The 55,490-nt window shown below is 59.3% G+C and carries 57 protein-coding genes and 4 tRNA genes (2 of these 61 only partly in view); 19 read left to right on the forward strand and 42 right to left on the reverse strand.

What is annotated here, in order from left to right; all coding sequences use genetic code 11:
• Positions 1 to 84 carry the 5' end (the start) of a LysR family transcriptional regulator gene (locus tag AABM55_RS20400; protein WP_347927573.1) on the reverse strand. The gene continues 915 nt to the left of window position 1, outside the view, so only the first 84 of its 999 coding nucleotides appear in the window; its start codon is at positions 82 to 84; its stop codon lies beyond the left edge, outside the window.
• Positions 85 to 174: 90 nt separating this feature from the next.
• On the opposite strand from AABM55_RS20400, the gene AABM55_RS20405 reads away from it, so the two are divergent.
• Entirely contained in the window at positions 175 to 801 is a 627-nt protein-coding gene (locus AABM55_RS20405) for an alanyl-tRNA editing protein (RefSeq protein WP_347927575.1), read from the forward strand.
• Between the two features lie 95 nt (positions 802 to 896).
• A complete protein-coding gene (locus AABM55_RS20410; protein WP_347927577.1) occupies positions 897 to 1,274 on the forward strand; it encodes a DUF6124 family protein in 378 nt (125 codons plus the stop codon).
• Between the two features lie 188 nt (positions 1,275 to 1,462).
• Here the strand turns inward: AABM55_RS20410 and AABM55_RS20415 are convergent, their stop codons facing one another.
• From AABM55_RS20415 to AABM55_RS20430, 4 genes are all read right to left on the reverse strand, one after another.
• On the reverse strand, positions 1,463 to 2,227 hold the full coding sequence (locus AABM55_RS20415) for an ABC transporter ATP-binding protein (protein ID WP_019689330.1): 765 nt from the start codon (positions 2,225 to 2,227) through the stop codon (positions 1,463 to 1,465).
• 103 nt (positions 2,228 to 2,330) lie between these two features.
• Positions 2,331 to 3,041 carry an ABC transporter permease gene (locus tag AABM55_RS20420; protein WP_054593373.1) on the reverse strand — a complete coding sequence of 237 codons (711 nt, stop codon included), beginning with the start codon at positions 3,039 to 3,041 and terminating at the stop codon, positions 2,331 to 2,333.
• A complete protein-coding gene (locus AABM55_RS20425; protein ID WP_054593374.1) occupies positions 3,038 to 3,766 on the reverse strand; it encodes an ABC transporter permease in 729 nt (242 codons plus the stop codon). The genes AABM55_RS20420 and AABM55_RS20425 overlap by 4 nt, the downstream gene beginning before the upstream one ends.
• Positions 3,767 to 3,823: 57 nt before the next feature.
• Positions 3,824 to 4,603 carry a transporter substrate-binding domain-containing protein gene (locus tag AABM55_RS20430; protein WP_054593375.1) on the reverse strand — a complete coding sequence of 260 codons (780 nt, stop codon included), beginning with the start codon at positions 4,601 to 4,603 and terminating at the stop codon, positions 3,824 to 3,826.
• Positions 4,604 to 5,578: 975 nt separating this feature from the next.
• Between AABM55_RS20430 and AABM55_RS20435 the strand changes: the two genes are divergently transcribed.
• Genes AABM55_RS20435 through AABM55_RS20445 form a run of 3 tightly spaced genes read left to right on the forward strand, consistent with a single transcriptional unit; the run spans position 5,579 to position 7,858 of the window.
• Positions 5,579 to 6,820, forward strand: a complete 1,242-nt coding sequence (locus AABM55_RS20435) for a type II and III secretion system protein family protein (protein WP_054593376.1) — start codon at positions 5,579 to 5,581, stop codon at positions 6,818 to 6,820.
• A gap of 35 nt (positions 6,821 to 6,855) precedes the next feature.
• Positions 6,856 to 7,566, forward strand: coding sequence for a tetratricopeptide repeat protein (locus AABM55_RS20440; protein WP_347927580.1), 711 nt, complete (start codon positions 6,856 to 6,858; stop codon positions 7,564 to 7,566).
• A gap of 19 nt (positions 7,567 to 7,585) precedes the next feature.
• Positions 7,586 to 7,858: a DUF3613 domain-containing protein gene (locus tag AABM55_RS20445; protein ID WP_054593378.1), complete on the forward strand. Its 273-nt coding sequence runs from the start codon at positions 7,586 to 7,588 to the stop codon at positions 7,856 to 7,858.
• Positions 7,859 to 8,053: 195 nt separating this feature from the next.
• Here the strand turns inward: AABM55_RS20445 and AABM55_RS20450 are convergent, their stop codons facing one another.
• The 12 genes from AABM55_RS20450 to AABM55_RS20505 form a co-directional block, all read right to left on the reverse strand.
• Positions 8,054 to 9,016 carry a type II secretion system F family protein gene (locus tag AABM55_RS20450; RefSeq protein WP_347927582.1) on the reverse strand — a complete coding sequence of 321 codons (963 nt, stop codon included), beginning with the start codon at positions 9,014 to 9,016 and terminating at the stop codon, positions 8,054 to 8,056.
• 29 nt (positions 9,017 to 9,045) lie between these two features.
• A complete protein-coding gene (locus AABM55_RS20455) occupies positions 9,046 to 10,032 on the reverse strand; it encodes a type II secretion system F family protein (protein ID WP_347927584.1) in 987 nt (328 codons plus the stop codon).
• A complete protein-coding gene (locus AABM55_RS20460; RefSeq protein WP_347927586.1) occupies positions 10,029 to 11,471 on the reverse strand; it encodes a CpaF family protein in 1,443 nt (480 codons plus the stop codon). The genes AABM55_RS20455 and AABM55_RS20460 overlap by 4 nt, the downstream gene beginning before the upstream one ends.
• Positions 11,472 to 11,474: 3 nt before the next feature.
• Complete coding sequence (locus tag AABM55_RS20465) at positions 11,475 to 12,698, reverse strand: AAA family ATPase (protein ID WP_347927588.1); 1,224 nt, start codon at positions 12,696 to 12,698, stop codon at positions 11,475 to 11,477.
• Positions 12,692 to 13,186, reverse strand: a complete 495-nt coding sequence (locus AABM55_RS20470) for a TadE/TadG family type IV pilus assembly protein (protein WP_103317720.1) — start codon at positions 13,184 to 13,186, stop codon at positions 12,692 to 12,694. The genes AABM55_RS20465 and AABM55_RS20470 overlap by 7 nt, the downstream gene beginning before the upstream one ends.
• Positions 13,186 to 13,665, reverse strand: coding sequence for a TadE/TadG family type IV pilus assembly protein (locus tag AABM55_RS20475; RefSeq protein WP_347927590.1), 480 nt, complete (start codon positions 13,663 to 13,665; stop codon positions 13,186 to 13,188). Before AABM55_RS20475 ends, AABM55_RS20470 begins: the two co-directional genes overlap by 1 nt.
• Positions 13,666 to 13,673: 8 nt before the next feature.
• Entirely contained in the window at positions 13,674 to 15,020 is a 1,347-nt protein-coding gene (locus tag AABM55_RS20480) for a TadE/TadG family type IV pilus assembly protein (RefSeq protein WP_347930070.1), read from the reverse strand.
• Between the two features lie 67 nt (positions 15,021 to 15,087).
• Positions 15,088 to 15,909, reverse strand: coding sequence for a Flp pilus assembly protein CpaB (gene cpaB, locus AABM55_RS20485; protein ID WP_347927591.1), 822 nt, complete (start codon positions 15,907 to 15,909; stop codon positions 15,088 to 15,090).
• 15 nt (positions 15,910 to 15,924) lie between these two features.
• Entirely contained in the window at positions 15,925 to 17,256 is a 1,332-nt protein-coding gene (locus tag AABM55_RS20490; protein WP_347927593.1) for an AAA family ATPase, read from the reverse strand.
• Between the two features lie 2 nt (positions 17,257 to 17,258).
• On the reverse strand, positions 17,259 to 17,789 hold the full coding sequence (locus AABM55_RS20495) for a prepilin peptidase (RefSeq protein WP_347927595.1): 531 nt from the start codon (positions 17,787 to 17,789) through the stop codon (positions 17,259 to 17,261).
• Between the two features lie 26 nt (positions 17,790 to 17,815).
• Positions 17,816 to 18,010, reverse strand: coding sequence for a Flp family type IVb pilin (locus AABM55_RS20500; protein WP_347927596.1), 195 nt, complete (start codon positions 18,008 to 18,010; stop codon positions 17,816 to 17,818).
• Between the two features lie 159 nt (positions 18,011 to 18,169).
• The gene (locus AABM55_RS20505; RefSeq protein ID WP_347927598.1) at positions 18,170 to 18,361 is read right to left on the reverse strand and encodes a Flp family type IVb pilin; all 192 of its coding nucleotides are present in this window, start codon (positions 18,359 to 18,361) and stop codon (positions 18,170 to 18,172) included.
• A gap of 432 nt (positions 18,362 to 18,793) precedes the next feature.
• Between AABM55_RS20505 and AABM55_RS20510 the strand changes: the two genes are divergently transcribed.
• Positions 18,794 to 19,660, forward strand: a complete 867-nt coding sequence (locus AABM55_RS20510) for a DNA-binding response regulator (protein ID WP_347927600.1) — start codon at positions 18,794 to 18,796, stop codon at positions 19,658 to 19,660.
• 59 nt (positions 19,661 to 19,719) lie between these two features.
• Here the strand turns inward: AABM55_RS20510 and AABM55_RS20515 are convergent.
• From AABM55_RS20515 to AABM55_RS20530, 4 genes are all read right to left on the reverse strand, one after another.
• A tRNA-Gly gene (locus AABM55_RS20515) sits at positions 19,720 to 19,795 on the reverse strand.
• A 2-nt stretch (positions 19,796 to 19,797) separates the two neighbouring features.
• A tRNA-Glu gene (locus AABM55_RS20520) sits at positions 19,798 to 19,873 on the reverse strand.
• A gap of 104 nt (positions 19,874 to 19,977) precedes the next feature.
• Positions 19,978 to 20,053 (reverse strand) — tRNA-Gly (locus AABM55_RS20525).
• Between the two features lie 2 nt (positions 20,054 to 20,055).
• A tRNA-Glu gene (locus AABM55_RS20530) sits at positions 20,056 to 20,131 on the reverse strand.
• A gap of 370 nt (positions 20,132 to 20,501) precedes the next feature.
• On the opposite strand from AABM55_RS20530, the gene AABM55_RS20535 reads away from it, so the two are divergent.
• Entirely contained in the window at positions 20,502 to 21,260 is a 759-nt protein-coding gene (locus AABM55_RS20535) for a hypothetical protein (protein WP_054593391.1), read from the forward strand.
• Positions 21,261 to 21,419: 159 nt separating this feature from the next.
• On the opposite strand, the gene AABM55_RS20540 is transcribed toward AABM55_RS20535, so the two are convergent.
• The 3 genes from AABM55_RS20540 to AABM55_RS20550 all read right to left on the reverse strand — a co-directional run bounded on the left by AABM55_RS20540 (position 21,420) and on the right by AABM55_RS20550 (position 25,823).
• Complete coding sequence (locus AABM55_RS20540) at positions 21,420 to 23,387, reverse strand: methyl-accepting chemotaxis protein (protein ID WP_347927602.1); 1,968 nt, start codon at positions 23,385 to 23,387, stop codon at positions 21,420 to 21,422.
• 131 nt (positions 23,388 to 23,518) lie between these two features.
• Entirely contained in the window at positions 23,519 to 24,925 is a 1,407-nt protein-coding gene (locus tag AABM55_RS20545; protein WP_347927604.1) for a PLP-dependent aminotransferase family protein, read from the reverse strand.
• Between the two features lie 136 nt (positions 24,926 to 25,061).
• Positions 25,062 to 25,823, reverse strand: coding sequence for an SDR family oxidoreductase (locus AABM55_RS20550; RefSeq protein ID WP_347927606.1), 762 nt, complete (start codon positions 25,821 to 25,823; stop codon positions 25,062 to 25,064).
• Positions 25,824 to 26,055: 232 nt separating this feature from the next.
• Between AABM55_RS20550 and AABM55_RS20555 the strand changes: the two genes are divergently transcribed.
• Entirely contained in the window at positions 26,056 to 27,060 is a 1,005-nt protein-coding gene (locus AABM55_RS20555) for an NADP-dependent oxidoreductase (RefSeq protein ID WP_103319089.1), read from the forward strand.
• 119 nt (positions 27,061 to 27,179) lie between these two features.
• On the opposite strand, the gene pyrF is transcribed toward AABM55_RS20555, so the two are convergent.
• The gene (gene pyrF, locus AABM55_RS20560) at positions 27,180 to 27,878 is read right to left on the reverse strand and encodes an orotidine-5'-phosphate decarboxylase (protein WP_162491267.1); all 699 of its coding nucleotides are present in this window, start codon (positions 27,876 to 27,878) and stop codon (positions 27,180 to 27,182) included.
• A gap of 306 nt (positions 27,879 to 28,184) precedes the next feature.
• Here pyrF and AABM55_RS20565 point away from each other — a divergent pair, with 306 nt between their 5' ends.
• From AABM55_RS20565 to AABM55_RS20575, 3 genes are all read left to right on the forward strand, one after another.
• Positions 28,185 to 28,949, forward strand: coding sequence for a response regulator transcription factor (locus AABM55_RS20565; protein ID WP_347927609.1), 765 nt, complete (start codon positions 28,185 to 28,187; stop codon positions 28,947 to 28,949).
• Positions 28,949 to 29,989, forward strand: a complete 1,041-nt coding sequence (locus tag AABM55_RS20570) for a HAMP domain-containing sensor histidine kinase (RefSeq protein WP_054593398.1) — start codon at positions 28,949 to 28,951, stop codon at positions 29,987 to 29,989. Before AABM55_RS20565 ends, AABM55_RS20570 begins: the two co-directional genes overlap by 1 nt.
• A gap of 111 nt (positions 29,990 to 30,100) precedes the next feature.
• Positions 30,101 to 30,889: an EF-hand domain-containing protein gene (locus AABM55_RS20575; RefSeq protein ID WP_347927611.1), complete on the forward strand. Its 789-nt coding sequence runs from the start codon at positions 30,101 to 30,103 to the stop codon at positions 30,887 to 30,889.
• A 183-nt stretch (positions 30,890 to 31,072) separates the two neighbouring features.
• Here the strand turns inward: AABM55_RS20575 and AABM55_RS20580 are convergent, their stop codons facing one another.
• The 10 genes from AABM55_RS20580 to AABM55_RS20625 form a co-directional block, all read right to left on the reverse strand.
• Positions 31,073 to 32,125, reverse strand: a complete 1,053-nt coding sequence (locus tag AABM55_RS20580; protein WP_054593400.1) for an AI-2E family transporter — start codon at positions 32,123 to 32,125, stop codon at positions 31,073 to 31,075.
• A 71-nt stretch (positions 32,126 to 32,196) separates the two neighbouring features.
• Positions 32,197 to 33,003: a DUF4892 domain-containing protein gene (locus AABM55_RS20585; RefSeq protein WP_103319077.1), complete on the reverse strand. Its 807-nt coding sequence runs from the start codon at positions 33,001 to 33,003 to the stop codon at positions 32,197 to 32,199.
• A gap of 23 nt (positions 33,004 to 33,026) precedes the next feature.
• Positions 33,027 to 33,686, reverse strand: coding sequence for a glutathione S-transferase family protein (locus AABM55_RS20590; RefSeq protein ID WP_019692294.1), 660 nt, complete (start codon positions 33,684 to 33,686; stop codon positions 33,027 to 33,029).
• 50 nt (positions 33,687 to 33,736) lie between these two features.
• The gene (locus tag AABM55_RS20595; RefSeq protein ID WP_347927614.1) at positions 33,737 to 34,588 is read right to left on the reverse strand and encodes an alpha/beta hydrolase; all 852 of its coding nucleotides are present in this window, start codon (positions 34,586 to 34,588) and stop codon (positions 33,737 to 33,739) included.
• Positions 34,585 to 35,391 carry an alpha/beta fold hydrolase gene (locus AABM55_RS20600; RefSeq protein WP_054593403.1) on the reverse strand — a complete coding sequence of 269 codons (807 nt, stop codon included), beginning with the start codon at positions 35,389 to 35,391 and terminating at the stop codon, positions 34,585 to 34,587. The genes AABM55_RS20595 and AABM55_RS20600 overlap by 4 nt, the downstream gene beginning before the upstream one ends.
• 301 nt (positions 35,392 to 35,692) lie before the next feature.
• Positions 35,693 to 36,136, reverse strand: a complete 444-nt coding sequence (locus AABM55_RS20605; protein ID WP_054593404.1) for a hotdog fold thioesterase — start codon at positions 36,134 to 36,136, stop codon at positions 35,693 to 35,695.
• 30 nt (positions 36,137 to 36,166) lie between these two features.
• Positions 36,167 to 37,834: an AMP-binding protein gene (locus tag AABM55_RS20610; protein WP_347927617.1), complete on the reverse strand. Its 1,668-nt coding sequence runs from the start codon at positions 37,832 to 37,834 to the stop codon at positions 36,167 to 36,169.
• Positions 37,835 to 38,033: 199 nt separating this feature from the next.
• Positions 38,034 to 38,483 (reverse strand): phosphohistidine phosphatase SixA, encoded by a 450-nt coding sequence (sixA, locus tag AABM55_RS20615; protein ID WP_054593406.1) that lies wholly within the window; start codon positions 38,481 to 38,483, stop codon positions 38,034 to 38,036.
• Entirely contained in the window at positions 38,480 to 38,827 is a 348-nt protein-coding gene (locus AABM55_RS20620) for a DUF4389 domain-containing protein (protein WP_054593407.1), read from the reverse strand. Before AABM55_RS20620 ends, sixA begins: the two co-directional genes overlap by 4 nt.
• A 31-nt stretch (positions 38,828 to 38,858) precedes the next feature.
• A complete protein-coding gene (locus tag AABM55_RS20625) occupies positions 38,859 to 39,884 on the reverse strand; it encodes an NAD(P)H-dependent glycerol-3-phosphate dehydrogenase (protein ID WP_054593408.1) in 1,026 nt (341 codons plus the stop codon).
• A 196-nt stretch (positions 39,885 to 40,080) separates the two neighbouring features.
• Here AABM55_RS20625 and AABM55_RS20630 point away from each other — a divergent pair, with 196 nt between their 5' ends.
• The 7 genes from AABM55_RS20630 (at position 40,081) to AABM55_RS20660 (ending at position 48,551) form a co-directional block, all read left to right on the forward strand.
• Positions 40,081 to 42,204: a TonB-dependent receptor gene (locus AABM55_RS20630; RefSeq protein WP_347927620.1), complete on the forward strand. Its 2,124-nt coding sequence runs from the start codon at positions 40,081 to 40,083 to the stop codon at positions 42,202 to 42,204.
• A 1-nt stretch (position 42,205) separates the two neighbouring features.
• Entirely contained in the window at positions 42,206 to 43,135 is a 930-nt protein-coding gene (locus AABM55_RS20635; protein WP_347927622.1) for an ABC transporter substrate-binding protein, read from the forward strand.
• Entirely contained in the window at positions 43,132 to 45,030 is a 1,899-nt protein-coding gene (locus tag AABM55_RS20640; protein ID WP_347927624.1) for an ATP-binding protein, read from the forward strand. The genes AABM55_RS20635 and AABM55_RS20640 overlap by 4 nt, the downstream gene beginning before the upstream one ends.
• Before the next feature lie 246 nt (positions 45,031 to 45,276).
• A complete protein-coding gene (fabA, locus tag AABM55_RS20645) occupies positions 45,277 to 45,792 on the forward strand; it encodes a 3-hydroxyacyl-[acyl-carrier-protein] dehydratase FabA (protein WP_010211704.1) in 516 nt (171 codons plus the stop codon).
• A gap of 11 nt (positions 45,793 to 45,803) precedes the next feature.
• Positions 45,804 to 47,024 carry a beta-ketoacyl-ACP synthase I gene (gene fabB / locus AABM55_RS20650; protein WP_019692305.1) on the forward strand — a complete coding sequence of 407 codons (1,221 nt, stop codon included), beginning with the start codon at positions 45,804 to 45,806 and terminating at the stop codon, positions 47,022 to 47,024.
• A 160-nt stretch (positions 47,025 to 47,184) separates the two neighbouring features.
• Positions 47,185 to 47,601, forward strand: a complete 417-nt coding sequence (locus AABM55_RS20655; protein ID WP_054593412.1) for an OsmC family protein — start codon at positions 47,185 to 47,187, stop codon at positions 47,599 to 47,601.
• 62 nt (positions 47,602 to 47,663) lie between these two features.
• On the forward strand, positions 47,664 to 48,551 hold the full coding sequence (locus AABM55_RS20660; protein WP_347927628.1) for a pirin family protein: 888 nt from the start codon (positions 47,664 to 47,666) through the stop codon (positions 48,549 to 48,551).
• Positions 48,552 to 48,635: 84 nt separating this feature from the next.
• Here AABM55_RS20660 and AABM55_RS20665 read toward each other — a convergent pair whose 3' ends face one another.
• From AABM55_RS20665 to AABM55_RS20680, 4 genes are all read right to left on the reverse strand, one after another.
• A complete protein-coding gene (locus tag AABM55_RS20665; RefSeq protein ID WP_103319057.1) occupies positions 48,636 to 49,364 on the reverse strand; it encodes a dienelactone hydrolase family protein in 729 nt (242 codons plus the stop codon).
• Positions 49,365 to 49,430: 66 nt separating this feature from the next.
• Positions 49,431 to 51,335, reverse strand: a complete 1,905-nt coding sequence (htpG, locus tag AABM55_RS20670) for a molecular chaperone HtpG (RefSeq protein WP_054598153.1) — start codon at positions 51,333 to 51,335, stop codon at positions 49,431 to 49,433.
• 89 nt (positions 51,336 to 51,424) lie between these two features.
• A complete protein-coding gene (locus AABM55_RS20675; RefSeq protein ID WP_054593415.1) occupies positions 51,425 to 51,877 on the reverse strand; it encodes a PaaI family thioesterase in 453 nt (150 codons plus the stop codon).
• Positions 51,874 to 52,350, reverse strand: a complete 477-nt coding sequence (locus tag AABM55_RS20680; RefSeq protein ID WP_103319054.1) for a PaaI family thioesterase — start codon at positions 52,348 to 52,350, stop codon at positions 51,874 to 51,876. The genes AABM55_RS20675 and AABM55_RS20680 overlap by 4 nt, the downstream gene beginning before the upstream one ends.
• Positions 52,351 to 52,509: 159 nt before the next feature.
• Here AABM55_RS20680 and AABM55_RS20685 point away from each other — a divergent pair, with 159 nt between their 5' ends.
• Positions 52,510 to 52,749 (forward strand): hypothetical protein, encoded by a 240-nt coding sequence (locus AABM55_RS20685; RefSeq protein ID WP_103319052.1) that lies wholly within the window; start codon positions 52,510 to 52,512, stop codon positions 52,747 to 52,749.
• A 66-nt stretch (positions 52,750 to 52,815) separates the two neighbouring features.
• Here the strand turns inward: AABM55_RS20685 and AABM55_RS20690 are convergent, their stop codons facing one another.
• The 3 genes from AABM55_RS20690 to brnQ form a co-directional block, all read right to left on the reverse strand.
• A complete protein-coding gene (locus tag AABM55_RS20690) occupies positions 52,816 to 53,217 on the reverse strand; it encodes an MAPEG family protein (RefSeq protein ID WP_347927631.1) in 402 nt (133 codons plus the stop codon).
• Positions 53,217 to 53,954 carry a DUF599 domain-containing protein gene (locus tag AABM55_RS20695; RefSeq protein WP_103319047.1) on the reverse strand — a complete coding sequence of 246 codons (738 nt, stop codon included), beginning with the start codon at positions 53,952 to 53,954 and terminating at the stop codon, positions 53,217 to 53,219. The genes AABM55_RS20690 and AABM55_RS20695 overlap by 1 nt, the downstream gene beginning before the upstream one ends.
• A 254-nt stretch (positions 53,955 to 54,208) precedes the next feature.
• Positions 54,209 to 55,490: the 3' portion of a branched-chain amino acid transport system II carrier protein gene (gene brnQ / locus AABM55_RS20700; protein WP_054593420.1), read on the reverse strand. 32 nt of this gene lie beyond the right edge of the window; the window shows 1,282 of its 1,314 coding nt (coding positions 33-1,314); the start codon falls outside the window, past its right edge; it ends in the stop codon at positions 54,209 to 54,211.

Raw genomic sequence — 55,490 nt, forward strand, 5'->3', positions numbered from 1 at the left:
AGCTTCCGAGAAGCTACCGGTCTCGACAACCTTGACGAAAATCGCCATTTCACCCAGCAACGGCAGCGGTAGATTTATGCTCACAGCGCAACAGTCCTTTGATGTTTGAACGGATTATCACGCAATTCCAGCCTTCATATAATAAAAATAGAAACTTTAATAAGGGCATGGAATATGACGTATCGCCTCTTTTTCCATAGCGATGATCTCAGCGCCAATGTGGAAGTCCTGGATTGCACGCCCTCCGAGAACGAGTTCGCCGTGGTGCTGCGCGCTACCCTGTTTCATCCCCAGGGCGGTGGCCAACCGTGTGATACCGGCTGGATCGGCGAAAGCCAGGTCACGCGGGTCGTGCAAGAGCAGGGTCGTATCGTGCACTACGTCGACCGACCGGTAGGCCCGGGCATGACCTCAATCAAGGTCGACGAACAACGCCGTCAACTTAATACCCGCCTGCATTCGGCCGGCCATTTGATCGGGCACTTCCTCGAAACCAAGGGCTGGACACCAATCAAGGCCCATCATTGGCCGGGCGAAGGCAAGGTCACCTTCACACCCGGTGAAACGTCCCAGGAACTGGAAGCCGAAACGATCCAGCAAGCCCTCGCCCAGTGGATCGCCACCGATCTGCCACGCCTGACTACGCTGCGCGAAGGTTCGCGTGAAATCGGCTTCGGTGAACTGCCCGCCTACGGCTGCGGCGGTACCCATGTAAGGCGCCTGCAGGAATTAGGCACAGTCACTATCGCAGCCCTTTCGCAGAAGAAGGGCACGCTTTCGGTCCGCTACGAGGTGGGCTGAATCATTCGGCGATGCTGCGCCCACTGCACGACATTGCCTGATGCCAGGCGCCTGCACTCGCAGGCCCAATGACTTTCTATGGATGGACCTGACACATGAAAAAAACCACCTCGCACTCTCCAGAATCCCCAGATGCTCCACCAACCGACACCGTCGATCTGTCCACGTGTTCCAAAAGCACTCCACGCCTTGTCAGCGCCCGTCCACGTAATCCAGACCGCCCCGCCCCAATCAGCCACATCTTCACCATCGTCCCGAATATCGACACCGAATCTCTGCTCTGTCATGCCAGTGAAACCCTCGCCTCCCTGAACGTCATGACCACCGACCTTGCCGGGGAACTGGAAGGTTCGCGCCGCAACGTAGCGTTGGCCATTCAGCAACTGGCGGTGCTGGGCGAGTTGTTGATCAATCGAGCGCTAGACAATCTGGACTTACCCGAAGGCATGCTTGAAGTTCCATTAATCAAATAACGCTAAATGAGGGATGGTCCTGACCCTCTTCGACGGGCGCTTGATTCTGTCGATGTGAATCGTGCCCGCTCGGAGACGTCCCCTCTGTAGGAGCATGGCTTGCCCGCGATGAACGATAATGCGGTTTATCTGGTGGACCGCATTGTGCCCATCGCGGGCAAGCCTTGCTCCTACAAGGGCCGGGGGCGTTACTTGAGGTTGCCGCTGAGGAACTGCTTCAGGCGTTCGCTCTTCGGGTTACCCAGCACGTCTTCAGGCGCGCCCTCTTCCTCAACCCGCCCCTGATGCAGGAACAGCACCTGATTCGAGACTTTACGGGCGAAGCTCATTTCGTGGGTCACCATGATCATGGTCCGGCCTTCTTCGGCCAGGCCCTGGATCACTTTTAGCACTTCGCCCACCAGTTCCGGGTCCAGCGCCGAGGTCGGTTCGTCGAACAGCATGACTTCCGGCTCCATCGCCAGTGCGCGGGCAATCGCTACCCGCTGCTGCTGACCGCCGGACAGGAACGCCGGGTACTGATCCGCCACGCGAGCCGGCAGGCCGACCTTGTCCAGATAACGCCGGGCGCGATCTTCGGCGTCTTTCTTGCTGACACCCAACACCCGGCGCGGGGCCATGGTGATGTTTTCCAGCACGGTCATGTGGCCCCACAGGTTGAAGTGCTGGAACACCATCGCCAGACGGGTGCGCAGTCGTTGCAGCTCGGCATCGTCGGCCACGTGCATGCCATGGTGATCCTTGACCATCCGGATCTGCTTGCCGTCCAGGCTCATCGCGCCGTCGTTGGGTGTTTCAAGAAAGTTGATGCAGCGCAGAAAGGTGCTTTTGCCCGAGCCGCTGGCGCCGATCAGGCTGATCACGTCACCGGTTTTGGCTTTCAGGGAAACGCCCTTGAGCACTTCGTGGCTACCGTAGCTCTTGTGTAGTTCTTCAACAGTCAATTTGTACATGTGCGCAAGCATCCTCTAAGGGAAAATGGGTCGCCGCTGCGTAGACGTCGCAAGCGGCGACAAAGCCCGTGGCCTGATGAGTGGCCGTACAGAGCGCTAAGTCCTAGTGAGCCGGGCCCAGAAAAGCCAGCCAGCGACGTTCGGCAATGCGGAACAGTCCGACCAGCGCAAAGGTCACCAACAGGTAGATCAGCGCGGTAATGCCGAACGATTGAAAGGTCAAAAAGGTCGCCGAGTTGGCGTCGCGAGCCACTTTCAAAATGTCCGGGACGGTGGCGGTGAAGGCCACGGTGGTCGAGTGCAGCATCAGGATCACTTCGTTGCTGTAGTACGGCAACGAGCGACGCAGGGCCGATGGCATGATCACGTAGGCGTACAACTTCCAGCCCGTCAGACCGTAGGCCTTGGCGGCTTCGACTTCACCGTGGTTCATGCTGCGAATCGCTCCGGCGAAAATCTCCGTGGTGTAGGCGCAGGTGTTCAGGGCAAAGGCTAAGATGGTGCAGTTCATCGCATCGCGAAAGAACGCATCGAGCAGCGGCTGCGCACGGACCGCGGCCAGGCTGTAGATCCCGGTGTAGCAAATCAGCAACTGGATATACAGCGGCGTACCGCGAAACAGGTAGGTGTAGAACTGCACCGGCCAGCGTACGTAAAGTTTGTTGGAAACCCGGGCAATCGACAGTGGAACCGACACCAAGAAACCGATGAAGATCGAGGCGCTGAGCAGCCACAACGTCATGGCCAGGCCAGTGATGTGGTAACCGTCGCTATAGAGGAAGGGCTTCCAGTAGTCCTGCAGTAATTCGATCATCGTACAGCCTCCCGGGAACCTGCCGCGTAATGCCGTTCGAGCCAGCGCAGGACATAGTTCGATGCGCTGGTGATCACCAGATAGATCAGCGCCGCCAACACCAGAAAAAAGAACAGTTGATAGGAGCTTTTACCGGCGTCCTGAGCAGCCTTGACCAGGTCCGCCAGGCCGATGATCGACACCAGCGCGGTGGCCTTGAGGATCACCATCCAGTTATTGCCGATGCCCGGCAGGGCGAAGCGCATCATTTGCGGGAACACCACGAAGCGAAAGCGCTGGGCACGGCTCAAGCCATAGGCCGTGGCGGCTTCCATCTGTCCGCGGGGCACAGCTAGGATCGCGCCGCGAAAGGTCTCGGTGAAGTACGCGCCGTAGATGAAACCCAGGGTGATGATCCCGGCGGCGAATGGATTGATCTCGATGTATTCCCAGCCCAGCGCCTCGGTGAAACTGGTCAACCAGGTTTGCAGGCTGTAGAAAATCAGCAGCATCAGCACCAGGTCCGGCACGCCGCGAATCAGCGTGGTGTAGAGCTGGGCCGGAATCCGCAACAGTTTGACGCTGGACAGTTTGGCACTGGCGCCGATCAGGCCGAGCAGAACGCTCAACAGCAGCGACAGTATCGATAGCTTGACGGTCATCCAGGAGCCTTCCAGCAACAGAGGGCCGAACCCCTTCAAGCTGAATCCGGAGAGCCCGAGTGTCTGCAAAAGTGCTTCGAACATAATTCAGGAACCTATCGCGATAAAAAAGCGCCCGTCCCGAGGACGGGCACCGGGGCCTTACTTGCCGCTGTAGAGACTCAAATCACCGAAGTGTTTCTTCTGGATCGAGTCGTAGGTGCCGTCATCGTGGATCGCCTTGATGCCTTTATCGAGAAGGGCCTTGAGCTCGGTGTTGCCTTTGGCGATACCCACCGCTGTTTTAGCGGGCAACAACTCGCTGTCGATCGGCTGGCTGACCTCGTAATCAGCCCCTTGCGGCGACTTCAAAAAGCTCAGCTTGGCTTGCAGCATGTCCTGGATCGTGGCGTCGAGGCGACCGGACATCAAGTCCGCGTAAACCTGGTCCTGGTTGGCGTAGGCCTTGGTTTCTACCCCGGCTTTGTCCAGTACGGCCTTGGCGTAGGCTTCCTGAATGGTGCCTTGCTCGTAGCCGACTTTTTTACCCTTGAGCGAGGCTACGTCAGAAACGCTGGAGCCTTTCTTGTAGACCAGAGCGGTCGGGCCGGAGAACAGCTCGCTGGAGAAGTCGATGACTTTCTCACGGGCCGGGGTCACGGTCATGGAAGAGATTACGCCGTCGAATTTGTTGGCCTTCAGGCCTGGAATCGTGCCGTCGAAATCGCTCTCGACCCATTTGCACTTGACCTTCAGCTCGGCGCAGATCGCGTTACCCAGATCGATGTCGAAGCCCACCAGGCTGCCGTCGGCCGCTTTGGACTCGAACGGAGCGTAGGAAGGATCAACGCCAAAACGCAGCTCTTTGTACTCTTTGGCGGTGGCTACGCCTGCGGCCATGCACAGTGTCAAAGCAGAAAGGGTCAGCAATGTTCTTTTCATTATTATCAATTCCTAAAACCATTACGGGCGCTTGTGGCGCATGGGTGCTGCTACTGGAATGCGTGTGACGCTGTAAACCTGAACCTCAAGTACGTGCTTTAAAGCCATCTTGTGCGTCAGCACCTTCGGGTACCTCTTACGCACACACACTTACTTGTACATACAAGCATATGCAATCAACCAGCCAACTCGCTGAACGGCCGCTGAAGAAAACTTTTTAAGCAACAGGAAGGCGTCTGGAACGGGCCTTTGGGAATGATCAAAAAAATCTTGAGGGTGGCCGAGCCGCTTTCGTGAATGTTACCGGAGCCACGTTTTTGCGTCGTATTGGTGCACCCGGTAACAATTTGAAAGGGCACATTGCGTGTGGAAATACCCCGTCATGGGGCCAACTCGCGGGTGAGAGCACAACTCGAAAAACAGCAACGCGCCCACATTCGCACAGAAGTTTTTCTTCTAAACAATGGCGCTTTGCCTCGGTTGAACTACCTTCAAGCAAAGAGCAAATCATACGGTTTTGAGTTGTCCACGTTTTGTTCAGCGATCAGATAGCGAATTGGCAGAAGGAGATACCTCACTATGATCCTGGCTGGCGTTTTTCTGCTTTGTGGCCTGATTGCCAGTTGTTTTTTGGGGGAACCACGTCGGCTGACAGCCCTGTTTATAGCCACTGTTGCTGTCGAGCCTGGGCATATCGCTCCGGTCGGTAGCCTGTGCGAACCAAACAAGGTTGGCAAAAAACCTCGAGTGTCCCGAGCCCAGGTATCTGGATCACTAACGACAGTTTTAGCGCAGGTCGCTCGCAGGTCAGTCAGACCCGTGTATTGCACCTGCTAGCGCGCAGCACCCAGCAATATTGCCAGGACCACTAATGGTTAGTGGTCTGGTGAAGTGGAGGGCCGGCCCGGGCGCCTTAATGCGATCCAGGGTAACCAGGTTAGCCCGCAGATGGCCTATTCAGCGAGGATGCACTTAATGAGCTATCGTACCGTGCCCGCTTTCAAACGAATTATCCATGGCCTGTTGTGGATGGGCCTTGGTGTGGATGCGGCTCAGGCCGCGGCGAACAATTGCTCGCAACTGGCCAGTCTGCCCGCCGTGTTCGAGGTCGGCCAAGGGCTTCAGGATGAGTTGCGCATGCCAGTCCCGATCAAGCAACTGGCAGTGGGCGACCCGAAGGTTGCCGACGTGCAAACCAGCAGCAGCAACTCCTTTATCCTCACGGGTGTAGCGCCCGGCGCCACCAGCCTGATGGTCTGGACCGCCTGCTCGCCCACGCCGCGCCAAAGCATGGTGTTCGTCAAAGGCAGGGCCACCGCAGCGCTGACCAGCGTGTCGACGGTGCCTTCTGCAGACCCGCTGTTGCCGAGCCAGGTGCAGACCGATATTCGCTTCGTCGAAGTCAGCCGCACCAAGTTGAAAGAGGCCAGCACGTCGATCTTCGGCAAGAGCGGCAATTTTCTGTTCGGCTCGCCGGGCTCTGTACCCGGGGTGACCGTAACCCCCGGCCACATTGGTAATCTGGCGCCAAACATCCCGCTCAATAACGACACGTTCAATATCGGCTTTGGCGGCGGCAATGTGCTGGGGATGATCAATGCGCTGGAAGGCAGTGGCTTTGCCTATACCCTGGCGCGGCCGAGCCTTGTAGCACTCAGCGGACAAAGTGCGAGCTTCCTGGCCGGTGGTGAAGTGCCGATCCCGGTGCCCAGCTCAGGCAGCGACAACATCTCCATCGAGTACAAGGAATTCGGTGTCCGCCTGACCCTGACCCCAACCATCATCGACAAAGGACGCATTGCCCTGAAGGTGGCACCCGAGGTCAGCGAGCTGGACTTCACCAAGGCCATACAGATCGCCGGCACCGTGGTCCCGGCATTTACCGTGCGCCGTACCGATACCAGCATTTCCCTGGCCGATGGCGAAAGCTTCGTCATCAGCGGCCTGATCAGCACCAGCAACAGCTCCCAGGTGAACAAGTTTCCAGGACTGGGCGATATCCCGATTCTCGGCGCGTTCTTTCGCAATAACAGCATCAACCGTGAAGAGCGCGAGCTGCTGATGATCGTCACCCCGCACCTGGTTCAACCGTTGGCAGTCAACGCAAAACTGCCGTCATTGCCAGGTGAGCAACTGCGCAATTACGACCCGAACTTCTACCGCATGTACTTCCTCGACAACGGTGACTTCGACAGCCGCATGGGGCTCTCGCAATGAGCCTGGTTCAAGGTGTTGTAACCAGAGGACACTCAATGAAAGCGGTCATAGCAATAGCGGCGACGGTGATGCTCGCAGGGTGTGCCACCAATGGCCTGTCTTCGCGACCGAGTAGTTGCTCGAGCCCAAGCTCCGATCAGCAGTTGTCGCTGAACCTGGCCGACGACATGACCAACGATAGCCGTTTGTACGCCAGCTTGGCGAATCTGGAAGGGCTGCCTGATGACCTGCCGCAGGTTCGCCTGCGCAAGGCTCGAGTACTGCGCCTGCTGGGCCGTAACGAGGCCGAACCGTTGTACAAGAGTCTGCTCGGTACATGCCTGGCCGCTGAAGGCGAGCATGGTCTGGGCCAGATAGCCGTGGCCAGAAATGATAATGCGGCCGCGGTCGATCACCTGGAACGTGCGATGAGGATGGCCCCTACCGACGACAAAATCCGCAATGACCTGGGGGTCGTCTACCTCAACCAGCGTCGGCCCAATGAGGCACGCTTTCAGTTTATGACCGCCATGGAACTCAAGCCGTCGGACTCGCTGGCGGCACTCAATTTGGTGACGCTGCTGATCTATCAGGACAACTGGAAGCAGGCTGCCGAACTCGCAAACCGCGCCAGCCTGAGCCCCAAGCAAGTCTCGGATGCTCAAGCTCGCGCGGAAAGACTCAAGGCCCCGGCCAAAAAAGTGGTGGCTACCGAGGGTAAAGGCATGACAGAGGTAGTCAATGCCTCAGCCAATGCGATCAAGTAGACAAGACGAGGAGTCGCAAATGAATACCAAGAGGCTGTTGATAGTGTGCATGGCTTGCCTGTCCACGACCGCCTGGGCTATTGAGCCTGGGCCCTCTTCGGTGCCGCAACAAGGCACGGAACAATGGATGCAACTACAGATTCGCGGCGTAGTGGCGTCCCCTCGACTGCAGAGCGTTTCGGCCACCGAACGTGACCTTTCCATGCAACGCTGGCTGGATAGCTTCACCCACCCGATTCCTGAACATTTTGACCAGAAGGCAGCGGGTAGCATGAGCAACGGCGGCAAATGAGCCACGTCAGTGGGCGATCAGCCTCTGGCGTAGTCCAGCGTTACCTGGCAAGAACGTCGGGGCCAAGAACGTGCGTGGTTAAACGAATAAAAGGATAAAAGTGGATCAGGCGCCGGGCCTGATCCACTTTATATTTGCTCCACCCTCCGCTCCGACAGGAGCCGCCATCCTGCTTGGCAGCCCCCCTCGCTTATCTCACCCGAACGCTTTGAGCACCCCGATCAACGCCGGTCCAATAGCGACCAGGAAGAAGCTCGGCCACAGACAGAAGATCAGTGGGAATATCAGCTTGGTACCAATCTTCGCCCCCATCTCCTCGGCTGCCTGCGTACGCCGGTCGCGAAACTCATCGGCATAGATGCGCAGGGTATCGGCCACGCTCGTACCGAAGCGGATACTCTGCCCCAACAGGCTGACCAACCCTTGCACGTCTTCCAGTCCAGTGCGCACGGCCAGTTGCTTGAGCGCCTCGGTACTGGTGATGCCGGCACGGATTTGCGCATTGACCAACGCCAGTTCCTCCGCCAGTTCGACCTGACTGACCGCCATCTCGTCAGCCACCCGCTCGATGGTCGTAGGCAAGGCCAGCCCCGATTCCACGCAGACCACCATCAGATCCAGGGCATCCGGAAACGCGACACGCAGCCGGGTCTGGCGTAGCTGTTTGCGCTTGCCGATATACATCGCTGGCAACAGCCAGCCGACAGCAGCCGCCATGAGCACCAGCAATAGGCCAAGGGTCAGAGAAACACGAGGAATCAGCGGCAACACCAGTAGCGAAATGCCGACCAATATCAGCGGTAACAACAAGCGTACCGCCCAGTACATCTGCACTGCTGAAGACGAACGGTACCCCGCGTGCATCAACAACAGCTGGGTTTCGGACGCCTTAGCCGTTTCGGCAGAGCCAAAACGCTGGCCGACCCGCTCCAGCAACAGTTGCAGATTACCCGGCGCGTCCGGGCCCCCTGCACTCCCGTATTGCCCCCGCTTGATCAGCGCAAGGCGACGCTGCATCGGGTCCTGAAGCCCCAACACCAGTAATATCACGGTGACGACCGCAAGCACCGTACTCACCCCTATCGCACTGACGAACAACAGGCGCGCCAGCGCCTCATTACCCGTCACCCGACCCAACAACCCGAGCAAATAGTCCATGACCTGCACCTCCTCGTAGCGAATACCGCTTAAACCTGAATCCGGATTATTTTGCGGATCCAGACAATCCCGACCAACATCGCGCAGAAAGCCCCGATGATCAGCTTGTGGCCGAGTGGATCATTGGTCAGCACAGGCAGGTAGCTGGGAGTCGTGATCAGGATCGCCGCCGCCAGCACGAAGGGAATTGAAACCAGCACCCAGGCGGACATTCGCCCTTCGGCTGACAGCGTCTTGATCTTGCGCTGAAAGCGGAAGCGCCCCCGGATCAAGCGACTCAAACGCTCGAGCACCTCGGTCAGATTGCCGCCGGTTTCGCGATGGATGAGGATCGACGTCACCAGCATCATCACCGTCATGCTCGGCATGCGTTCCAACAGGCCGAGCATGGCCCGGCGCACATCATTGCCATAGTTGATATCGGCGAAGGTCAGGCCGAATTCATGTGCCACCGGCCCCTTGTGCTCCTCGGCGACCAGCCGCAGGGTTTCGTTGAACGGATGCCCGGCGCGCAAGGCCCGGCACATGGCATCCAGCGCATCCGGCAAGCCCTCCTCAAACTCGGCAAAGCGTTTGTTGCGGTCACGGAGGATTTTCAGCAGCGGCAGCCAAGCCACCGCAAAGGCCACCGCCAACGCCATCCACCAGAGTGACGAGAACAAGAAGACCAGGGCTCCTGCACCAACTCCCATGGCGATCCCGAGAAACAGCACCCGATAGGCCCGATATTCATGCCCGGATTGCTCGATCAGCTGTGTCAGGCTCGCCATAAACGGCAGTTGCTCAAGCCAGGCTTCCAGTGGCGACAAGCGTGTCAGGTATTTCTGCCGCAGCACGGTCTGCATGTTGGGCAGGTTGTTGGCTTTCTCCAGCACATGCAGGCGACCGCGAATGCGCTTGCGCATCTTGCCCGCCTCACCGAACACCGGCACCACCACCCCCTGGGACAGGAGGAAGACGGCGATAAACACCATACCGAGAAAGACCAGAATGAATTCACCGGATATATGGTTCATGGCTGCCGTGCCTCCATCCATTCAGGCCTGAACAAGGTCAGTGGCAACTCGATGCCACGTTTGGCCAACACGTCGCGAAAGGCCGGAATCATGCCGCTGGGCCGATAATCACCGAGCACTTCACCGTGTTCGCCAATGCCGCTGCGTGCAAACGAGAAAATCTCGGTCATGGTGATGATCTCGCCTTCCATGCCGTTGATTTCCTGCACGCTGACCAGGCGCCGCTTGCCGTCCTCCTGACGTTCCAGCTGGATCACCACATCAATGGCCGAAGCAATTTGCTGACGCATGGCCTTGATCGGGAAAGTCGCACCGGTCATCGACACCATGTTCTCGATTCGCCCCAATGCATCGCGCGCGGTATTGGCGTGGATCGTGGTCAACGAACCGTCGTGGCCGGTGTTCATCGCCGTTAGCATGTCCAGCGCTTCAGCGCCACGGACTTCGCCGATCACAATGCGGTCGGGGCGCATCCGCAAACTGTTGCGCACCAATTCGCGCTGGCTCACCTCTCCACGCCCCTCGATGTTCGAAGGACGGGTTTCCAGACGCACCACATGCGGCTGCTGCAGTTGCAGTTCGGCCGAGTCTTCAATGGTGACGATTCGTTCATTTTGCGGAATGAAACTGGACAGCACATTGAGCATGGTGGTCTTGCCGCTGCCGGTACCGCCGGAGATCAATACGTTCAAACGTCCACGAACAATCGCCTTGAGCAGCAAAGCAATGGCCGGGGTCAAGGTACCGACCTGGATCAGGCTATCGGTATTGAGCAGGTCCACCGCAAAACGACGGATCGACACGCTCGGCCCGTCGATGGCCAGCGGTGGAATAATTGCGTTGACCCGAGAACCGTCCTTGAGCCGGGCGTCCACCAACGGCGAGGACTCATCGATGCGCCGCCCCAGACTGGAAACGATGCGGTCGATGATGTTCAGCAAATGCTGATCGTCACGAAAACGCACATCGGTCCTCTGCAGCTTGCCAAAGCGTTCGACATACACCGAGGCAGAGCCGTTGACCAGAATGTCCGACACGGTGTGATCCGCCAGTAACGGCTCCAGCGGGCCAAGGCCCAGCACCTCATCGGTGATCTGCTTGATGATCAACTGACGGCTGACCGAACTCACGGGAGCTGAATGCTCATCCAGCAAGCGCTGGCAAATCTCGCGAATTTGCCGCGTGGCCTCAGCCTGCTCAAGGGAATCGAGCAAGGACAGGTCCATGACCTTGAGCAACTGCTGGTAGATTTTTTCTCGCCACTCGGCCTCCACCGGGGTGACCTGGCTTCGGGTTTCGTAAATAACGTCCGGAACCGAACGTTCCCACGCCATCAATTCCTCGGCCGGGTCCAGCAGGTCGTCGCCCGGCTGACCAGACAATGATGCGGCAGGTTTGCCGGACTGTTTGCGCAAGCGGTTACGAAAGTCGCTGATCATGGGTTATCCCCCGAAAAAACGGTTGAAGGCGCGTTTGAACAAGCCTTTGTTCCCGGTCATCTGCTTACCGACCAACGCCTCGGACATCTGCCGTACGGCGACAGTGATCGGAGCCCGCGGTGCTTGCACCCCCAACGGCACGCCAGAGTTCTGACTCTGGCTGACCAGGTTGAAGTCGTTGGGTAATTTCAACAGGTTCGCGCAGCGTAGCGCCTCGCCGATATCCTTGAGGCTGATGGCTGCCGCCTTGTCATAGCGGTTGACCACTACCTGCAATTGATCCCCGCGCACGCCCAGGTCTTCGCGAAGAATCCGCGTCAGCGAGCTGGCATCGCGCAGATGGCTGACGCTCTGCTGCACCACGACGTACACCCGATCCGCCTGCTCGAGCACGGAGCCTGTGAGGTGGTCGATTTGCCGTGGCAGATCGACCACCACCCAGTCATAACTGGCGCGGGCCAACTGCAACAGGGCATCGAGTTGCTCGGGCTGGGCATCCTGCGGCAGGCACAACTCACCGGCCCGCCCACCCAGCACATGCAAGGTCGGACTGAAGTGGCTGCAAAAACCGCGTAGCGCAACGCTGTCCATGTCCTCGACCTGTTGCAGCACTTCCAGGTGGCTGTGTGACTGCGCCACATCGAGGTAATGCGTCACGCTGCCAAATTGCAGGTCCATGTCCAAAAGCAGGGTATTGCCGCCCTTGACGCTGAGCTGGTGAGCCAGGTTGCAGGCCAGCAAGGTGCTGCCGGAGCCGCCTTTGGCGCCAATCACCGCAATCAGCTTCCCTTCTGCCCCACTGTTGACCCGGACCTCTGCGACCAGACGACTCAAGGCTGCAACCAACTCAGTCTCGGCTATCGGCTCCGGCAGGACATCACGAGCGCCGGCCTGCATCGCCAGGCGCATGGCGTCCTGCTCGTTCAACAGGCCACACACCAACAGCGGCGGACGCTCATGGGCCGGACGCTGTAACAGTGCCGCCAACTCCTCACGCCACAGATGGCTGACACGCACCAATAACAGATCGGGCATCCGCTCCAGACCATAGAGCGGGTCGACATGCCCATTACTCACCAGGCGCGTGCTCACCTCCAGGCTCGGCATCCGCTGGCAAACGCTTTGCAGATCACGCAGTGCCGTGGCATCACGGCTGCTGATCAGCAATCGCAGCCCGGGCTTGCCGGTCGTCGCGGTGCTTAACGATGTTTCCTTTATATTCAGCATGGGGTGACCTCCCCTGACTCGGAATGATGCCCAAGGCTTTCGCGTGGCAAGGTTGCCCTGAAGGTAGGCAACGTAATGGGCACGCCAAACCCGGGGATAAACAGATTGAATACGTAGCTTTGCAGGCTCACCTGGACATAACGGATGGCACGGAATCCGGTGGCGCTGACGGTGTCGGTGGGGTTGCTCACCAGCGCACCGTTCGCGTCCAGGTAAGTCAGCGTCAGGTTGCCAGTGCCCAGATTGGTGATCAGCTGGCTGGTGCCGGTGTTGCCCGCGGGATTGAAGATCGCCCGCTGCAACACGATCGGATCGCTGATGTTGCACACCGCCGCCAAACGCGCACCGCGCCGCGCGGATTCATCGAGGGCATTGACCGTGAAGTACAGGCGGCCCATTTCCAGCACGCCGAACAACAGGACGAACACCAGCAAGCCGATGAAGGCGAACTCCACCACATAGACGCCGCGCATCTGTTTGCGATTCATCACAGAACCCTCATGACAGTTGTAGCGACCAGTGGAATGCTCAGTGCAATCGTATTGGCAAAAAGCCCGGTAATCGATCCGGTACAGGTGCTTGCACCAATCACCGGGCAGAAGGTATAGGTGATGGTGACCTGCACATGGTCGGTGCCCACGGCGGAGACCGCGACGTTACCGGTCGTCAACCCTGACACCACAGGCGTCCCGGTGTTGGCAGGCACGCCATAGACCGCGACGTTTTTCGTCTGGGTCTGCAGCGTGCTGCTTAGAGAGACAGTCCCGAGCGTCGAGTTCCAGGCCTGGCTGGCGACGTAACGGCCGGCATCACGGCTGGCCTGTAACAGGGTGTTGTACTGAAAGAGCATGCGGCCAAACTCGCCGAGGGCCAGCAACAGCAGCAGCATCAACGGCAGGACGATGGTGAATTCCACCAATGCCATGCCTTGCTGGCCCTGCGGTTGTTTCAACGCGTGAAGTCTCATGACGCCTCCTACGAGTCAGTGCTCGGAGTGCCGCTGCCATTGATATAGGTTTTGTAGAGCTGAATGATCCGTGGGCCGGCATCACCTGAAGGATTGGGGCCGGGCACGTTGTCGCCTGTACACTCCTGCACGAACTGCCCGAAGATCTGCGCTACAGTCCCACCGACGCTGGCCGGCTGCACCACGAAATAGCAGCCAAAACCCAGGACTGGAATCGAAGTGGCACCATTGTTTTTCCCACTGCAGTCGCCAATCACGATTTTCAGCATCCGTCGTTCAAAGACCCCACCGCTCTGGCAGCCACTGCCCGAGCCGGCAACACACCCGGCGGAACTCGCCAGCCAGTCGTTGTAGTCCAGGAGCGCCGTACCGCCAGCGGAGAGATTGCCGTTGCTCGATGTGACGGGCTGGCCGTTGTACTCCGCTCGTGGCGGTGTGCTTGAGCTGTTCCAGGTGATCGCGGGCGTGCTGTAGCTAACGACCAGATCTGACGGATAATCCGCGGCTCTGAGCCCGCCACTGTACTGGCCGAAGCGGGTGTTCAAACCTTGGGACACCGGGCCGACCTGATTGCCCGGTTGGGTCGTGACATTTTGCCCGACGCTGCGGCACACCGAGCCGCCTCCGGCCAGATCCTGCCTGATCGTGCTGCCACCCGAACCAAAATCGAGCAGTTGAAAGTTGCCTGGGCCAATCGGGGACGTATTTCCGGCGCCCGATTTCAAATCCTGCAAATCGCCAAAGTGGTAGCCCCAGAACACCCCGGCGCTCGGGTTGTATTGAGTCGGGTCACCACAGACCATCAATGGCGCGAGATCGCAGGGGCTGGTGGGGCTGGGGCCGGCAGTGGCCATCGCCGCCACCGCCTTGTTGCCCAGGCCGGCAGAGCCCAACGACTGGACGAAACTCCAGAAAAACCCGGTCAGGCGATAGCTCGGCACCGTTACCCGAACGTAAGTGGCATCCGCCGGCCCTGGGTAGGAGAACGGTCCGTAAACGCTGTTGGCCAGTTCCACCACCGCGAAAGTGCCCGCGCTGCTGTTGATGGCTGTTGCCAGTTCGGTGTTGCCAGTGGCATTGGCATTCAGCGTCAGCGTATTCAGTGCGGCAGTGCGCGTTGCGCTGGCAATGCTGGTACCGCCGGTGACCTGACTCAGGGTTTTGGCGCCACTCAGGGCGGCGGCGTCCACCGCATTTTGCAGGCGGGTCTTGTTCAGCAGCATGTGGCTGCCATCCAGCGCCAATGCCGCCATCATGGTAATCGCCGCCAACGCGATCACCATCAGTACGGTCACCGATCCCCGCTGGCGCCTTGGCGTTACCGGAAACGGCCGTTGAATTCGAGAATTCATGATCAAGCCCTCATTTGCCGATACGGACCCGAATCGGCTCCGCCACTACCCTGCTACCCATTGCGCCTTGTCAGCGCACATTGACGACATGGGATTCGATGCCACGAATAACGGTGACAGCCCCGCCGTTACCGCTGCTACGGTGTACCACGCGTCTTGGCGCCGTTTCGGCGGCCATGGCAATGGTCTGCGTAACAGGCGCAGCAGGTGCTACAGGTGCGGGGGTCGGTTTTTTCGTGAGGTTCAGCGGGTTGCGCAGGGCCAGTTGCAACTTCCCTTCGGTCTGCGCGGTCACCAGGGCTTCCGCCTCGGTGGTGGTCATTTCCAGTGTCACGGCACGCACCACCACTGGCTGCGTCTTGTCGGTGCCTGCGGTCTGATCCACCGCCAACACACGCAAGTTTTCGAGGATGGTCCGCGACACGGCGTTGTTGTTGCTGCCGTTGGTTTGCTTGGTTGCCAGCACATCGACCCGGTTACCCGGCAACAGGAACCCGCCGACCCCGACCACATCATCCACCCGTACCGAAATGGCGCGTTTGTCGGGAGCAATCAACGAGGCCAGGGTGCTGCCACCCAAGTGTTCACTGAGGCGCGCCCCCCGCACGATGTCGCCGCGCAGGATGTCGAACGTGGCGATCTTGCCCACCGCCTTGTCGCTGGAGTCGAAAGCATCGTCCGGGATCGTATCCATGGGCATGCGCACGGTCGTGACCTGCTGTGCCTCGACCATCTGCCCGAACGGAATCTCGACCGTGGCGACTACCACGCTTCGAAGATGATCATCGGGGCTTGCATTGAGCCGTGCGCTCAACCAGGAGTTGGCCATCCATGCGGCGCCGAGGCCCATGACCAACGAAATACCAATCAGCGTTGCAGTACGAGAGCTCATGTCTGTATCTCCTACTCAAAGAAAGTCGAGCTGGACGAAGTAGTTGCTCCACGCCCATTCAAGCTCCTGCGGCGACAGTGGCCCGGAACCGCCCAGGTAACGCTGGCGATCGAGCGCCATGTTCAGGAGATCGCGGGGATGGCAAGGCACCAACGGCATGCCTTCGATGGCGTAAAGTTTCTGTAGTGCAAAGCGCACCAGCAGCGGGTCATGACGAATGCCCAGACGCTCGGACTCCTGCTGCCAGATCCGTTCGTACTCTTCGGGCTTCAGGTAACCGAATTGCAGCTTGTAGCCAATCCGGCGGAGGAAGGCCTCATCGGCCAACTCCAGGGGATTGAGGTTGGTGGAAAACACCAGAATCAGATCGAACGGCAACTCGCAATGCCGCCCGCCGCCCAGGTTGAGGAAGTCGCGTTTCTCTTCCATCGGGACGATCCAGCGATTCAGCAGCTCGGCGGGCGGCATGCGCTGGCGCCCCATGTCGTCGATGATGAACAGGCCATTGCTGGCCTTGAGCTGCAAGGCGGCCTGGTACTGACGGGTAAAGGGGTCATACCGGATGTCCAGCTGTTCCATGCTCAACTCACCGCCGGTAATGACGATCGGGCGTTTGCAGCACAGCAGCCGACGGTCGATCCCTTCGTTGAGCATCAGATTGTTCTGTGGACTGCCATCATCCAGCCGCTGGTGTACCTGCGGGTCATAGATCTCAATCACCGACTCGTTGATCGCAATGGCATGGGGTACCCAGATGGCCTCGGCGAACAGGCGAATCAACCGACTGCTGACATAGGTCTTGCCAGTCCCGGCGGGGCCATAAATCATGATCGCTCGCCCGGAGTTCAGCGCCACGCCCAGTTGATCGAGCATCCCCTCCGTGAGCACCACACCATTAAGTGCCGTGCGCATATCGTGCGCACCGATGCGTCCATGGTGAATGGTCTGCAGCTTGAGCAGGGAACGGTAGGCACTCACCGGGAACGGTGCCGCGCCGATATAACCGCTACGCGACAGGGCATCGCGGGCGGCACTGCGTCCACGGTCAGTCAAGCCATAGCGTAGCGAGCCACCTCCCGATTGCGCGCCCATCTGCCCAAGCACTTCGACACGACCATCTTTGCGCAGAAACGCCAGGATCTCCTCCATTACAGCGCCGGTCAGTGCCAGGCGTTCTACCAGCCGCGACATGTCCAGCACACCGGCGTCGTACAAATGCTTGCACACCAACTCGCCGAGAAAACTGTCCGTCAGCCCCGTCTCGCTGATAGTGCAAGGTTGGGGAGCCAGACGCTGCACCGCTTCTCGCTCATTGTGGCAGGCATCACTCTCGGCAATGACGTGCATGACTAACCTCCCAACCCACTGGCAAAGAGTTGCCAGTAAACGGCGTTTAAAGTGCCAAGCAAAATGGCAATCGAATAAGGGAAAGGCTTGCTGGCCACCTCGTCTGAAGTCGGCGCCAGATAAGACTGCGCCCTCAAAATCAGCCAATAGCGCCCCAGGGTCTGTAATAATTGACCGCGAACCAGCACTATCAGGAAACCGCACACGCCACCGGCGATCAGGCTGAATAAAGCAGCCCACAACGCGTAATGGAACGGTAGAAAACTGCCGACCATGGCCATCAACTTGACGTCACCGGCGGCCATGCCACCCGAGGCATACATGGGCAGAAACAGTGCAAAACAGATCAGGATGCCCAACAGGCCGCCTCCCAATCCGCTGACTCCCCCTGAATAAATCTGACCGGCCAATCCCAGTGCAAGACCTAACAGGATCAACAGGTTGGGAATGCGGTGGCGGAGCAGATCGCTCACCACCGCCACGCCCAGCAGTCCTATCAGCAAAACAGTCGAAACCAGCATTTCCGTGGACATGGGCTTCTCCCTACCAGGGGTAATCGTCAGCATGCTGTGTTGTTATTAACGATTTGGCATAGTGTCGTGATCTTGGCATTCACGTTGCCGCCAAGCAGTGTGAACGCGACAGCAACAGCGACTGTAATCAACCCGCCCGCCACCGCGTATTCCACAATGGTCAGGCCATCTTCATCTTTGGCGAACTTGTGTACCGAAGTTCTTATTGTTTGCAGAGTCATTTTGCTCTCCCACTCCAGCGGCCAAACCGCTCAGAACATACTTTGGTAGAGACAACGCGAAGCCCATCAAGAAAGTTATCCGGCAGCCTCATCAGCAAGATAGAAGCAACCGCCTGCTCCATGGGCATCGCCATGTCACCCAACGGGAATTGCCTACTATTAGCAGGCACCACCTTTGACCGCAGCGCACAGCGCTGTAATTTGGGTATTCACCGCGCCCCCAAGCTTCACGAACATTGCGGCGACAGCCACCGTAATCAGCCCACCGGCCACTGCGTATTCCACAATGGTCAGACCGTCTTCATCTTTGGCGAACTTCAGTACCGAAGCCTTGATAGTTTGCAGAGTCATTTTGCCCACCTCACTCGAATGTTGTTCTTCCGGGGAGCAGCACTTTTTGCACTGCTTGTAGCTACCTTAGTCAGGGCATCCCCAAGGGGGTTAGGAGGATTTTGCGCATCGCTAGGACTTTTTTGCGGGCACTACCAATCACTGGATAATTGGCGTCTGTAGAAGGAAAAGAAGGGAAAGGAAAGGCTCTAAACAAGGAACGGACGGCAAAGGCTATTACCCTTGTTTCACAAGCGATGAACGGTTGATCCTGTATCCGCCGCCAACACGCCAATAAACAACCGTCCGACACTGACTGACAAGCAAACCATAGAGCGAATAGAACTAAATTCGGGCTTTCTTATCAGGATTTAGTCTGCAAAGCGATATCACATTGACAATACTACTCAGCGGATAGAGGCACGAAGAACCTCAAACGCCAGAGCTAAACACATGACGTCAAACGTGATCAGGAAACCATCACTACTCTGGTTCGATCGGACCCACGATCGGTCCACCCCGGAACTCATGGCGCAGTTCGAGCACGCCTGCGACTGCAAACTGGCGAAAGGCTCCACATTTTCCAGCGGGATGCAGGCCGACATGATCTGCATCCATTTTGATCGCCCCGACACACCTGGCCTGAGGATGCTGCTGGAGATCAAACGCACCGCACCGGCCATTCCGATCACCATGTTCACCGTGCAGCACTCCGAAGAGCTGGCCGTATGGGCGATGCGTTCGTGTGTCTGGGAATACATGGTGCTGCCCCTTTCCGCCGCCGAAAAGAATCGCTACCTGACGGCTGTCGTTCAGTTGCACGAGCTACGCCGCAATGTTCGCGACCAACGCAAGACGATGCAGATCGACCACTCCCCGACCCTTCCGGGCAGTATCCGGATGACGCCGGAACACCAAAAACACCAGGCGTTGAGCAATGTGCTGCTGTACATCGATCAGCACTTTCGGGACAACATCGATCAGCGGGATGTGGCCAAACGCTGCGGCATGACCACCTTTCGCTTCAGCCGCCTGTTCAAGGAAGCCTACGGACTCGGCTTCATGGATTACATCCTGAACAAACGCATGAATTTTGCGAAGGAATTGCTCGGCAACAGCCAGATGCCTATCACCAGCATCGGCTATGAAGCCGGTTTCAAGGACCCCTCCTACTTCGCTCGTGCCTTCAAGCATTTCGCCAACTGCACACCCAGCGAATATCGCTTGGCGCACCAGCAGCTTAGAGCGTCGGTGGTTGCAGAGCTGGATGAAACAACCGCTGAAGTGCTGGATAACCTGATCCATAGCCTGGGAGGCTGAGATATTTTTATAACGCGCACACAAAAACGCCGCTCAGTGAGCGGCGTTTTTGTTAAATATGGAGCGGGAAACGAGACTCGAACTCGCGACCCCGACCTTGGCAAGGTCGTGCTCTACCAACTGAGCTATTCCCGCAATGGCGTCCCCTAGGGGACTCGAACCCCTGTTACCGCCGTGAAAGGGCGGTGTCCTAGGCCACTAGACGAAGGGGACACGCTACCCGGAACACATGGTGTGTGTTTCGGTGTCCAGCCCCGCATCCGAAGACTTGGTTCTGGTTTCACTCAGCCCTGCCCGAAAGCAAAGCCGTTTAAAATTGGAGCGGGAAACGAGACTCGAACTCGCGACCCCGACCTTGGCAAGGTCGTGCTCTACCAACTGAGCTATTCCCGCATTGGCGTCCCCTAGGGGACTCGAACCCCTGTTACCGCCGTGAAAGGGCGGTGTCCTAGGCCACTAGACGAAGGGGACACACGTACAACATTCACTCCCTACCGCGTTTCGCTGTGTGCTTTCCGCTGTAAGTGGCGCGCATTCTATGGATGGATTGAGGGGTCGTCAACCCCCAACTATAAATTTATTTAAATCAATGACTTCGCCCCCCTTTAAGGGGCAATTCCGGGTTTTCGTCCGACCGGGGTTTGACGCCTATATTCTGTCACTCGCCAAGGCGCTATAGTCCTCTCCAGCAGATGATGGCAATGTGCACCCACCCACACATTGCCTATATAGACAGCGCAAAGGCTCGATCCAACTCGTCGCGCCACCCTATGCGCCCCCAGGCTTAGCCACTACACTCGCACGCAAACCCTATAAAGAGGTCTTCACGGTGACACCACTCATGATCACCCTGCTAGTAATAGTCGGGATCGCAATATTGATCGCCATTGGCTACATGAACCATGTGGTGGAAAACAATAAACTGGAAAAGGCCCGCACCAAGGTCGAACTCAATGATCGATTGCGCCGCTGTGGCGAAATCACCGAGACCTTCCCTGGCCAACTGATGACTCCGGCGCTCAAGCTGCTGCTGACGCGACTGGAACTCAACGTCTGCCAACGCCTGCTCAATCTGGATAAAACCAATTCGACGGCCAAAGCCCGCATCGAGGAACTGCGTGCACTGGTCGCACGAGGTGAATCGATTCCGGTCAACAACCCACCGGCACCGATCCAGACTGAAGCCAAGGCCAAGGACGTACGCTTTTTGCTTGAAGCCTTGCATGGCCAGATCACTCGCGCAGCACAGGACGGTTTCCTGCCAACCAACGAAGCCAAGCGCTGGATTCGTGAAGTTCGCCACATCCTGGTATTGCTGCACATCGAGTTCTTCAACAACCTCGGTCAACATGCGCTGCAGCAGGAACAACCTGGGCAAGCCCGCCTGGCGTTCGAACGTGGCGTGCAATACTTGCGCAAACAGCAAGACCCGCAGGTTTACAGCGAGCAGTTGCAGTACCTGGAAAAACTGTTGGCGCGCGCCAACTCCATGGTGCTGACCAACATTGCACCGGTGGAAGGCGAAGTTAACGAGTTGACCGAAGGCCTCAAGGACGTGGAAGCCGACGCAGACTGGAAGAAGAAAGCTATCTACGACTGATAGTGGTAACACCCGTGGCGAGGGAGCTTGCTCCCGCTGGGTCGCGAAGCGACCCTCCCCCTTCGCTCAGTTCAGTCAGACCGCAAGTACCGCTGTACAACTGCTGCACCCGAGCACGGACCGTGCTGACGGGAGCACAAGCTCCTTCGCCACACACGCTTACAATCTGAAATGCCCCACCATCCCCTTCAGCTCAACCCCCAATTGCGCCAGTTCGATACTCGACGTGGCATTGCCTTGCATGGCCACCGAGGATTGATCGGCACTGGCACGGATGCTGGTCACGCTGCGATTGATCTCTTCGGCAACCGAACTCTGTTGTTCGGCCGCTGCAGCGATCTGCTGGTTCATCTGCTGAATCAGCGAGACCGCCGCAGCGATACTGCCCAGCGCACTCTCGGTCTGTAGCGCATCACTGACGGCGAGCTTGACCAACTCACCGCTGCTCTGTATTTGCTGCACCGATGCCTGCGCAGCGGAACGCAAGGCACTCACCAGACGTTCGATTTCTTCTGTGGATTGCTGGGTACGCTTGGCCAGGGCCCGGACTTCATCGGCAACCACGGCAAAGCCCCTGCCCTGCTCACCCGCTCGCGCTGCCTCGATGGCCGCATTGAGTGCCAGCAGGTTGGTCTGCTCGGCGACGCTCTTGATCACGCTGAGGACAGTGCCAATGTTCTGGATTTCCGCACTGAGGCTTTCGATGCTGGAACTGGCCGACGTCGCCGAGTCAGCCAATTGCTCGATGCGCTGCATGCTCTGACGCACGACCTGCTGACCGGTTTCGACCTTGCCGTCTGCCGTCTGCGCTGCCAGTGCAGCTTCCTCGGCATTGCGCGCAACGTCATGCACGGTCGCGGTCATCTGATTCATCGCGGTGGCAACTTGCTCGGTCTCTTCTTTCTGGCTGCTGACTTCCAGGTTGGTCTGCTCGGTCACCGCCGAGAGCGATTGCGCGGAATTCGCAAGCTGCTCGATACCCGCCTGCAAGCCGCTGACAATGCTGCTCAACCCCGCGCCCATTTGCTGCATGGCCTGCATCAACTGGCCGATTTCATCACGCCGTGTCACCTGCACGGTCGCGCTCAGATCGCCCGCCGCAATTTTCTGGGCGACGAGAATCACACTGCGCAGTGGCGCAACGATCAAGCGAGTAATCACCCACGCGGCAATCAGCCCGACCAGCAACGCAAGCGCCGAAGACGCAATGATCAACACCGAATTCTTCTTCAGTTCTGCCTGCATCGACTGGTCCTCGGCCGCGTAAGCCTGGTCGACCCGCTGCACCACTTCGGCGGCGCGCTCATGCAACTGCTGATAGACCTTTTTCTCCTGACTCAGCAGTCCCGTGTACTCGGCAAGTTTTTCGCTGAAACTGGCGATATGCCCGGCCACTTCGTTGAGCACTGTCTGGTAGCCCGCATCCTTGACCGCGCCCTTCAATGCCTCAACCTGGGTCAATGCCTGGTCGGCCTGTTCAATCTTGCCTTGCTCGGCACTTTCATCACTGGCCTTGCGGCTTTGATCCAGGCGCACTCGCGCCTCATTCATGGCCTGCAACATCAGCCTCGATACCTGACTGACCTGATTGGCCTGCTCGATAAACTCAGCGCCCTCCTTGCCTTGCGTATCCTTGAGCGCATAAGCACCATCGTCGGCAAGGCCAGCTTGCAGCACATCAAGGTTATTGGCCACGCTGGACACCGACCAACTGGCCATTTCCAGCGCCAGTTCCTTGGACTGGGTCAGTTCGACGAATTCATCGAAGGCTTTGCGGTAAGCCCCCAGCGACTGCTCGACATCATTCATCACCGGAACGTTAGCTGCCGACTGAGCCTTGAGTTGCGTTGCGAGGGCGACCAACGCGTCAACACCCTTGTGCAAGGCATCGACGGTTTTCGGATCACTGTGCAAGGCGTATTCCTGCTCAAGCAAACGCACCTTGAGCAGGCCACTGTTGAGCGACGACATCTGCTTGAGCCCGTCGAAGCGCTGGCTGATGGTTTGCAAGGACCAGACGCCGATAGCGGCCACCACGGCCGTCAACATCAGGACCAGAATAAAACCGACACCCAGTTTTTTTGCCATACCGAGGTTGGCAAAACGTCCTTGCACGGCCGAAATCATTGCTCGTAACCCCCTTCCCATACTCAATGGCAACACGACCATTTTCTGTTGTTGCAGATTCGCAATGGGGTGCACCCAAGCACAAGCCTTTGGCGCCGCGATAATGGCAAAAAGCTACGCGTGAGTCGTTTTCAGAACGGTCGAAGTCGATCCGGTAAGGCGCACGCCTGAAAAAACGCCTGTGCCCGAGGATCGTTGGCATAAGCCACATTGATACGCAGCCAATCGATGGTCTCGCCACTGGGGCTGAAGGCCGTCCTGGAGGACAGCACGATACCGAATGAGTGAGCCAGCGTGCGCACCCATGCCGATTCGTGCTCTCGTGGTCGGGCCCAAATGTACAACCCGCCCGCAGGCTTGCCGAACACCTCCCAGTCGGCGTCTTCAAGCACCAGCAATGTCGCCGCCATATCCCGCTTCAATCGCTGACGCTGGCGCTGTACCAGTTTGCGGTAGGCGCCATTGGCCAACAGACTGCTCAGCACCGACTCGCAAAACCGCGAAGCTCCCAGGCTGGTAATCATCTTCATGTCTGCCAGGCGCGCAATGATTGCAGCGCTGGCCACGACATAACCGACCCGCAGCGAACTGCTGAGGGTTTTCGAAAAGCTGCCGACATAGACCACGCTCTGACCCGCGTCCATTGCCGCCAGGCGGGTGCCGGCACTGCCCTGGAAGTCAGCGTAGACGTCATCCTCGACGATGATTAACTCATGACGCTTGGCCAATTGCAGAATCCGTTGCGCAACGGCGGGTGCCAGGCTACTGCCGGTCGGATTGTGGAACAGGCTATTGATGAACAACGCACGGGGATTGTTCGCGCTCAACAAGGCCTCAAGCACTTCAATGTCCGGGCCGCGAGAGGTCCTTGGTACTTCCAGCAACCTGACACCATGCAACTTGAGCAGCTTGAACAGATTCGAATACCCCGGACTTTCGACCACCACGCAATCACCCGGCTTGAGCAGCGTCCGTACGATCAGATCAAGCCCGTGAGTAGCTCCCGTAGTGGTGAGAACCTGGTTCTCATCGACGGTAATACTCATCTGTTGCAAGCGTTTGAGGATCTGTTGGCGCAAGACCGGCAACCCGTATGAAGGGCTGTAGTTGAACAGTCCGGCCATGTCGGTACGCGAAACCTGGCGAATGGCATAACTGAGATCGTCGCTCTCGCGCCAGCTTTCGGGCAGACCACCACGCCCCAGCGGCAACATGCCCAACGGGTCGTCGACCAACCCGACACTGTTTGCGTCAGCCGCCATGGGGCCCGCTAGGTCAGCGCAACGATGGGTCGCACCCAAAGGCCCGGCAACGAAAAAACCCGAGCCATGACGCGATGCCAGCACGCCTTGGGCGACCATGCGCTCATACGCCTCGATGACACTGGACTGACTGAGCAGGTTTTCCCGGGCCAGTTGTCGAATGGACGGCAAACGCGTTCCGGGCTCAATGGCACTTTGGCGAATCCAGCCAGCGAGGGCATCAACAATTTGCTGCACGACGGGCACCAACGCCTGCCGATCGATTCTCAATTCCATGAGAGACCCACTCCAACTGTTTTTCTGGGGCCAGTTAAGCACAGGCGCTCGCATGAAGATGTGCGACAACGCCGCTAAAACACCCTCCTCTAACCCCTTGAAACACAATGTCCGGCGCGACGTCGCAGGCAAACCCTCAGAACGCCGTCACCCCGCCATCCACCGCCAGCGAGTGCCCGGTGGTGAACGCCGCCCCATCGCTGCACAGATACAACACCGCACTGGCAATTTCCTCGACCTTGCCGATACGTCCCACCGGGTGCATGGCGGCGGCAAAATCGGCTTTCTTCGGATCGGCTTCATAGGCACGACGGAACATGTCGGTGTCGATAACCGCCGGACAGACTGCATTCACGCGAATTTTCTTCTTCGCGTATTCGATGGCTGCCGATTTGGTCAGGCCGATGACAGCGTGCTTGGACGCCGCATAAATACTCATCTTCGGCGCCGCGCCAAGCCCGGCCACCGAAGCGGTATTGACGATCGCGCCGCCACCTTGCGCCAGCATCAGCGGCAGTTGGTACTTCATGCACAACCAGACGCCCTTGACGTTGACGCCCATGATCGCGTCGAACTCATCGAGCGTGCCTTCGGCAAGCTTGCCCTTTTCGATTTCGATCCCGGCATTGTTGAAGGCGTAGTCGAGGCGACCATAAGTGCTCACCGCCTTCGCCATCAGATTCTGTACATCGCTCTCCAGGGTCACGTTGCACTGCACGAAAACCGCTTCGCCACCGGCAGCCCGAATCAGCTCGGCGGTACCTTCGCCGCCAGCCACATCAAGGTCCGCGACCACCACTTTCAATCCCTCGGCAGCAAACGCCTGGGCGGTTGCGCGGCCAATACCGGCGGCAGCCCCTGTCACCAACGCAACCTTGCCGGAAAACGTCATGCTCATTGTTAGGTCCTCGAAAGATGTGGGTGATCTCGTTTTCGCAGTCTAAGCACCCTGCCCCGTCACGCGGCAGCACTATCAGAGGGCCGGTTGATTGCTTATGAGTTGCGGTGATGAAGATCCCCGCCCGACTATCACTCCTTTGGATCGGACTGTATTCGCTGCGTCAGCAAACCTTGCGACAACCGCCATGAGGGTCTATCAATCAGACTTCATTCAACCTTGAGTGCCCGCCATGACTGCCCAGATCAACCGTCAATTCCTGCTCGCCAAACGCCCGGTGGGAGCTGCGACCCGCGAGACCTTTACCTATCAACAAGTCCCTGTCGGCGAGCCTGCGGCGGGCCAGATCCTGGTCAAGAACGAGTACCTGTCGCTGGACCCGGCCATGCGTGGCTGGATGAACGAAGGCAAGTCCTACATCCCGCCTGTGGGCATCGGCGAAGTCATGCGCGCCCTCGGCGTGGGCAAGGTGATTGCCTCGAACAACCCGGGCTTTGCCGTGGGCGATTACGTCAACGGTGCGCTGGGCGTGCAGGATTACTTCCTTGGGGAGCCTCGAGGTTTCTATAAGGTCGATCCGAAACTGGCGCCATTGCCGCGTTATTTGTCAGCACTGGGCATGACCGGCATGACCGCTTACTTCGCGCTGCTCGACGTCGGCGCGCCGAAGGCCGGGGAGACCGTGGTGCTGTCGGGTGCAGCCGGCGCGGTAGGCAGCATTGCCGGGCAGATTGCCAAGATCAAAGGCTGCCGCGTGGTGGGCATCGCCGGCGGCGCGGACAAGTGCAAGTTCCTGATTGACGAGTTGGGCTTCGACGGCGCCATCGACTACAAGCACGAAGACGTGGTTGCCGGCCTCAAGCGCGAATGCCCGAAAGGCGTAGACGTGTATTTCGATAACGTCGGCGGAGATATTCTCGACGCCGTGCTCAGCCGCCTGAACATGAAGGCCCGCGTGGTGATCTGCGGCGCCATCAGCCAGTACAACAACAAGGAAGCGGTCAAAGGCCCGGCCAATTATCTATCGCTGCTGGTCAACCGTGCGCGGATGGAAGGCTTTGTGGTGATGGATTACGCCGCGCAGTTCGCTGCTGCGGGACAGGAAATGGCCGGGTGGATGGCCAAGGGGCAGCTCAAGAGCAAGGAAGACATCGTCGAAGGGCTGGAGACATTCCCGGAAACGCTGATGAAGCTGTTCAGCGGTGAGAATTTTGGGAAGCTGGTGTTGAAGGTGTAGCCCAATAGCATCGCGGGCAAGCCTTGCTCCTACAGGTCATCTGTCGGTCGCATCATCCGCGTACGACATCAATACTGTAGGAGCAAAGCTTGCCCGCGATTGGTTTTACCGGGCTGCGCTTAAGCCAGTTCAGCCACGACGTCGGCCAAGGCTTTCGCTGGATCGGCTGCCTGGCTGATCGGACGGCCAATCACCAGATAGTCAGAACCGGCATCCAGTGCCTGGCGCGGTGTCAGGATGCGACGCTGATCGTCCTGGGCACTGCCCGCCGGGCGGATCCCCGGCGTCACCAGTTGCAGCGACGGATGCGCCGCTTTCAACGCCGAGGCCTCGAGCGCCGAACACACCAGGCCATCCATCCCGGCTTTTTCTGCCAGTGCCGCCAGACGCAATACCTGCTCCTGTGGCTCGATGTCCAGGCCAATCCCGGCCAGATCCTCACGCTCCATGCTGGTCAGCACGGTCACGCCGATCAACAGTGGTTTTGGACCGCTGCGCTGGTCGAGTACCTCGCGACAGGCCGCCATCATGCGCAGGCCGCCGGAGCAATGCACGTTGACCATCCACACGCCCATTTCCGCAGCCGCCTTGACGGCCATCGCGGTGGTGTTCGGAATGTCATGGAATTTAAGGTCGAGAAACACCTCGAAGCCCTTGTCACGCAAGGTCCCGACGATTTCCGAAGCGCAGCTGGTGAACAGTTCCTTACCGACTTTGACCCGGCACAGTTTCGGGTCCAACTGGTCGGCCAGCTTCAGTGCGGCGTCACGGGTAGGGAAATCCAGGGCGACGATGATAGGAGTCTGGCAGGCGGACATGAGTGGGCTCTCAGGCAAGTCGAAATCGGCGCGCATTGTAGCGGAACGCGAGCCCGTCCGGGACCCGATGATCGGTAAATCATCTTCAACAGTGCCGGTTGGTGGATGATAAGCCCTGCACGCCTGGCAATTGTGTCGAAACAGATACACTCACGACACGCCCTCAACACCGCCCAAGGCTACCCTCGCCAACCGCAAGACTTCCTACAGCACTTCCCGCCTCACGGCCGGACGCCTTATGCTGAAGCCACAACCTCGCAGCCCATCTTTTGTGGTTGGCAGCCTCTCTGGCAGATGAACGTACGCATGCAAAATAGCCCTGCTCCTCTGAACGATGATCAAAAAGCCCCCGCAGCCGGCGAAGACAAACGCTGGAACACCCGCGCGCTGATCGTTGACGATGACGTTCCGATCCGCGAACTGCTGATCGACTACCTGGCCCGCTTCAACATCCACGCCAGCGGCGTTACCGACGGTGCCGCCATGCGCCTGGCGCTGCAAGCGGAGCATTACGACGTGGTGGTGCTGGACCTGATGCTGCCCGGCGAAGACGGTCTGTCGCTGTGCCGCTGGCTGCGCGCCGAATCGGACATCCCGATCCTGATGCTCACCGCCCGCTGCGAACCCACCGACCGCATCATCGGCCTGGAACTGGGGGCCGACGATTACATGGCCAAGCCGTTCGAGCCACGAGAGCTGGTCGCGCGGATTCAAACCATCCTGCGCCGCGTGCGCGATGACCGTGCCGAACAACGCGCCAACATTCGCTTCGACAACTGGCGCCTCAATAGCGTGCTGCGTCAGTTGATCTCCGTCGATGGCCTGGTGGTGCCGCTGTCGAACGCCGAATTCCGCTTGCTCTGGGTATTCATCGAACGCCCGCGACGAGTGCTCAGCCGCGAGCAATTACTGGATGCCGCTCGTGGACGCTCGATCGAAGCGTTCGATCGCAGTATCGATCTGCTGGTCTCGCGCCTGCGACAAAAGCTCGGTGACGATCCCAAATCACCCCAGTTGATCAAAACCGTTCGCGGCGAAGGTTACCTGTTCGACGCCCGAGACATCGGCTGATGCGTGCGCGCTTCGATACGCTGTTCGGCCGCCTGTTTGGCGTGTTGTTGCTGGCGATTATCCTGGCGCACCTTCTGGCGTTCTTCTGGTTTCACCATTACGGCCATCCCCCGCCCCCGCCACCGCCGGAGTTTTCCGCCGGGTTCAATGGGCAGCCGCCACCGCCCTTCAAACACAGACCACCGCGGCCCTGGTTTGGCGGCCCGATCGTACCGCTGACCTTTCAGCTCATCTCGTTGGTAATCGCCGCCTGGTACGGCGCAAAACTGCTGTCCCGGCCGATTCAACGCTTGAGCGCGGCCGCCGAGAGCCTCAGCGAAAACCTCGACAGCCCACCGCTTGATGAGTCCGGCCCCCGAGAATCACGGCAGGCGGCGCACACTTTCAACCTGATGCAGAAGCGTATCCGTGAGCAGGTGCAGCAGCGCTCGCGGATGCTCGGTGCCGTCTCCCATGACCTGCGTACGCCACTGTCGCGACTCAAATTGCGCCTGGAGCAGATCGACGACATCAAGCTGCAAGGGCAGATGCGGCAAGACCTCGACGACATGATTCGCATGCTCGATGCGACCCTCAGCTACCTGCACGAACAACGTACCAGCGAAGCCCTGCAGTGGATGGACGTGCAGGCGCTGATCGAATCACTCTGCGAAAACGCCCAGGATCAAGGCGCTGACGTGCAGGCCAGTGGGCACTGCGCACCGTTGCAGGTTCAACCGATGGCCCTGCGGTCGTGCATCAACAACTTGCTGGACAATGCCTTGCGGTACGCCGGCCAGGCTCTGATCACCCTTGAAGACAGCCGTGAACAGTTGATCATTCGAGTGATCGACCATGGCCCGGGGATCAACGCCGACAAACGCGAAGCCGTGTTCGAGCCGTTCTTTCGCCTGGAAGGTTCACGCAATCGCAACTCTGGCGGCATTGGACTGGGCATGACCATCGCCCGCGAAGCTGCTCAACGGCTGGGCGGAGCATTAAGCCTGGAAGAAACCCCAGGCGGCGGCCTGACTGCCGTGGTCTGCCTGCCACGGGTCTGAACAGACTCTGTGTGCTGATTCGTACAAATTCCACATACCCACGACAACTGCTCCCCCGAGGCTGCATGGGCCGGTGCCTTCACCGGTTTTATCCATCCAGGGAGTGAGCCCATGATCGGCAGCGTCAGCAGTAACTCCAGCTATACCAGCGCCACCAGTGCGGCCTATACCGCCCGACTCCAGCAGCGTCAGAAAGAGTTGTTTGCCAAGCTCGACACCAATGGCGACGGAACCGTTTCCAAGGATGAGCTGAACAGCGCCCTGGCGAAGAAAAGCGACAGCCGCGCACTGAACAGCCTGAGCCAGCAATTCAGCAGCCTGGACAGCGATAACAGTGGAGGTCTGAGCAGCCAGGAAATGGCCGCCATGACGCCATCGTCCTGCCAAGCCCATAATGATCAGCCGCCCAGCACCGAACTGGCCGACAGCATGCTCAGCCTTCTGGACAGCAACAGTAATGGCAGCATCAGCAGCGATGAGCTGAGCGCAGGCCTGACGAAAGCCGGCAGTACTGCCGACAGCAAGAGCCTGTTTGCGGCGCTGGACACGAACAACGACGGGAGCGTGAGCAAGGACGAGCTGGTTGCCGCCCTCACGCCGCCTCAGCCGCCACAACAACTGTCCAGCCAGTCCCTGTTTGGCCAGCTCGACACGAATGGTGATGGCAGCATCAGCAGCAGCGAACTGAGTAGCGCCCTGGCCGCAACCTCGTCCACCAGCAGCACCGACAATGGTGCGGCCCTGCTGAAGATGCTCGACACGGACAACAGCCAGAACAGCGGCGCCATCGATCAAGGCGCAGTAGCCGAGGCGCTGAGCAAATTGATCGTCAGCATGAACCAGCAGTACTCGCAGGCCAATACCCTGAACTCAAGCAAAAACCTGAGCGCCGCAGCCTGAGGCTATTGAACTCATAACCTGTGGCGAGGGAGCTTGCTCCCGCTGGACTGCGTAGCAGTCCCATTTTTAGGGCCGCTTCGCGCCCCAGCGGGACGGTGCGGCGTTCCGACAAGCTCCCTCGCCACAGGTTCAGTATTCGGCTTAACTGATCGGCATTAGGGCAGGCCCCCTCACCACAATTGATCAACGCTTTTCTTCAACCCGCCCCTGACTGTTACTCCAGTCGATCAACAGGCTGTACGCCACGGCCAACAAGGTCGGACCGATGAACAAGCCGATAAAGCCAAAGGCGATCAACCCGCCAAACACCCCAAGCAGCACGATCACCAACGGCAAGTTGCCGCCACGGCTGATCAGGTAGGGCTTGAGCACGTTATCGACGCCGCTGATGATAAACGTGCCCCAAATGCCGAGGAACACCGCCATACCGTACTCGCCCTTCCAGGCCAGCCAGGCAGTCGCCGGAATCCACACCAACGGCGGGCCCATGGGGATCAGACTGAGCAGGAAGGTGACGATACTCAGCACCAGTGCGCCCGGAATACCGGCAATCAGGAAGCCGATCAGCGCCAGGATCGCCTGGGCGGCGGCAGTGCCGATGACCCCGTTGACCACCCGCTGCACCGTTCCGGCGACCAGCTCGATGTAATAACCGGCACGCTCGCCGATCAGCCGTTCCAGCAGACGGTGAGCAAACATCGCCAACCGTGGGCCGTCGCGATAGAAAAAGAACACGAAAACGATGCTCAAGGTCAGCTCGAGAATCCCTCCGCCGATCTGCGCACTGCGCGCCAGCAACCAGTTGCCGACTTGTCCCAGATAGGGTTTGACCGCCAACAACAACGCCGCGCCTTGCTGATCAAGGCTGTTCCAGAGCCCAACCAGCCGCTCGCCAACCAGCGGAATCCCGGCCAGCCACACCGGGGCCGCCGGCAAGCCGTCAACCTGAACGTCCTTGATGAACACCGTGGCATCGCGTACATGATCGGCCAGGTTAAAACCGAGCCACACCAACGGCACCGCCACCAGCACCATCCAGCCCAGCGTCAGCAACGCCGCCGCGAGGGATTCGTGACCATTGAGCCAGCGAGTCAGCAAGCGCATCAGCGGCCAACTGGCGAACGCCAGCACCGCGCCCCAGAACAGCGCCGACCAAAAGGGCGCCATCACCCAGAAGCTGGCACCGAACAACACCAGGAGCAGGATCTGCACCAACAGGCGATCGTTATTGATCATGAAAAATCTCAAGCAAGGTCAATCAACAAAGAGTAGGCGAACGGCCAATGGCACGTTCGCCGAGGGAAAAACTATCGCAGGAACTCGATGTGCAGGCCAGTTGCCGGCACGTTGCCCAGTTCCATCCGCGCCGCACGTACGCCCTGCCCGACCAGCGCCTGACGCCAGGCTTCGGCGTTGGCTCCGGAAACACTGACGCGCAAAGTCGTATCGAGGTTCAAGCCGCGCGACAGCAACGTCAGCCAAATCGGTTGCGGCTCCCCCGTCAGCCGCGGCAGGTCCAGCACGCCGGTGTCCTTGAGCTGACGTAACAGGGTCGCCGAGGTCGGCAACAACTCGCCCAATGGCGTGCTGGCGTCGAATTGTTCGACATGCAGATAGGCTTTTCGATTGCCGCGAGTGATGCTGTAAAGCGCCAACAGCGAGTTGTCCTGCGGTGCCGCGAGTCGCAGCAGCAGATAAGCCTGTTGATCGTCGGCGCCATAGAGTTTGGCGTTGCCGAACACTTGATTGGCCCACAGGCTGCTTTCGCCGCAATCGCGGGCCTGGCACCAGAACAACAGCTCGGCCCCCTGCTTCTGCAAGGCTTCGCGAGCTAGGGTGAAGGCCTCGGTGGACGAATGCTCGGGCGGCAATTCGTAGGTCACCGAGGTTACTTTTCCGCGGGCACTGACCTGGCCATCAAAACGTAGCTGGCCGCTGATTTTGCGGATCGAGCCCATGGGGTAGATCCGTTCAAGCTCGGCAGCCGGGCGATAGTCGACGATCTGCGCATCGGCCAGACGCGGCACCAGCGGCAAATCGTGACTTCCCGGTACATCGGCGGCAAACACCAGCGAACTGAAACACCCCAGCCCCAACAAACAGATCAAGCGCATGCTGTTCAACCTTGAAGGTACTCTCATCGGATCAGCATGGCCTGAGCGCCTTTGACGACATTCGCGTCGTCGTTACGCGGCGGAATCTGCAAGCCACGCTGCACCGCCGGGCGAGCTTCCATCGCCGCCATCCAGCGTTGCAAGGCGGGTAAACCGTCTACCGAAACGCCAGACCACTCATGACCACGGACCCACGGATAAGTGGCGATGTCGGCAATGCTGTAGTCATCGGCCAGGTACTCGACAGTTTCCAGGCGCGTGTTCAGCACTTCATACAAACGCCGGGTTTCATGCTGATAGCGGTCGATGGCGCCCTGAAGCTTTTCCGGGAAATAACGGAAAAACACGTTGGCCTGCCCCTGCATCGGGCCAATCCCGCCCATCTGGAACATCAGCCACTGGATCACCACCGAACGTCCTTTCGGATCCTTGGGCAGCAGTTTTCCGCTCAGTTCAGCCAGGTAGATGAGAATCGCGCCGGACTCGAACACGGCGAAATCACCGTTGTCCCGGTCGACAATCGCCGGAATCCGGCCATTGGGATTGATCTTGAGAAACGCTGGAGCCTTTTGTTCCTTTTTGTCGAAACTCAAGACATGCACCGTATAGGGCATGCCGAGTTCCTCGAGCACGATAGAGACCTTGTGGCCATTCGGGGTCGCAGCGGTGTAGAGATCTATCATGGTTGTCTCCCATTTCAACCCGCCCAGCCTCGACAGTTGCCCGCTGCAAGTCAAGGAACGGCGAAGAACCGATTGAAACAGTCTGCAACAAGGGCGGCGCCGAGCTCGTCATTCAGGTGCACATGATGGCCGCCAGGCAGCTGTTCACGGCTAAAGGGTAGACGCTCCAGCAATTCCTGATGTTTGGCGAGCATGCCGTCAGCAGCGACCACCAGTTGCGCAGGACAACTGACTCGCTGAACGAAGGACATCGCCTGTTCATCGGTCAGGCGCAGTGGCGATGCCAGCGTCAGGCGACTGTCAGTGCGCCAGGTGTAGCCGCCCGGCACCGGCATCAAACCCCGCTGAGCGAGTAATTCGGCAGCTTCCCGACTGACCGCGACCAGGCCTTTCATGCGGGCTTCGATGGCGCGATCCAGGGTGTGGTAGACCGGTTTGCGCTTTTCTTGCAGATCCAGCTGCGCTTGCAGGGCCATGCCCATGCGTTCGGCGGCGTTGTCGTGAGCGGCGGTGGGCGGAATCACCCCGTCGATCAGCGCCAGATGCGTCACGCGCTCTGGCAAGGCACCGGCGAGTACCACCGAAACGATTGCGCCCAAGGAATGGCCCAGCAGCGCAAACCGCTTCCAGCCCAACTGTTCGGCGACTCGCAACACGTCGTGAGCATAATCCCACAGCGCATAACCGGCACCCAATGGCCGATGCCCGGAATGCCCGTGGCCGGCCATGTCCAGCGCGACAATGCGCAGCCCTTCAAGCTTCGGCGCCAGGCGCGAAAAGCTGTTGGCGTTGTCGAGCCAACCGTGCAAGGCAATCACCGGCAGACCGTCTTCCGGGCCGAACAGGTGCGCGGCCAACTCGATGTGCGGCAGGCTCAGGCGGACTTCTTCGACGCTGCTCATGCGCAACTCCGCTCGTTGCGCCCTTCCCACCGGCTGAACAGGTTTTTCAGCAACGTCGCGGTGTCTTGCGGGCGCTCAAGGGGAAACATGTGGCCACCGGGCATGGTCAGCGACTCACCTTGCGGCATACGGCCGACGAAGCTGGCGTGATGGCGCATGACCACCCGGCTCTGCCGGCCACGAACCACCGCCAGCGGTACTTTCAACTGGCGAGGACGACCTGGACTGGTGTGCGGAACGCCACGATAGATGCTGATCTCGGTGGCCGGATCAAAGCGCAAACGCAGGCGATCACCAACCTGGTGCAGGCCGTGTTGCAAATACGCATCGAGGCAGTCCGGATCGAAACCGCGGAACAGGGTTTTACCGGCGAAATAGCTGCGCGCCGATTCCAGATCGGCGAACTCCTCGCGACGCCCCAATGTGCGGCCTGCCGGGGTCAAGCGGTCGATAAAGCCAAAACGCTTGGCGGCGCGGATAACCCATTGATCGGGGCGGGTCAGCACCGGTGAATCCAGCATCACCACGCCACGATACAGCTCTGGGCAACGTAAGGCCGCGTGCAGGTGCAAGACGCCACCAAAGGAATGGCCAACGCCCCACACCGGCTCGGGTTGCTGTTTCAGATGATGGATCAGCTCGTCCACCAGGTTGTGCCAGTTATCGTCGGCCGGGAACCGCGGGTCATGGGCGTGCTGCTGCAGATGCGCGACTTGGTACTCCGGCGCCAGCGCGGCAAACAACTTGCCGTAGGTGCCTGAAGGAAAGCCATTGGCATGGGCGAAAAAAATCTGCTGCGACATAACGGCGCGTCCATAAACGAAATCAGGTGTTGATTGTCCGTAAGACGCAAGCCCACAGCAATGACCGTAACTGCCAGGAATGATGACAGTCAGGCCAAGGCTATGGGCAATTCAGCCCCGTGCGAGCTGTTGTGGCGAGGGAGCTTGCTCCCGCTGGGGTGCGCAGCGGCCCCAAAACCTGTGCTCGCATATCGACAGACACTCCGCGTCAATCAGGTTTACGACGGCTGCGCCGCCGAGCGGGAGCAAGCTCCCTCGCCACAGTAAACCCTCTCATCACCGAGTCTTACTCGCTCAAAAATCAACGAGCCGGTGGTGTTTCACCCAGCGGCACCACCGCCATGGTCAACCGCGACACACAGCTGGCCTTGCCTTCATCGCTGCTCAAGCGAATATCCCAGACGTGCGTGGTGCGGCCGATATGAATCGGTTTGGCCACCGCCGTTACCCGACCGCTGCGCAAGCCGCGCAAGTGGTTGGCGTTGATTTCCAGGCCCACGCAATAGAATTTGCTGGCGTCGATGCACAGGAAGCTGGCCGCGGAACCGACGGTTTCGGCCAGTACCACCGAGGCGCCGCCATGCAGCAAACCGTAGGGCTGGTGGGTGCGATGGTCGATGACCATGCTGGCGGTCAGCGACTCGTCATCAAACGCCTCGAAGCGTATATCCAGCACTTCGCCGATGGTGTTTTTCTGAATCGAGTTCAGCTGTTCAATGTTGGGAGCGGTACGCCACAGAGTCATCGCTGCATCCTTCGTTGGTTTTATTTCAGGTCAATCCTGCCACAGCACGGCTTCGCTGCGCGCACTCCATTCTTCAAACCGTGCGCCATACACGGCCTCGATCACGTTGCGCTTGATCTTCAAGGTTGGCGTGAGAAAGCCGTTTTCCACTGCCCAACTGTCCTTGACCACCACCAGTTGACGCAGGCGTTCGTGTTTATCAAGGGCACCGTTAACCTCGTCGAGCAAGCTTTCCAGGCTCGACTGCAAGGCATTGCGCGCCACGCTGGCGGCGTCCTGCAAACCCACAGCCGAGAGCACGCACAACCCAAGTGGCGCACTCAGGCCATCACCGACCACACACACCTGTTCGATACGTGAATGCACCGCCAGACGGTTTTCGATCGGCGCCGGTGCGACGTATTTGCCCTTGCTGGTCTTGAAGATTTCCTTGAGCCGCCCGGTCAGGCGCAAGTTGCCTTCGGCGTCTTGCTCGCCCTTGTCACCGGTGCGCAGAAAGCCGTCCCTGGTGATCGTCTCGGCGGTTTTCTGCGGCTCCTTGAAATAGCCGAGCATGGTCGCACCACTGCGCACCAGCACCTCGCCCGAATCCTCGATCCGCACCTCCACCTCCGGGCACGGCTTGCCGATCCAGCCAGGCTTGTTCCGGCCCGGCAGGCAAATATGCGAATAGCCGCAATTTTCGGTCATGCCGTAGACCTCAAGCACCTCCAGCCCAAGGCGCTGGTACCAGTGCAGCAAGGCTTGCGGCACTGGCGCGGCGCCCGACAAGGCTATACGCAAGGCATCCAGCCCCAGACCTGCAAGCACCTTGTGCCCGACCCGCTTGCCGATGATCGGCAAGCCAAGGAGAAAATCCAGGCGTTTTGCCGGAATCTTGCTGTACACGCCCATCTGGAATTTGCTCCAGATGCGCGGCACGCCGAACAGCGCCGTAGGCCGCGCGCGCTGCAAATCAGTGAGAAACGTATCGAGGCTTTCAGCAAAAAATACCGTTTGCCCGGTATAGATCGACGCCAGCTCGACAAACATCCGTTCGGCGACGTGGCACAGCGGCAGGTACGACAGCAACCGGTCCGACTCATTGAGGCCAAACAACTGCGTACCGTGAGTCGTGGCGAAGCCCAAGTTGCCGAAGCTGTGCATCACGCCTTTGGGCAAGCCGGTGGTGCCGGAGGTGTAGATGATGGTCGCCAACTGGTTGGCGTCGGGCATTGGGTCGTCCTGTATCGGTGAGCTGCGCTGCAGGTCGGCCCAACTGAAATCAAAGTCACCCGCTGGACACAACGGCAGGCTGATGGTCGGCAGATCGGCGCTGACGCCTCTGGACATGCCCGGCCAATCGTCCAGTTTGCCGATGAACGCCAGCACAGCCTCCGAGTGTTCGAGCACTTGGGCTACCGAATCGGCAGTGAGGTTGGGGTACAACGGAACGGAGACATGCCCGGCCATCCAGATCGCCAGGTCGGCAATGATCCAGTGCGCACAGTTTTTCGAGATCAGCGCAATGTGGCTGCCTTGAGGCAACTCCCGGGCGCGTAGCCAGTGAGCGGCGCACCGCGCCTGATGGCCGACGTCGGCCCAGGTCAGCGTCTCGACCTGACCACCGCCCATCGGCTGTACCAGAAAGCACTGGCGGGGATGGCGAGCTTCACGCTCGTAGAACACTTGCAGCGGCAAACGAAAAGCGGCGGACATGCGATGCGCTCCTTTTTGTTCGATGTGGCGGCAAGCGTAGTCCAACCAAGCAGTTGCTTGGTTGGCTATTTCATACAAAAAATCAGGAGCGATTCCTTACCTGTGGGAGCGTGGCTTGCCCGCGATGCAGGCGCCGCGGTGCATCAGGTATGCCGTGTTGATGCCATCGCGGGCAAGCCACGCTCCCACAAAGCCCGGATTACGGGTTCTTGACGCTATTGAGCGTCATGCCCCCGGCCAACGGCAAATCAGCTTCAAGCTCGGCCAGGCTGGCCGTGCTCATCGGCTGCGGCGCACGCAAATGACCGTGCTGCAAGTAGCCGATCAAACTCCCCACCAGCGGGTTATGGCTGACCAGCAGGACGTTATCCTCCGTGTCGAGCCGATCGACGACGGTCAACGGATTGCTGTCTGGCGCCAGCCAGGTCTCGGTGCGGATCTCCGGCTCAAAACCCAGCACCTCACGCACCAGTTGCGCAGTCTGCTGCGCCCGCATGTACGGGCTGGCGATGATCGCCTGAATCGGCTGGCCGATCAGTTGCGCGGCACTGCGCAGCACTTCTTCGCGGCCATGTGCAGTCAGCTCCCGTTCAGCATCGCTCCGGGCGTGAGACTCGGCTTCACCGTGGCGCAACACCCAGAGCTTCATAGCTTTGGCTCCTCATCACGGGCCGGATGCGGCGCTGGCGGGACAGCGTGCGGGGCCTCGCCTTCCGGTGCACGCGGTGTCGGCCAATCGGCGAATGGCCAAGGTTTCTGGTCGCTGTGAAAACTGCCGAAACGGCCGATCTGCGCCAGGAACTGGCTGAGGCTGTCACCGAAGTTCATCAGGCCGGCGTTCGGTGCACCGTAGATCAACCGATAGATGAGCTGCACCAGCACCACGGCGCCGAGGATCAATTGCGCGACTTGCCAGACCAGCACATACACCAGCATCCACAGCACGCGCAGCAGGATGGATTCGTACTTGGCTGCTACTTTTGGATCGTTCATGTCTCGCTCCCTGCCTCTGTAAATTGAGTACTCAGTTGAAACCGCTGGTGGAGATGAAATCGACATCGGTTTTCGGCTCGCCGCGCATCAACAGCTCAATCACCTGATTGAGCGTGCGTCCTTCAAACAGGATCGCATGCAAACCGGCGACCAACGGCATGTAAACCCCGACTTCCTGAGCCTTGGCCTTGAGCACCTTCAGCGTGTTGACGCCCTCGGCGACTTCACCAAGGCTGGTCACCGCCTCTTCCAGGCTCATGCCCTGGCCAAGGGCAAAACCAACCTGATAGTTGCGGCTTTTCGGTGACGAACAGGTGACGATCAAATCGCCCACCCCGGCCAGCCCCAGGAACGTCATCGGGTTGGCCCCCTGATTCACCGCAAAGCGGGTCATTTCCGCCAATGCCCGGGTGATCAGCATGCTCTTGGTGTTTTCGCCCATGCCCAACGCCACCGCCATGCCGGCGATGATCGCGTAGACGTTTTTCAGTGCCCCGCCCAGTTCCACACCATAACGGTCGGCACTGGCGTATACGCGAAAGGTCCGACCGTGCAATGCCGCCTGAACCCGCTGGCAGAGTTCTTCGTCTTCACTGGCGACCACTGTGGCGGTCAGCGCGTGTTCGGCCACTTCACGGGCCAGGTTCGGCCCGGACAACACGCCGATGCGCGCTTGCGGAGCGATTTCCTGAAGGATTTCGCTCATCAGCTTGAAGGTGTGGGCCTCGATGCCTTTGGTCAGGCTCACCAGCAACTTGCCGCTCAGACGCTCGGCATAGGGTGCGAGCACCGAACGCAGGGCGTTTGAAGGCAGTGCGACGAAACACAGGTCGCACTCATTGAGGGTAGCAAGCAAGTCGGTGACCGGCTCCACCGCGGGGTGAACCTTGATGCCCTTGAGGTAGCGTGGATTCTCGCGGTTGACCCGAATGGCCTCGGCCTGTTCAGGGTCGCGCATCCACTGCCGGACCTGATGACCGTTCTCGGCCAACAAATTAGCCACGGCGGTACCAAAACTTCCGCCTCCCAGGACCGCAATCGGGCGCTGTTCAGTCATATGCAATCCGTTAATCCATACCAGTGGCGATAGCCGCATTATACGGGGCGGTCCAGCGTCGGCCAGCCCCTCTATCAATTAGCGGCACTTGTAGGAAGCAGACCTCCAAAACCTGGGAAAATGCCGGTAACGTGACTGGAAAACTCGAACAGCTCGGTTAACATGCGCGGCAATCAACTGCGATCAAGGCTGTACCGTGTCTGTTGGCCCTCCTCACCTTCGCTCCTCGCTGGTTCTGGCGCTGATGCTCAGCGACCCGTTGTTGGCCGATGACCTGTTTCTCGACAACACCGCGCTGCCCCAGGTATTGACTGCCACCCGACTCAAACAGTCGGCGGCCGCCGTGCCCGGAAGCATGACGGTAATCGACAGCGAACTGATCAAGGCCAGCGGTGCCCGCGACATCAGCGAATTGCTGCGGCTGGTGCCGGGGATGATGGTCGGTAACGTCAGCGGCAACCAGGCCGCAGTGAACTATCACGGCACCAACGCCAGCGAAGCGCGACGCATGCAAGTGTTGATCGACGGCCGTTCGGTGTACCGCGCAGGTCTGGCGACCGTGGACTGGAGTGACATTCCGGTGGCCATGGAAGACATCGAGCGCATCGAGGTGTTCCGTGGCCCGAACACCGTCAGCTATGGCGCCAACGCGCTGATGGCGGTGGTCAACATCATCACCCGCGCACCGGCCAACAGCCATGGCACGCGGCTGAAAGTCACTCGCGGTGAACGTGGGATCAACGACTGGTACGCCAGCCAGGGCACCGGTTGGGAAACCGGCGACCTGCGCTTGTCGCTGTCCGGCCAGGAGGACGACGGTTTCGACTCGAACCGCCTGGGAGCGGACTACCGCGACAGTCGCCGCTTGAACCGCGTCAACCTGGCCGTCAGCCAGACGCTCAACGAGCAGCAAAGCATCGATTGGCAACTGAATGCCAAAGACGGCACCAACCAGCGGCCTTATACCTACCGTCCGGTGTTTTCCGGGATTACCTCGGCGGGTGATAACTCTGACGTGATCGCCAAGGATTACGCCGGTTCGTTGCGCTGGAACCTGGAGCTCAACCCGGATCACAGCCTTTACGTCCAGGGTTCGGCGCAGCACTGGGATCGCCAACAGGTCTGGCGCGCCTGCGACGCCGAAGTGTCGTTCAGCCCGCAGCTCACCCAACTCTGGCAGCTCGATCCCAACTATGCCGAGCGCCTGGCGCGGCACATGGAAAGCTATACCGGCACCGGTGCACCGCACGGCACGCCAACCGAGCAGGCACTGGCCAACCAGGTGCTCGATCAATGGAAAGGTGGCGCCAACCGCACCGTCTGCGGTGACATCGACCAGAGCGCCCGCGAGTCGCGCTACGACCTGGAATTGCAGGACACCCTGAGCCTGTCCGACAGCCTGCGGCTGGTCAGCGGCATGAACTATCGATACGACCGGGCCGACTCCGAAACGTACTTCAATGGCACTCTCGACGACTCTATCTGGCGGTTGTTCGGCCAACTGGAGTGGCGCGCCAGCGAGCACTGGCTGTTGCAAGGCGGTGCGATGTACGAAAAAACCGAATTGGTCGGCGACTCGCTAACCCCACGCGTGGCAATCAATTACCTGATCAACCCGCGCCACGGCCTGCGCGCGGTGTATTCGGAGGCCATTCGCTCACCCGACATGTTCGAGAACAACGTCAACTGGAGCTATCAGGTGACCAACCTCAGCCCCGGAGCCTACGGTCAATCCAGTGCCCGTTACTTCGTCAAGACCCGAGGTCCCGGTAACCTCGCTCAAGAACACATGCGTTCGCGGGAACTGGGGTATAACGGCTTCTTCGCTGACCTTGGGCTGAACGTCGACGTGAAACTGTTCTACGACGAAATCACCGACATGATCAGCGAGCCGCTGCGCAACAATCAGTACATTGCCAGCAACAGCAATGCCTCACGCTTCAGCGGCGCTGAAACCCAGCTTGACTGGCGTGTCAGCGCCGCCGACCGGCTGCGCCTGACCTACGCCTATGTCGATGCTACGGCCAGTAACCCTCTGGACGAACAATTCAGCGCACGCAACAGCGGCTCTGCCGGTTGGCTACGCGATTGGGGCAATGGCTGGAACAGTGCACTGTTCTACTATGGCGACGACGCACTGAATGGCTACCGCTTCGAACGTATCGACACGCGCATCGCCAAACGTATTGCGCTGGGCAAGGCCAATCTCGAACTGGCCGGTATCCTGCAACAACGCCTCGACAGCCAGCCGACCACCTTCGTCGACAACAACTACGACTCGCGCCATGCGCTCTACTTCAGCGCCGAGTTAGAGTTCTGACATGGCCCTCAACCAGACACGTACCCGCTCCCCCCGAAGCCGCCGGCCTTGGGTTTGGGGACTGTTGCTTGTCTGCCTGGGCAGTTTGCCCGTGCGTGCTGCCGACGTGCTGCTGACCGGCGCCGAGGACAGTCCTGGCGTGCAGGCCTTTACCCGCGCCCTGGCCGAGCAGCGCCCCGAAGACACGGTGCGTTTCGCACGCCTTGCCGACCTCCCCGCGCCGTCCCGGCTACCCGACGCGACCCGACTGATCCTGCTTGACCTGCCGAGCCTCGACTGGCGCCTGCAAGACAGCGAAGGGCCGGCGACGCTGGTGCTGCGCATCAGCCGCCTGCAAGCCCATCAGCGCCTGGGTAATGCCCTGCCCCTGCACCTGAGCCTGCTATGGAGTGATCCACCGCCGGGCCGCCAACTTCACCTGATCCAGGCTCTATTGCCGCAAGTCCGACGGGTCGGCGTGCTGTACGGGACGAACAGCGAATTTCTGCTCAAGGAACTGCACCACGCCGCGCACCGGCTGGGGCTGGAGATCGTCGCCGAACGTTGGGACAACACCAATGACAGCCGGCCTCTGCAAACCCTGTTGAAGAACAGCGACGTACTGTTGGGGCTCGACGATCCGGGCCTGTACAACCCGAAAACCGCCAAGAATCTGCTGCTCAGCAGCTATGCCCGACAACTTGCGTTGATCGGCCCCAACGCCGGGTTCGTCAAGGCCGGCAGCCTGGCCAGCACCTACAGCGATCAGGGCGATTGGCTGGCCGTTCTGGATAACGTGCTTGACCGTCCACCGGCCAGCTGGCCGCGCACCCTCTATCCGCAGCGCTTCAAGGTATTAAGTAACCCGCAAGTCGCTCGTTCCTTAGGCATAGAACAAATTGACCCCACGGCTGTTGCAACACAGTTGGCCGAAGGAGAAAACCGCCCATGAACCTGCGTCGCCATTGGGGCATCAATACCCGCACCCAGATCATCAGCCTCGGCCCGGCGCTGCTGCTGACGTTGCTGCTGATCAGCTTCTTTACCGTCGTGCGAATCCAGGATTTACGCCAGGAGCTCAACCACACCGGCCAACTGATCGCCAATCAACTGGCCCCGGCCACCGAATACGGGGTGATCTCCGGCAACAATGAGGTGCTCGAAAGCCTGATGAAAGCCTCGCTGACAACGCCGCACGTGCGTTTTCTCGAGGTGCAGGACAACGCCAACAAGGTCTTGGTGCACGTCGAGCAGCCCTCGGAAAACCGCCAACGCTCGCAACAGATCGAAGTGTTTCAAGCACCGGTACGCTTGCAACGGATCAGGCTCAGCGACGATTTCCTGCAGGGGCCACCACCGGCAATCGGTCCTTCCGAAGACTATCTGGGGCGTGTCGTCGTCGGCATGTCCAACGATGCCTTCAGCCAGCGGCAACAGGAGATCCTGCTCAAGGCCGCGATCCTCGCACTGTTTGCCCTGCTCTTTACCTTCCTGCTGGCGCGGCGCCTGGCCGCCAGCCTGTCGGAGCCCATCAGCGCCATGGGCAATGCGGTGAAAGCGATTCAGCAAGGCGACTACAAAAAGCCGCTGCCGATCGTCGACGATTCAGAACTGGGCGACCTGTCGCGCCACATCAACAACCTCGCCGATGGCCTTGAGCTCGCCAGCCGCGAGCAGCATCAGGCCATGGCGCAACTGATCCAGACCCGCGAAGAAGCGGAAAAGGCCAACAGCGCCAAGTCCGACTTCCTGGCGATGATGAGCCATGAATTGCGCACACCGATGAATGGTGTGCTGGGTATGCTGCAACTGCTCGAAACCACCAACATGACCGAGGAGCAGATCGAGTACGCCGCGCTGGCGTCGGAGTCTACCGAGCACTTGCTCAAGGTCATCAACGACATTCTCGACTTCTCGCGCATCGAACGCTCGGCCCTGGAGCTGGAGCACATCCCGTTCAACCTCGCCGAGCTGATCAACAGCTGCGCCCAGGCTTTCCAGCACAGCGCGATGCAACGCGGCCTGAGCCTGGAGCTGCAGATTCCGGACGACATGCAAGCCTTGCAGGTACAGGGCGACCCGACGCGGATCCGGCAGATCCTGGTCAACCTGATCGGCAATGCCTTGAAGTTCACCGAGAAAGGCCGGGTAACGATCGAGCCGCAGTGGCAATCGCTGGATCACGAACTGCTGTGGTTCACCTGCACCGTGCGCGATAGCGGGATTGGCATTTCGGCCGAAAGCCTGGAGTTGATGTTCAACGCCTTCCAGCAGGCTGACAGCTCGATCTCCCGACGTTACGGCGGCACCGGCCTGGGCCTGCCGATTGCGCGCACGCTGGCCGAGCGGATGGGCGGCACACTGCGTGCCCAGAGCGAGGAAAGCCGAGGCTCGGTATTCACCCTGGAAATTCCGCTGGCGCGGTCCAGGCAGACACCACCGGCTCTGGCACCGCGCACGCCTGCCGGCATCGACCACGGCGAGGGGCGCAATGTGCTGCTGGTGGAAGACAATCCGGTGAATCAGACCGTCATCAAAGCTATGCTGCGCAGCCTGGGCTTTACTGTCAGCGTCGCCACCGATGGAGCACAGGCGGTACGCAGTGCCGAGAGCCTGATTTTCGAGGCGATTCTGATGGATTGCCGGCTACCGGTTATCGATGGTTACGAAGCCACCCGGCAGATCCGTCAATTGCCCGGCTGCACGGACCTGCCCATTATCGCCCTGACCGCCAACGCGCTGCAGGGTGACCGCGAGGCCTGCCTGTCGGCGGGGATGAACGATTATCTGGCCAAACCTTTCAAACGCGCTGATCTGCAGCAAATTCTGCAACGTTGGGTACGGTAGTGGGGAGTGATCCTCCATCTGCGACTGGCGTGAAAGGCGAAAGTGCGGCAGTCTTAGGCACCTTGACAGCTCGGAATCGGGCTTGAAAAATAATTTCAGTGCACAAGTGTACATTCATGTCCCTTGTGCTGTGACTTTCACCACAACGCAATAGTCTATGAGTAGGCTGCCGGTTCGAAGCATGAACGCTTCGATCGGCCGGGAAGATTTGCCCCACCTGCCGCATGGGACTATTGAGGAGCTCGCATGACCAAACAAAACGCCTTTACCCGGGAAGACCTGCTGCGCTGCAGTCGCGGTGAGCTGTTCGGCCCTGGTAACGCGCAACTGCCCGCCCCGAACATGCTGATGGTGGATCGCATCACTCATATCAGCGAAGAGGGTGGCAAGTACGGCAAAGGTGAATTGGTCGCCGAGCTGGATATCACTCCGGACCTGTGGTTCTTCGCCTGCCACTTCGAAGGTGACCCGGTGATGCCAGGCTGCCTGGGCCTCGATGCCATGTGGCAGCTGGTCGGTTTCTTCCTCGGCTGGCAAGGCCTGCCGGGCCGCGGCCGCGCCCTGGGTTCGGGCGAAGTGAAATTCTTTGGCCAGGTTCTGCCGACCGCTAAAAAAGTCACTTACAACATTCAGATCAAACGCGTCCTGAAGGGCAAGCTGAACCTGGCCATCGCCGATGGTTCGGTCAGCGTCGACGGCCGCGAGATCTACACCGCCGAAGGCCTTCGGGTCGGCGTATTCACATCCACTGACAACTTCTAAGGGTTATCCGCATGCGCCGCGTCGTTATCACTGGTCTGGGCATCGTTTCGTGCCTGGGCAATGACAAAGAGACCGTCTCCGCTAACCTGCGTGCAAGCCGCCCTGGCATCCGGTTCAACCCGGAATATGCCGAAATGGGTCTGCGTAGCCAGGTTTCCGGCTCCATTGACCTGCCACTCGAAGAGTTGATCGATCGCAAGATCTATCGCTTCGTCGGCCACGCGGCGGCTTACGCCTACCTGGCCATGAAAGACGCCATTGCTGACTCCGGCCTGACCGAAGAGCAGGTTTCCAACCCGCGCACCGGCCTGATCGCCGGTTCCGGTGGCGCATCGACCCTGAACCAGATGGAAGCGCTGGATATCCTGCGCGAAAAAGGCGTCAAGCGCGTCGGCCCATACCGCGTAACGCGGACCATGAGCAGCACGGTTTCCGCTTGCCTGGCCACTCCATTCAAGATCAAGGGCCTGAACTACTCCATCGCTTCTGCCTGCGCCACCAGTGCTCACTGCATCGGCAACGCCATGGAACAGATCCAGATGGGCAAGCAGGACGTCGTGTTCGCCGGCGGCGGTGAAGAAGAGCATTGGAGCCAATCGTTCCTGTTCGACGCCATGGGCGCACTGTCCAGCCAGTACAACGAGACACCGGAAAAAGCTTCCCGTGCCTACGACGCCAAGCGTGACGGTTTTGTCATCGCCGGCGGTGGCGGCATGGTCGTGGTCGAAGAGCTGGAACACGCTCTGGCCCGCGGCGCGAAGATCTACGCGGAAATCGTCGGCTACGGCGCGACTTCCGACGGCTACGACATGGTCGCTCCAAGCGGCGAAGGCGCCATCCGCTGCATGCAGATGGCCATGTCCACCGTCGACACGCCGATCGACTACCTGAACACCCACGGCACTTCGACTCCGGTCGGCGACGTCGCGGAAATGAAAGGCGTGCGTGAAGTCTTCGGCGACAAGGCTCCAGCCATCAGCTCCACCAAGAGCCTGTCGGGCCACTCCCTGGGCGCCGCCGGCGTTCACGAAGCGATCTACTGCATGCTGATGATGGAAGGCAACTTCATGGCAGGTTCTGCCAACATCGAAGAACTGGATCCGGAAGTGGCTGATATGCCAATCCTGACCAAGACTCGCGAAGACGCCACCATCAACACCGTGATGAGCAACAGCTTCGGCTTCGGTGGCACCAACGCCACTCTGGTCCTGAAGCGCTGGCAGGGCAAATAACGCCCCGCTGCTTCGCTGCACATGAAAACGCCCCGACTGGTTCGGGGCGTTTTTTATTGGGCGATCGATAAGCCAGTGGAACACCTGAATCGCCAGATGCTCTATAACTGCAAGGTCTTTTCCTGACGCACACTCTTTCTTACTGCCCATGAGGTTTGTCATGACCATTACCGTCAATACCGAATCCAGCGAAGGTTTTCGTCACAGCATCCAGATCGACGACCATCAACTCTTCGCCGATGTGCCCAAAGCCTCCGGCGGCGAAGGTTCCGCACCAGAGCCCCACGATTACTTCGACGCAGCGCTGGGCGCCTGCAAGGCACTGACCCTCAAGCTCTATGCACAGAAGAAGGAAATCCCGCTGACCGGCGTCACGGTCGAGGTCAAGCGCGACAACAGCCAGGAGCAGAAAGGCAAATACGCCCTGCACGTCAAACTGACCCTCAAAGGCGTACTCACCGACGCCCAGCGTGAAGAGTTGCATCGCGTGGCCGACCGCTGCCCGGTGCACAAGCTGATGACCACCAGCGAAGTGACTATCGAGACTCACCTGTCTGAAGGCGCCTTCAGCCAATAGCGGCAAACACAGGCTGTGCGGGTTATGCTCAGCGGCATCACTCGTACAGCCTGGAATGCACCATGAACAGCCCGCTCGTGATCCGCCCACGCACCGAAGATGTCGAAGGCCAACCGATCCTGCGCCCGCTGCCGTCGGCCCAATGCCGCAGCGTCGGGCCTTTCGTGTTTTTCGATCACATGCTTGAAACCCGCTACCCGGCCGGCAAGGGCATGAACATCCGCCAGCATCCGCACATCGGCCTGTCCACCCTCACCTACCTGTTCGAAGGCGAACTCCAGCACAAGGACAGCCTGGGCTCTGACCAGATCGTGAAACCGGGCGACGTCAGCTGGATGACCGCAGGCAGTGCGATTGCTCACGTCGAGCGCACTCCAAAAGCCTTGTGGGATACCGACTTCAAGATGCACGGCCTGCAAATCTGGCTGGCCTCCCCCAAAGAGCACGAACAAGGTCCCGGCCATTACAGCCATCACCCGGCCGCCAGCCTGCCGGTCAGCGATAACCTCGGGGTGAAGATCAGGATGATTGCCGGCAAAGGCTTTTGCCTGGAGTCACCGGTGCCGGTGCTTTCCCCTACGCTGTACGCAGAGCTTGAGCTGAAAACGGCGACGACCTTGCTGATCCCCACCGAGCATGAAGAACGCGCCCTTTACGTGCTGGACGGTGAAGCCCAACTCAATGGCGAGCCGATTGAACCGCACTCCCTGGTGGTGCTGCCTGCCGGGGAAGAAATGGACCTGTTCGCCGAAAGCGATTGCCACGTCATGCTGTTTGGCGGCGAACCCATGGACGGGCCGCGCCGGATCAACTGGAACTTCGTCGCCAGCGATCCCGCGGTGATCGATGAGGCCCGCCGACGCTGGGCGGCCGGTGATTGGCCAACCGTACCGGGCGAGAGCGAGCGGATCGAGTTGCCTACAAAACCAGCTCCACCGACACCTCTGTAACTGATCGTTCCCACATTCAAGAGCGGACGCGGAGCGTCCATTGAGGCATTCCCACGCCGGAGCGTGGGAACGATCACTGGGGCGTTAGCCGTTGAACACTTCATCCAGCAAGTTATGCATCGACACAAAGGCCCGCTTGGCGGTCTTGGCGTCGTACATCATCGTGCCCGGCACATTGGCGTGCGGATCGGTAAAGGAATGCACCGCGCCGCCGTAGCTGAGCAATTGCCAATCCACGCCTGCAGCATTCATTTCAGCTTCGAAGGCCGGCAGTTGCTCTTTCGCCACCAATGGATCGGATGCACCGTGCAACACAAGCACCGAGCCCTTGATGTTTTTCGCATCGGCAGGGTTCGGCGTATCCAGCGTACCGTGGAACGACACGGCAGCCTTGAGCGGCGCGCCGGTACGCGCCAGCTCCAGCGCACAGCAACCGCCGAAGCAGAAACCGAATGTCGCCAGTTTCGAGCTGTCGACCGCCGCTTCACCCTGGCTCTGCAAGGCAGCAAATGCCGCCTGCATGCGCTTGCGCAACAACGCACGATCATTCTTCAGCGGCATCATCGCCGCGCCCGCCTCGTCGCCATTCTGTGGGCGAATCGACTGCCCATACAGGTCAGCAATCAACACCACATAACCCTTCGCGGCAACTTCCTGGGCAATCTTCTCGGCCCCGGCGCTGACACCCATCCAGTTCGGCGCCATCAGCAAGCCCGGACGTGGGCCTGTGTGGCCGGCGTCGAACGCCAGACGACCTTCGTAAGACTGCCCCTCAATCTGATAGACCACGGAACGCACAGTAACTTGGCTCATGACTCACTCCCGTAAAGAAACGCCAGAATGAAAAAACCCGCCGAAGCGGGTTTTTCTACAACTTGGTTAAACCGACAGTTCAACCAGCAGCTTGTTCAGACGGCGCACATAGGCGGCCGGGTCTTTCAAGCTGTCGCCGGCAGCCAGGGCTGCCTGATCGAAGAGGATGTGCGACAGGTCGCCAAAACGCTCTTCGCTCTGCTCACCGTCGAGTTTTTCGATCAGCGGGTGAGCCGGGTTGAATTCGAAGATCGGCTTGGAATCCGGAACCTTCTGACCGCTGGCTTCGAGGATCTGACGCATTTGCAGGCCAAGGTCCTGCTCACCGATCGCCAGAATCGCCGGAGAATCGGTCAGACGGTGGGAAACCCGCACTTCGCTGACGGTTTCACCCAGCGCAGTCTTGATCCGCTCAACCAGGCCTTCCTTGCTCTTGGCGACTTCTTCTGCGGCTTTCTTGTCCTCTGCCGAGTCCAGGTTGCCCAGGTCCAGGTCACCGCGCGCCACGTCGACAAAGCTCTTGCCGTCGAAATCGCTGAGGTAGCTCATCAGCCACTCGTCGATACGGTCGGTCAGCAGCAGCACTTCGATGCCTTTCTTGCGGAAGACTTCCAGGTGCGGGCTGTTCTTGACCTGTGCATAAGTTTCACCGGTCAGGTAGTAGATCTTGTCCTGACCTTCCTTGGCGCGAGCCAGGTATTCGGTCAGCGAGACTACTTGCTCGCCCTCTTCACCCTGGGTGGAGGCGAAGCGCAGCAGGCCAGCGATTTTCTCTTTGTTGGCGAAATCTTCAGCCGGGCCTTCTTTCATGACCTGACCGAAGTTTTTCCAGAAGCCCTTGTATTGCTCAGGCTCGTTCTTCGCCAGTTTTTCCAGCATGTCCAGAACGCGCTTGGTCAGCGCCGACTTCATCGAATCGATGATCGGGTCTTTCTGCAGAATTTCCCGCGAGACGTTCAGCGACAGGTCGTTAGAGTCGACCACACCTTTGATGAAACGCAGGTACAGCGGCAGGAACGATTCAGCCTGGTCCATGACGAACACGCGCTGCACGTACAGCTTCAGGCCGCGTGGTGCTTCACGCTGATACAGGTCGAACGGAGCACGGGCCGGCACGTAAAGCAGCGAGTTGTACTCCAGCTTGCCTTCGACCTTGTTGTGGCTCCAGCTCAGCGGGTTCTCGAAATCGTGAGCGATGTGTTTGTAGAACTCCTGGTATTCCTCGTCTTTGACTTCGGTACGAGGACGGGTCCAAAGAGCACTGGCGCGGTTGACGGTTTCCCATTCAACGGCTGGTTTCTCTTCGCCTTCGGCGGCTGCCACTTCTTTCGGCAGCTCGATCGGCAAAGCGATGTGATCGGAGTACTTCTTGATGATGTTGCGCAGACGCCAGCCATCGGCGAACTCGTCTTCAGCGGACTTCAGATGCAGGACGATGCGAGTACCACGGTCTTCCTTGTCGATGGTGGCGACGTCGAATTCGCCTTCACCCTTGGACGACCAGTGCACGCCTTCGCTGGCAGCGAGACCGGCACGGCGGCTGTATACGTCAACTTTATCGGCAACAATGAATGCCGAGTAGAAACCCACGCCGAACTGGCCGATCAGGTGCGAGTCTTTCTTCTGATCGCCGGACAGGTGTTTCATGAAATCGGCAGTGCCGGATTTGGCGATGGTACCCAGGTGGGTCACGACATCGTCACGGCTCATGCCGATACCGTTGTCTTCGAGGGTGACGGTTTTCGCGTCCTTGTCGAAGCTCACGCGGATTTTCAGTTCGGCGCCACCTTCCAGCCACTCAGGCTTGGACAGGGCTTCGAAACGTAATTTGTCGACAGCGTCGGAGGCGTTGGAGATCAGTTCGCGAAGGAAAATTTCCTTGTTGGAATACAGCGAATGGATCATCAGGTGCAGCAGTTGCTTCACCTCGGTCTGGAAGCCCAGGGTTTCCTTTTGAGTTTCCACGCTCATGGTCATCAAACTCCGATTGGATGGCAGTGGCCGCACCCTGAAGGGGTGACGGCGGGATGTCATCAGAGTTGGGGGCTATGCTGAGGATTTCAAGGGCTTGGCGTTTCTTCAATCTTGAAATGCGCACGCGCCGTGGCAATCGGCTCGGTTTGAGTGCTCTGCCACGCGGTTATCGCAACGTTGGCGACCCGCCGCCCCTGACGGCACACCTGGCATTTGGCGTAGGTGTCACGAAACTGCCCGGCACGCAGATAATCGAGGGAGAAGTCGATGATCTTCGGCACACCGGGGGAACCGGTGAAGATCAGCAAATGCAGGGCCGCCGCCAGCTCCATGAACCCGGCAATCACCCCGCCATGAATTGCTGGCAGCAAAGGGTTGCCAATATTGTCCTTGTTCGCCGGCAAACGAAAAAGCAGTTCGTCACCCAATCGCGAGCACTCGACGCCGATCAGCTTGGCGTAGGGAATCATCTGCAGCAGCGAGGCGTAATCGCCACGCTCGTGGGCCTGCTGCAATTGCTCTTTGAAATTATCAGTCATTTCGTCCCCCCACTGATGACACCACCAAAACCTTTGGTGCCTTTGACACCTTTGCCCATGCGCATGAAGGTCCCGACCACATGGGCGATCGGCTTTTGCGGATCATCCTGGTAAGCAAACCCGCGCGTGAAGATCACGTCAGTCGTCACCCGGTAGCACTGGGCAAAACCATGCACCTCTTTATGCGGCTCGGCCGGATGCATGTAGTCGATACGCAGATCCAGGGTCGGGCAAACCTCGAACTCCGGCAAAACACAAAGCGTTGCCATGCCGCACGCGGTGTCCATCAGCGAGGTAATGGCACCGCCATGAATCACCCCGGTTTGCGGATTACCGACGATCTGCGGGCTGTACGGCAACGTGATCGTCAGCCCGTCATTACTTGCGCTGTGCACACGTAACCCGAGCACCTGGCAATGCCTCAGCGCCGATAAAAACCGCGTCGCTCGCTCGAAAACGGGGTTGTCGATCATTCGATAAAGGCTCTTTTTAGTGGTGTTGCATAGCAGCATAGGGACTAAGAAAAAGTTCCCCCAAGATAAATCTTATATATCTGTAGGAAACATGGAACTTAACCCACGGTGGTGCGTTCGAAAGGGCAAGTAGATATTTTCCACCAGGAGAAACACCCCATGCGTAAGACTTTAGCTATTGCCTTGATGTTGACCGCTTCCCTCGGCATCGCTGCCTGCGGTAAAAAACCCGAGGACAAAGCTCAAGAAGCCACCCAAAAAATTGAACAAGCCCAGCAAAAAATTGGTGAAGCTCAGGATAAAGTGAACGACGCAGCGAAAGAAGCCGCTGATGCTGCCAAAGCTCAGGTAGATTCGAGCAAGACAGCTGCTGAACAAGCCGCACCTAAAACCAACTAATCGGTTTTAGAGCAGCAAAAATAAAGCCCGCCAAGTGCGGGCTTTATTGTGTTCGCCGCTAAAGCGTTAGAGCAACACCGTGCGAAAAGTCGGACTAACCATCAGCAGCAACGAACAGACAAAGCCGACAAACCACACCAGACTTCGTTGCCAGGCCAGGTCTGCCCAGTAGCACAACAAGTAGATCACCCGGGCAATCACAAAGATGATTGCCAACCCGTCAATCAGCCACCCCGCCGTTTGCGTGGTGTGCGCCATCAACACCCCGACCGCAAACAACAGGAAGGCCTCGAAACTGTTCTGATGCGCGGCCAGTGCGCGAGCGCCGAAGCCTGTGAGCTGTACTTGTTGCGCGCGCGGCAGATGATTGTTGTAACCCCCCTGCTCTTTCATGGCCTTGGCCACCGGTATGCGGGCGACAAAAATCAGCAAGGCACTGATAAACACGCACCAGAACGGGATACTCATCAGGCTACCTCTTTGATCGCCTCAGGCAATGGCGCCTCTGTAGGGGTATAGACCATTACGTCGAGCACGTCGGAATGAAACTCCCGGCGATATAACACCAGCACCACACCTGCGCTCATCAACATGAACAGCCACGGGCTGACGAACCAGGCGAGCATGGTCATGCCGAAGTAATAGGAGCGCAGACCGAAGTTGAACTGGTTGGCCGCCATCGAGATCACCCGCGCGGCGCGCGAAGCGAAGGCCTTGCGTTCCTGCTCGGACACGTGGCGCTCACCGATCATCGGCGCCGAGCCAATCAGGATCGCCGCGAAGTTGTATTGACGCATGCACCAGCTGAAGGTGAAGAAGGCGTAGACGAACACCAGCGCCAGGCACAGCAGCTTGATCTCCGACATGCCCTGGGAAGCCTGTTGAACCATCGGAATGTCCGCCAGTAACGACAGCGCCCGCTCGGAAGAGCCCAGCACCGTGAGAATACCGGCGAGGATGATCAAGGTGCTCGAGGCGAAGAACGAGGCATTACGCTCCAGATTACCCACCACACTGGCGTCAGCGATGCGGTTGTCACGCAGCAGCATGCGGCGCATCCAGTCTTCGCGGTAAAGGTGCAGCACACTGGCCAGGCACGCGGTATCGCGGCCCTTCCAGATAGCGTAACGGGTGTAACCGCCCCAGCAGATGACAAACCAGAGCGCGGCAAGAATGTGGATCAGATTGGTGTGGATGAACGACATGCGTATCCCTGTTAGGCGTTGACAAGGTTGAAACCTGTAGGAGCAAGGCTTGCCCGCGATGGCAGTGTGTCAATCGACGACTCCGTCGGATGTTATGCCCTCATCGCGGGCAAGCCTTGCTCCTACAGGTAGTGCTTCGACGTTAGCGCAAAGAAAAAGACACCGCCGCTCGCCCATAAAAAATGCCCCGTATCGATTGATACGGGGCATTTCCGTTGTTGCTCAAGGCCTGCTTGTGACCGGCCCTTGAAGCGTTAAGCCAAAGCTTCGCTGCGCTTGCCCAGCAAACGGTCGCAGGCAAATGCAACCACCAGGGTAAAGACGCATGGCACCAGCCACGCCAGACCTTGTTCGGCCAGCGGCAAGTGTGCCAATTGAGTCGGCATCCAGTCCGCCAGGCCCGCGCCCTTGAGCGCGTCGATCATGCCGAACAGGAACGACACCAGCATCACCGGGCCAACGATGCGACCTTGCTCCAGCCAGAAATCCTTGCAGAAGCTCAGCGCCACCAAGACGATGCAAGGCGGGTAAATCGCGGTCAGTACCGGGATCGAGAACGCGATCAGCTTGGTCAGGCCCAGGTTAGACACCAGCAGCGAGAACGCTGCCAGGATGATCACCAGTGTCTTGTAGGACAGTGGCAACACACGACTGAAGTATTCGGCGCATGCACAGGTCAGGCCGACCGCCGTCACCAGGCAGGCCAGGGAGATCAGCACTGCGAGGAAACCGCTGCCGAGGGATCCAAAGGTGTGTTGCACATAAGCGTGCAATACCGCTGCGCCGTTGGTAGCACCGACAGCCACTTCATGGCTGCCCGACCCCAGGCGGAACAGACTCACGTACACCAGCGCCAGACCGACACCGGCAATCAACCCGGCGATGATCGCGTAACGCGTGATCAGGGCTGGAGACTCGACGCCGCGAGAACGAATGGCGTTGACGATCACGATGCCGAACACCAGTGCGCCGAGGGTATCCATGGTCAGGTAACCATTGATGAAACCCTGGGAGAACGGTGCCGCAACGTACTCAGGTGTGGCGGTGCCGATGTCACCCGCCGGCAAGGCGAACGCGGCGATGCCGAGCACGGCCAGTGCGATGATCTTCAGTGGCGCGAGGAAACGGCCCACGGTGTCCAGCAGACGGCCCGGGTACAGCGAGATAAAGAACACCAACAGGAAGTAGACCGAGCTGTAGAGCAGCAGCGCCAGCGGGCTTTCGCCGGTCAGCGGCGCCAGGCCCACTTCGAAGGACACGGTCGCGGTCCGCGGGGTGGCGAACAGCGGGCCCACCGCGAGGTAGCACGCGGCGGCCAGCACACCACCGGCGATTTTGCCGATCGGGCTGCTCAAAGAGTCCATGGCACCACCGACCTTGGCCAGCGCGACAACGGTGATCACCGGCAGACCGACGGCGGTGATCAGAAAGCCGAGCGCCGCCATCCAGACATTAGGCCCGGACTGCAAACCGACGATAGGCGGGAAGATGATGTTGCCAGCCCCGACGAACAGGGCAAACGTCATGAAGCCGAGT

The sequence above is a fragment of the Pseudomonas helvetica genome (assembly GCF_039908645.1).
GTDB classification, from domain to species: domain Bacteria; phylum Pseudomonadota; class Gammaproteobacteria; order Pseudomonadales; family Pseudomonadaceae; genus Aquipseudomonas; species Aquipseudomonas helvetica.

What these genes read in the sequence shown, in the direction of transcription:
- AABM55_RS20620 (WP_054593407.1), bottom strand. Translation starts at nt 38,827, where the DNA reads ATGAACGATCCAAAAGTAGCAGCCAAGTACGAATCCATCCTGCTGCGC.
- AABM55_RS20695 (WP_103319047.1), bottom strand. Translation starts at nt 53,954, where the DNA reads ATGTCGTTCATCCACACCAATCTGATCCACATTCTTGCCGCGCTCTGG.
- AABM55_RS20680 (WP_103319054.1), bottom strand. Translation starts at nt 52,350, where the DNA reads ATGATCGACAACCCCGTTTTCGAGCGAGCGACGCGGTTTTTATCGGCG.
- AABM55_RS20465 (WP_347927588.1), bottom strand. Translation starts at nt 12,698, where the DNA reads ATGCTGAATATAAAGGAAACATCGTTAAGCACCGCGACGACCGGCAAG.
- AABM55_RS20455 (WP_347927584.1), bottom strand. Translation starts at nt 10,032, where the DNA reads ATGAACCATATATCCGGTGAATTCATTCTGGTCTTTCTCGGTATGGTG.
- AABM55_RS20435 (WP_054593376.1), top strand. Translation starts at nt 5,579, where the DNA reads ATGAGCTATCGTACCGTGCCCGCTTTCAAACGAATTATCCATGGCCTG.
- AABM55_RS20600 (WP_054593403.1), bottom strand. Translation starts at nt 35,391, where the DNA reads ATGTCGCAGCAGATTTTTTTCGCCCATGCCAATGGCTTTCCTTCAGGC.
- AABM55_RS20535 (WP_054593391.1), top strand. Translation starts at nt 20,502, where the DNA reads ATGATCACCCTGCTAGTAATAGTCGGGATCGCAATATTGATCGCCATT.
- AABM55_RS20440 (WP_347927580.1), top strand. Translation starts at nt 6,856, where the DNA reads ATGAAAGCGGTCATAGCAATAGCGGCGACGGTGATGCTCGCAGGGTGT.
- sixA (WP_054593406.1), bottom strand. Translation starts at nt 38,483, where the DNA reads ATGAAGCTCTGGGTGTTGCGCCACGGTGAAGCCGAGTCTCACGCCCGG.
- AABM55_RS20450 (WP_347927582.1), bottom strand. Translation starts at nt 9,016, where the DNA reads ATGGACTATTTGCTCGGGTTGTTGGGTCGGGTGACGGGTAATGAGGCG.
- AABM55_RS20425 (WP_054593374.1), bottom strand. Translation starts at nt 3,766, where the DNA reads ATGTTCGAAGCACTTTTGCAGACACTCGGGCTCTCCGGATTCAGCTTG.
- AABM55_RS20405 (WP_347927575.1), top strand. Translation starts at nt 175, where the DNA reads ATGACGTATCGCCTCTTTTTCCATAGCGATGATCTCAGCGCCAATGTG.
- AABM55_RS20575 (WP_347927611.1), top strand. Translation starts at nt 30,101, where the DNA reads ATGATCGGCAGCGTCAGCAGTAACTCCAGCTATACCAGCGCCACCAGT.
- htpG (WP_054598153.1), bottom strand. Translation starts at nt 51,335, where the DNA reads ATGAGCGTGGAAACTCAAAAGGAAACCCTGGGCTTCCAGACCGAGGTG.
- AABM55_RS20495 (WP_347927595.1), bottom strand. Translation starts at nt 17,789, where the DNA reads ATGTCCACGGAAATGCTGGTTTCGACTGTTTTGCTGATAGGACTGCTG.
- fabB (WP_019692305.1), top strand. Translation starts at nt 45,804, where the DNA reads ATGCGCCGCGTCGTTATCACTGGTCTGGGCATCGTTTCGTGCCTGGGC.
- AABM55_RS20570 (WP_054593398.1), top strand. Translation starts at nt 28,949, where the DNA reads ATGCGTGCGCGCTTCGATACGCTGTTCGGCCGCCTGTTTGGCGTGTTG.
- AABM55_RS20625 (WP_054593408.1), bottom strand. Translation starts at nt 39,884, where the DNA reads ATGACTGAACAGCGCCCGATTGCGGTCCTGGGAGGCGGAAGTTTTGGT.
- AABM55_RS20540 (WP_347927602.1), bottom strand. Translation starts at nt 23,387, where the DNA reads ATGATTTCGGCCGTGCAAGGACGTTTTGCCAACCTCGGTATGGCAAAA.
- AABM55_RS20460 (WP_347927586.1), bottom strand. Translation starts at nt 11,471, where the DNA reads ATGATCAGCGACTTTCGTAACCGCTTGCGCAAACAGTCCGGCAAACCT.
- AABM55_RS20685 (WP_103319052.1), top strand. Translation starts at nt 52,510, where the DNA reads ATGCGTAAGACTTTAGCTATTGCCTTGATGTTGACCGCTTCCCTCGGC.
- AABM55_RS20490 (WP_347927593.1), bottom strand. Translation starts at nt 17,256, where the DNA reads ATGCACGTCATTGCCGAGAGTGATGCCTGCCACAATGAGCGAGAAGCG.
- AABM55_RS20505 (WP_347927598.1), bottom strand. Translation starts at nt 18,361, where the DNA reads ATGACTCTGCAAACTATCAAGGCTTCGGTACTGAAGTTCGCCAAAGAT.
- cpaB (WP_347927591.1), bottom strand. Translation starts at nt 15,909, where the DNA reads ATGAGCTCTCGTACTGCAACGCTGATTGGTATTTCGTTGGTCATGGGC.
- AABM55_RS20635 (WP_347927622.1), top strand. Translation starts at nt 42,206, where the DNA reads ATGGCCCTCAACCAGACACGTACCCGCTCCCCCCGAAGCCGCCGGCCT.
- AABM55_RS20475 (WP_347927590.1), bottom strand. Translation starts at nt 13,665, where the DNA reads ATGAGACTTCACGCGTTGAAACAACCGCAGGGCCAGCAAGGCATGGCA.
- AABM55_RS20675 (WP_054593415.1), bottom strand. Translation starts at nt 51,877, where the DNA reads ATGACTGATAATTTCAAAGAGCAATTGCAGCAGGCCCACGAGCGTGGC.
- AABM55_RS20580 (WP_054593400.1), bottom strand. Translation starts at nt 32,125, where the DNA reads ATGATCAATAACGATCGCCTGTTGGTGCAGATCCTGCTCCTGGTGTTG.
- AABM55_RS20410 (WP_347927577.1), top strand. Translation starts at nt 897, where the DNA reads ATGAAAAAAACCACCTCGCACTCTCCAGAATCCCCAGATGCTCCACCA.
- AABM55_RS20420 (WP_054593373.1), bottom strand. Translation starts at nt 3,041, where the DNA reads ATGATCGAATTACTGCAGGACTACTGGAAGCCCTTCCTCTATAGCGAC.
- AABM55_RS20610 (WP_347927617.1), bottom strand. Translation starts at nt 37,834, where the DNA reads ATGTCCGCCGCTTTTCGTTTGCCGCTGCAAGTGTTCTACGAGCGTGAA.
- AABM55_RS20660 (WP_347927628.1), top strand. Translation starts at nt 47,664, where the DNA reads ATGAACAGCCCGCTCGTGATCCGCCCACGCACCGAAGATGTCGAAGGC.
- AABM55_RS20590 (WP_019692294.1), bottom strand. Translation starts at nt 33,686, where the DNA reads ATGATAGATCTCTACACCGCTGCGACCCCGAATGGCCACAAGGTCTCT.
- fabA (WP_010211704.1), top strand. Translation starts at nt 45,277, where the DNA reads ATGACCAAACAAAACGCCTTTACCCGGGAAGACCTGCTGCGCTGCAGT.
- AABM55_RS20500 (WP_347927596.1), bottom strand. Translation starts at nt 18,010, where the DNA reads ATGACTCTGCAAACAATAAGAACTTCGGTACACAAGTTCGCCAAAGAT.
- AABM55_RS20605 (WP_054593404.1), bottom strand. Translation starts at nt 36,136, where the DNA reads ATGACTCTGTGGCGTACCGCTCCCAACATTGAACAGCTGAACTCGATT.
- AABM55_RS20510 (WP_347927600.1), top strand. Translation starts at nt 18,794, where the DNA reads ATGACGTCAAACGTGATCAGGAAACCATCACTACTCTGGTTCGATCGG.
- AABM55_RS20545 (WP_347927604.1), bottom strand. Translation starts at nt 24,925, where the DNA reads ATGGAATTGAGAATCGATCGGCAGGCGTTGGTGCCCGTCGTGCAGCAA.
- AABM55_RS20565 (WP_347927609.1), top strand. Translation starts at nt 28,185, where the DNA reads ATGCAAAATAGCCCTGCTCCTCTGAACGATGATCAAAAAGCCCCCGCA.
- AABM55_RS20555 (WP_103319089.1), top strand. Translation starts at nt 26,056, where the DNA reads ATGACTGCCCAGATCAACCGTCAATTCCTGCTCGCCAAACGCCCGGTG.
- AABM55_RS20445 (WP_054593378.1), top strand. Translation starts at nt 7,586, where the DNA reads ATGAATACCAAGAGGCTGTTGATAGTGTGCATGGCTTGCCTGTCCACG.
- AABM55_RS20595 (WP_347927614.1), bottom strand. Translation starts at nt 34,588, where the DNA reads ATGAGCAGCGTCGAAGAAGTCCGCCTGAGCCTGCCGCACATCGAGTTG.
- AABM55_RS20665 (WP_103319057.1), bottom strand. Translation starts at nt 49,364, where the DNA reads ATGAGCCAAGTTACTGTGCGTTCCGTGGTCTATCAGATTGAGGGGCAG.
- AABM55_RS20640 (WP_347927624.1), top strand. Translation starts at nt 43,132, where the DNA reads ATGAACCTGCGTCGCCATTGGGGCATCAATACCCGCACCCAGATCATC.
- AABM55_RS20585 (WP_103319077.1), bottom strand. Translation starts at nt 33,003, where the DNA reads ATGCGCTTGATCTGTTTGTTGGGGCTGGGGTGTTTCAGTTCGCTGGTG.
- AABM55_RS20430 (WP_054593375.1), bottom strand. Translation starts at nt 4,603, where the DNA reads ATGAAAAGAACATTGCTGACCCTTTCTGCTTTGACACTGTGCATGGCC.
- AABM55_RS20415 (WP_019689330.1), bottom strand. Translation starts at nt 2,227, where the DNA reads ATGTACAAATTGACTGTTGAAGAACTACACAAGAGCTACGGTAGCCAC.
- AABM55_RS20470 (WP_103317720.1), bottom strand. Translation starts at nt 13,186, where the DNA reads ATGAATCGCAAACAGATGCGCGGCGTCTATGTGGTGGAGTTCGCCTTC.
- AABM55_RS20690 (WP_347927631.1), bottom strand. Translation starts at nt 53,217, where the DNA reads ATGAGTATCCCGTTCTGGTGCGTGTTTATCAGTGCCTTGCTGATTTTT.
- AABM55_RS20655 (WP_054593412.1), top strand. Translation starts at nt 47,185, where the DNA reads ATGACCATTACCGTCAATACCGAATCCAGCGAAGGTTTTCGTCACAGC.
- pyrF (WP_162491267.1), bottom strand. Translation starts at nt 27,878, where the DNA reads ATGTCCGCCTGCCAGACTCCTATCATCGTCGCCCTGGATTTCCCTACC.
- AABM55_RS20550 (WP_347927606.1), bottom strand. Translation starts at nt 25,823, where the DNA reads ATGAGCATGACGTTTTCCGGCAAGGTTGCGTTGGTGACAGGGGCTGCC.